The organism is Corallococcus sp. AS-1-6, from assembly GCF_020037015.1.
Classification (GTDB): Bacteria; Myxococcota; Myxococcia; order Myxococcales; family Myxococcaceae; genus Corallococcus.
Window position 1 is genome coordinate 172,271 of sequence record NZ_JAIQDE010000007.1, and the last position, 57,291, is coordinate 229,561.

The window sequence follows — 57,291 nt, forward strand, 5'->3', positions numbered from 1 at the left end:
TGGCGGGGAGACACTGAAGGCGGCGGTGGAGCTGGGCGGTGAAGGATTTGCCCTCATCGCACTCGGGGTCCGGTAGAACGCGCGCCCATGGCCACCGAGCGAGCCCTCAGGAAGCAGCGCAAGCGCGAGGAGCGGGCCCGCCGCCGCGCGTCCCGCCGTCCCAGCATCCTGGTGCAGGAGTTCTGGAACCTGCCCAACATGCTGACGCTGGGGCGCATCCTCCTCATCCCGGTGTTCGTCTGGCTCACCTACGACGCGGACCCCCTGCACTCGCTGCTGGCCGCGCTGGTGTTCGCCGTGGCCGCCATCACCGACGTCATCGACGGCTACCTGGCCCGCCGCTGGAACCTCATCACCGTGGTGGGCAAGTTCATGGATCCGCTGGCGGACAAGCTCATCGCCATGGCCGCCCTGGTGATGATGGTGCGCCTGGGCCGCATCGCGGCCTGGGTCGTCATCGTGCTGCTGGCCCGCGAGTTCATCGTCACCGGCCTGCGCACCATCGCCGCCAGCGAGGGCATGGTCATCGCCGCGGGGCAGGAGGGGAAGTGGAAGACGTCCCTCCAACTGGTGGGGATCATCTCCCTGTGCGTCCACTACGTGCACCCGCTGGACATGGGCTTCCGCGTCGTCACCGTGGACTACAACCAGGTGGGCAAGGTGCTGGTGTACCTGTCCGGCGCGTTCTCCGTGTGGAGCGCGGTCGTCTACTTCCGGGCGTTCCTCGGCATGCTCGCCCGGCGAGGCGGGGCGGATCCGGATGCGAAAAGTGTTTGACGTGCCTGGGAGGCCTCTGTATATCCCGCCCCACTTCCGGGGCGGCACTGACCGGGCAGCACGCGGTACCTGATGCGGGAATAGCTCAGCGGTAGAGCATCGCCTTGCCAAGGCGAGGGTCGAGGGTTCAAATCCCTTTTCCCGCTCCAAACGAAGCACGCAGCACCGCAGTACCTGATGCGGGAATAGCTCAGCGGTAGAGCATCGCCTTGCCAAGGCGAGGGTCGAGGGTTCAAATCCCTTTTCCCGCTCCAATCGAAGGCCCTCTGGGAAACCAGGGGGCCTTTTTCTTTTCCCAGCCGGCCTCCTGAAGGCGCGCGAGGCCTGCCGGCCAGACGGGCTTTCGCGTGGATGGCTGGAGTCCCATGCCTGACACCTTCCGGGGGCATGAGGTATGGATGGCGCCGCATGCTTCGCAACCTCCGTGAGCTCTACCAGTACCGGGGCCTCCTGCTCAGCCTGACCCAGCGGGAACTGAAGGCCCGGTACCGGAACTCGGTGCTCGGCTTCTTCTGGACGTTCCTCAACCCGATGCTGCAGATGGGCGTCTACTCGCTGCTCTTCACCGTCTACATGCGGCAGAAGATCCCCGGGTACACGTTCTTCGTCTTCGTGGGGCTGCTGCCGTGGATCTGGTTCTCCACGTCCCTGGGGACGGGGGCCAGCGCCATCAGCGACCGGCGCGACCTGCTCACCAAGGTGCGCTTCCCCGCGCAGGTGCTCCCGGCCACGGTGGTGGTGACCAACCTGTGCAACTACGTGCTGTCCCTGCCGCTGATGGTGGCGCTGGGGCTCTTGCTGGGCTACGTGCCCAGTTGGCACGTGGTGGCGTTCCCGGTGGTGCTGCTCACCCAGCTCTGCATGACGGTGGCGCTGGTCTACATCGTGTCCGCGCTCAACGTGACGTTCCGGGACCTGCAGCAGATCATCGCCAACCTGCTGACGATGTGGTTCTTCGTCACGCCGGTGTTCTACCGGGTGGACTCGCTGCCGGAGGCGGTGCGGGCGCCCGTGGTGCTGCTCAACCCCATGGCGGTGATGGTGACGTCCTACCAGGCCATCTTCTACGAACATCAACTGCCGCAGCCCGGCCCGCTCCTGATGTGGATGGGCATCTCCCTGGCGCTGCTGTGGATCGCGGCGGGCATCTTCGAGCGCCGCCGCGAGGACTTCGCGGAGTTCATATGACCAGCGCCATCGCGTCTCCGGACGCCATCGTGCTCCGCAACGTGGTGAAGCGCTTCCGGAAGAGCACCATCCGGCGCGAGTACACCACCATCAAGTCGGAGCTCATCCGCTTCCTGCGAGGCCAGCGCGACACGGACGGCAAGTCCATGATCGAAGCGCTCCGGGGCATCGACCTGGTGGTGCCCCGCGGCAAGACGGTGGGCATCATCGGGCGCAACGGCTCCGGCAAGAGCACGCTGCTCAAGCTCATCTCCGGCATCTACACGCCGACCACGGGCACCATCGACATCAACGGGCGCATCAGCGCGCTGTTGGACCTGGGCGCGGGCTTCCACCCGGACTTCTCCGGCCGGGAGAACATCCTCATCAACGGCATCATCCTGGGGATGTCGCGCGCGGAGGTGAAGGCGCGCATGGAGGAGATCATCGCCTTCAGCGAGCTGGGCGACTTCATCGACGAGCCGGTGCGCACCTACTCCAGCGGCATGTACATGCGCCTGGCGTTCTCCGTGGCCACGCACGTGGACCCGGACATCCTCATCATCGACGAGATCCTCGCCGTCGGTGACGAGCACTTCGGCAAGAAGAGCCTGGCGAAGATGACGGAGTTCAAGCGGGCCGGGAAGACCATCGTCATCGTCACCCACGACCTGGGGACGCTGGAGCGCTGGTGCGACCTGGGCGCGTGGATCGACGCCGGGCGCATCCGCGAGTTCGGCCCGCCCGCGGACGTCATCCGCAGCTACCGCCGCGCGGTGGAGCTGGCGGAGGAGCGCGGCATGTCCATGGAGGCGCCCGCGCTGGCGTCGGACGGCGGCGCGCTGCCCTCGCTGGCGGCGCCCCAGGCCGAACCGTCTCCGCTCACCCTGGAGGCGGTGACGCTGAAGGGCCGGGACGGCGGGGCGGTGGAGTGCGTGGACACCGAGGACGGCCTGGAGCTGAGCGTCGCGTACACCGCGAATGCGCCCGCGCCGGAGCTGGGCCTGGGGCTGGAGCTCCTCCGGGCGGACGGGGTGCTGGTGCACGCCACGGACACGTTCGCGGAGGAGGTGCCCTTCTGCGCGGCGGCGGCAGGCAGCGGGACGGTGCGCTTCGTGGTGGACCGGCTGGGCCTCACCGCGGGGCGCTACGCGTTCACGGTGGTGGTGCGCGACCGGGCGGGGCAGGTGCGGGAGAAGCGCGAGGCGGCGTGCGCCTTCGAGGTGCGCTCCGGCGTGCGGGATGGCGGGGTGACGCGGCCTCCACACCGGTGGATTGTCGAGGGCGCCGCGGCTCGCGTGGCGCCGGTGCGAGACGTCGGCTCGTGAGCGGCCCTGCTTCGGCGAACGGGGGGGGGCCGGGCATCTGGCTGGGCATCGTGCTTTACCGGAACCCGGAGCGGGAGCTGGAGCGACTGTGGGAGTCGCTCCGGTGGAACCGCGAGGTCCCGGGTGCGCCCGCGTTCCGGGTCGTCTGGCTGGACAACTCGCCGGACGACACGCTGCGCGCGCGGGTGGAGCGGCTGGACGCGGACGCGGACTACCGGCACGCGGGCGGCAACCTGGGCTTCGGGGCCGCGCACAACCGGCTGATGGCGGAGGCCTTCGGCTCGGGAGGGGCGCGGTACTACGTCTGCGTGAACCCGGACGGGCTGCTGCATCCGGACTGCGTGCGGGAGCTGGCCCGCGAGGCGGATCAGCGCGCGGACACGGGGCTGGTGGAGGCGCGGCTGTTCCCGGACGAGCACCCCAAGCCGTACCACCCGGCGACGGGCGAGACGCCCTGGTGCAGCGGCTGCGTGCTGCTGGTGACGAAGCGGCTGCACGCGCGGGTGGGGGGCTTCGACGAGCGCTTCTTCATGTACTGCGAGGACGTGGACCTGTCGTGGCGCGCGAGGGCCTCCGGGCTGTCCATCCGGGTGGCGCCCGCCGCGCTGGTGCACCACTACACCGTCACCCGCGAGGAGAGCCCGGTGCGCGAGCGGATGGTCCGCCGCAGCGCGGCCCTGCTCGGGGCGAAGTACGGGGACGCGGCGTTCATGAACGCCCGCCTGCGGGAGTACGCGCGGCTGGGCGGCGAGCCGTTCCCGACGCCGGACGTCCTCAAGCCCGGTCGGAAGCTCGCGGGCATCGCGGACTTCAGGCACCACCTGGAGTTCGCCCGGAGGCGCTGGTGAACGCTCTATCCGAGGAGGCCTCCCCGTCCGCCGCGACCGAGCGGTGGATGGAGTGGGTGCGGTCGCGTGCGCGCGCGGGCGCGGTGGTGAGCCTGGTGGGCGCGTCGCCAGCGCTGGCGGAGGCCCTGCGGGCCCGGGGCCTCTCCGTGCGGGCGCTGCCGGGGCCGGAGTGGAAGCGGGGCAAGGGGCCCGCGCCGTCGCTGGTGGTGCTGGAGGGCGACGCGGTCGAGCGGGTGCTGGAGGAGGGGCTGGAGGCGCTGCGGCGCGAGGCGCCGGGGGCGGAGCTGGTGTTCGGCCTGCGCAACGCGGGCTCGGCGCGGGCGTTGATGGGCGCGCTGACGGGCGAGGCGCCGGTGCGCGCGGGGCTCTCCGAGCAGCGGATGTTGCGGCGGCTGGCCGAGGCGGGCTACCGCGTGGCGCACCGCGAGGTGGTGCCGTGCGCGTCCGGAGGCACGGCGCTGGCGGAGGACACCGCGCAGGCGCTGCGGGCGGTGCTGGCCCAGGTGTCGCCGTCCACGCAGGTGGAGGAGGGGCTCTACGTCGCGGTGCCGGACGAGCCCGGGCGCGCGCTGGTGGCGGGGCTGCTCAGCGTCGTCGTCACGGTGGATCCGGGGGCGCGGGACGCGGCGCTCGACGAGGCGCTCTTCGCGCTGGCCTGTCAGGAGCAGCAGCCGTTGGAGTTGCTGCTCGCGGCGCCCGAGGGCGTGGACCTGTCCGCGGCGGAGGCGGCGCTGGAGCGCTACGGCAGGCTGGGGTCGTTCCAGGCGCGCGTCGTGCGTGCGTCCTCGGGGGCCCTGTACGCGGAGGCCGTGCGCGAGGCGCGGGGACGGTACCTGTCATTCGTGGACGCGCGGTGCCTGGTGTATCCGCGTCACTACGTGGAGCTGGTGCGCGCGCTCCAGACGGGCCGCGAGGCCTGGGCGGTGGCGCGGGCGTTCCGCACCGAGTGGGCGTCCAGTGAGGGAACTCCGCCCTACGTGCGCGCGAAGGTGCCATTCCCGCTGGGTGAGCGGCTGGAGGTGGAGCACCTGGTGCAGCATCCGGAGCTCGTCCACGCGATGGTGATCGACCGGGGTCGCATCGGTCCCTTCGCGGTGGCGACGGAGTCGGGGCTCGGGGAGCTGCCCGCGCGGCTGGGGGCGTTGTTTCCGCCGGTGTTCCTGGGCGGCATCGCCTCATGCGAGGTGCGAGGGCCGCGCGAACCGCCGGCGGCCGCGATGGCTCCGGGTACCTGGTTGCTGCGCCCCCTGGATGCATGGGTGGAGGCCGTGGCGCGGATCCGCGACGAGACGCTCCAGGCCCGGGAGTTCCGCCACAGGATGGTGGACGCGCTGAACGCGCGAGTCCACGGCATCCCCTGGGTTCACAGCACGCTCAAGACCCTGGCGAACCGGCTCAAGTCCGGCAACGAGCGCTGAGCCGATGGGCACCGCCGACAGCGAGGGCCCACGCAACCCGCGAGGGACGTCAGGCGTCGGGGGCGCGACGTTGGACCCGACCAATCCAAAGGCATCCTCTGCTTCGTCCGGAGCTGCCGGTGGCCGGGCGGGTCCGCCGCACGATGTCTTCGTCGAGGTGCTGGGCTTCGACGTGCCTCGGTCGCACCGCGCGCGCTGGGGCCCGATCATCACCGCCGCCAAGCGCTGGGGCACGCGGGGGCTTTCTCCCTTGCAGCGGTGGGTGCTGGACCGCCAACTGCGCTTTGACCTGCGGCTGAGAGCGTTGATCCGGGCGCCGGACCACACGCTTTCGGAGCGAGCCCGTGAGGAACTGTCGCGACTCGCGGATCCGCGTCCCGGGGGCGCGGTGGGCCGGTGGCTTCCCTCCGTGCCGGGGCTGGAGGCGCAGCGGGCCTGGAACCTCGCGGTCGTGGCCCTGCTCTCCAATGCCGGGTGGCCCCTTCGGACCGAGGGCGCCGCCGAGGCGCTGGACGCACTGGAAGCCCGCTGCGACGTGCTGTCTCAAGAGGCCCGAGCCGTGGGTCTTCCCCTGTGGCGCGAGCTGTGGCGCCGGCAGGTCGCCTTCAATCACGCGACCGTGCGCCTGTTGCGGCACCTCCTGGGCGCGGCCCGTCCTGTCGTGCTGTTGCCCGCGCCGGAGTCGTACACGCGCGAGGCCCTGGCGCAGGAAGCCCGTGAGGTCCGCGACGCGACCGCCGCGCTGGCCCGGCTGGCGCACCGGCCTCGGATCAGCCTCGTCACTCCTGCCTGGGAGACGCCGGTGGACGTCCTCCGCGCGTGCGTCGCGTCCGTGCGCGCTCAGGAGTATCCGCACTGGGAGCTGTGCATCGTGGACGACGGCTCGCGCTCGGCGGCGGTCGCGGACGTGCTGCGTGAGGCCGCGGCCGGCGACGCGCGGATCCGCTTCGAGCGGCTGGAGTCGAACCAGGGCATCGCCCGCGCGACCAACGCGGCGCTGGCACTGGCCACCGGCGAGTACGTGGGCTTCCTCGACCATGACGACCTGCTCGCGCCGCACGCGCTGGCCGAGGTCGCGCTGCGGCTTGGGGAGACTCCGGACGCGGATGTCGTCTACTCGGACGAGGACAAGGTGGACGCGCGGGGGCTGCGCTTCGCGCCCTACCTGAAGCCCGCGCTGTCCCCGGAGCTGCTGCGCGCGGTGAACTACGTGTGCCACTTCCTCGTGGTGCGCGCATCGCTGCTGCGCGAGGTGGGAGGCATCCGCCCGGGCTTCGAGGGCGCGCAGGACCATGACCTGCTCCTGCGCCTGATGGAGCGCACTCCGCGCTTCGAACACATCCCCCGCGTGCTCTACCACTGGCGGACGCTGCCCGGCTCCACGGCCACGGACGCCAGCGCGAAGCCCGCGGCCTCCGAAGCGGGCCGCAGGGCCGTGGCGGAGCACCTGGCGCGCATGGGGGAGGGCGGCTCGGCGGAGACGGTCGCGCCAGGGCTGTACCGCATCCGCCACCCGCTCGTGGGCCGCCCGCGGGTGTCCGTGCTGCTCTCGGAATCACCCACCGACTCCGAGCTCGCGGCGCTCCTCGCCTTCACGGATGACCTGGACGTGGAGGTCCGCGTCCCTGTTCCGTCTCCCGGCGCCGCCTCCACCAGCAACGTCATCCCCGTCGAAGTGGACGCGGCCTTGACCCCGGGCGCCGTGGCGAACCGGCTGCTGCGCGAGGCCCGGGGCGAGCTCATCCTCGTCCTGGAGGCCGGCACGCTCCCGACCGGACCGGGGTGGCTGAGGGAGCTCGCGTCACAGGCCTCGCGCCCCGGCGTCGGCGTGGTGGGCGCGCGCATCGTCTCTCCCGGAGGACAGGTGCTGGAGGCCGGCCTGCGCTTCGACGCCGAGGGCCGGGTGCTGCGCCCCTTCGCGGGGCAGTTCGATCCCACGCTCGGCGCGTTCGGCGGCTCGCATTGGCCCCGGGACGTGCGCGCCGTCTCCAGCGCCTGCGCGATGATCCGCCGCGAGGTCCTGGAGTCACTCGGTGGTTGGGACGCGGCCTTCACGTCCGACGAGGCCCGGGGCGTGGACCTGTGCCTGCGCGCGGGCGAAGCCGGGCTGCGTGTCCTCTACGCTCCCCATGCGCGCCTCGTGCGCACCCGTGCGCGGGAGGGCGCACCTGCGGCTTCCCACGATGCCGACCGGCTCCGTGAAGCGTGGGTTCGCGCGGGACGGACCGACCCCACAGGGCATCCGCGGCTCGGCTTCGTCCAGACACCGTAGAAAAGAACAGCAAGCGCGCTTCCCTCCATGAGGAGCGGGCGGCCTGCCAGCCTTGACGCTCTCAGGGGGGGATGACATGGAGGACATCCGCCAAGGAGAGGGGGGGCGTGCCTTGCCTGCCGCGAGGGTCTGCCTTCCGGACGCCACGAACATGCATCCACAGCTCAATCCCCTGGAACATCCCCTCTGCCTCACGCAGCCCCTGCGCCTGCTGGAGTCCTCCGCCTGGGTGGAGCACGTCCCGTTCGCGATGTTCCTGGTGGACCTGCTGCGTCCCGCGACGCTGGTGGAGCTGGGGACGCACACCGGCGTGTCCTACTCCGCGTTCTGCCAGGCGGTGGACGCGCTGAAGCTGGAGACGCGCTGCCACGCGGTGGACACCTGGCAGGGCGACCCGCACGCGGGCTTCTACGGGCCGGACGTCCTCGCGGACCTGCGCGCGCACCACGACCCGCTCTACAGCCGGTTCTCCCAACTGCACCCGATGACCTTCGACCAGGCCCTGGGCCAGTTCGAGGACGGCTCCATCGACCTGCTCCACATCGACGGCTGCCACGAGTACGCGCAGGTGAAGGCGGACTTCGAGCGCTGGCGCCCCAAGCTGAGCGCGCGCGGCGTCGTCCTCTTCCACGACACCCACGTGCACGAGCGCGACTTCGGCGTCTGGCGGCTGTGGGAGGAGCTGCGGGGCCAGCATCCCTCCTTCGAGTTCGAGCACGGCTTCGGTCTGGGCGTGCTCGCGGTGGGCCCGGAGCAGCCGGAGGGGCTGTTGGCCCTGACGAGCACCCGGGACGCGGAGCGCGAACACGTGCGGCAGGCCTTCGCCACGCTCGGCGGGCGCCTGACGCTCCTGCTGCACCGGCAGCACCTGCTCGACGCCTACGGCCAGAAGGAACAGCAGGCCGCGGACCACGCGCGTCAGGCGCAGCAGCTCCAGGCGGAGCTGGACGCCGCCCGCGAAGCGGCGCGCGACACCGCGAGCACCCTTCGCGAGTTCGAAGGCCGGCTCGCGCGGATGGGCCTGGCCCAGCGGATGCTCCAGGAGGAGCTGGGCCGCAAGAACGCCCGCATCTACGAACTGGACGCGCACGTGGCGACCCAGGGCTCGCAGTTGGCGCACATCAACGGCAGCCTCGCCTGGAAGGCCATCAACCGCTACTGGGCCATGCGCGAGCGCGTGCTGCCCCCCGGCACGAAGCGCGGCCACCTCTACCAGAAGAGCAAGGGCACGCTGCACAAGGTGGGCGCGAAGCTGATCAAGCTGCCCGCGAAGAAGGGCGCCCTCCAGGCCCTGCGCGCCGCGAAGGCCGCCCTCACGCCGGCCGCCCCCGTCCCCCCCACCGCCGCCTTGGTCGAGGCCCCGAGCGCGCCGCCCGCGCGCCCGGCGCCGTGGACCGCGCCGCTCACGCACGTCTCCCAGGCCAGCCTGGGCCGGCGCATCCTGATCATCGCGGAGCTGTCGCTGCCCCAGTGCAAGCGCTACCGCGTGGATCAGAAGGTCGCCATGTTCCACCGGCTCGGGTACGACGTCACCGTCCTGCGCTGGAACGACCACGAGGAGTGCAAGGCCGCGCTCCAGTTCCACGGCCTGGTCATCTACTACCGGGTGCCCGCCTTCCCCGGCGTGGAGGAGCTGCTGGCGGAGACCCGGCGCCTGGGCCTCCCGCACTTCTTCGACGTCGACGACCTCATCTTCGACGTGGAGGAGTACCAGCGGAACACCAACGTGCAGCGGCTGCCCGCGAACGAGCGCGAGCTGCTGCTCAACGGCGCGAAGCTCTACCGCAAGGCGCTCAGCCTGTGTGAGCACGCCATCGCCAGCACGCCCACCATCGCGGAGCAGATGTCCCGCGTCATCTCCGGCAAGGTCTACGTCGTCGAGAACTGCCTGGACGACGGCATCCTGGAGCTGGCCCGGGAGATGGAGGCGCGCCCGCCCGCGGTGGACCCGGACACGGTCACCATCGGCTACGGCAGCGGAACGCGCACGCACGACGCGGACTTCACCATCGCCGCCGACGCCATCCTCGCGGTGATGGAGCGCCATCCGAACGTGCGCCTGGCCATCCACGGCTTCCTGGAGCTGCCGGAGGGCTTCTCGCGCTTCTCCGACCGCGTCTTCCGCATTCCGTTCCTGGACGCGGACGACTACCTGCGCGCGCTCGCGTCCTGGCAGATCTCCATCGCGCCGCTGGAGCAGACGGTCTTCAACGACGCCAAGAGCAACATCAAGTTCATCGAGGCGTCCATCTTCCGCGTGCCCGCGGTGTGCTCCGGCTCCGGGCCGTTCCGGGAGATCATCGACCACGGCCGCAACGGCTTCATCGCCACCACCCGTGAGGAGTGGGAGTCCGCGCTCTCCGCGCTGGTGCAGGACGCGTCGCTGCGCAAGCGCATGGGCGAGGAGGCGCACCGCAGCGTGCTGTCGCGCTACCACCCGGCGGTCGTGGCCACGGAGCGGCTGCAGCCCATCCTCCAGCACCTGCCGCCCGCGCCGCCGCCGCGCCTGAAGGTCCTGGAGGCCAACATCCTCTTCGCGCCCCTGAGCTTCGGCGGGGCCACCGTCGTCACGGAGCAACTGGCGCACCAGTTGAAGGCGGAGGGCTGCGACGTCACCGTGTTCACCGGCATCATGAACTCGCCGCTGCCCGCCTATTCGGTGGTGCGCTACGAGGCGCTGGGCCTGCCGGTCATCGCCACCCAGGTGCCGTCCCTCACCGACCGCGCCCAGGAGTACCAGAACCCGCGCATGGGGGAGACCTTCACCCAGGTGCTCAAGGCCGTGCGCCCGGACGTGGTGCACTTCCACTCCATCCAGCTCCTGAGCTCCGCGCTCGCCACGGCGTGCGCCGCGGAGGGCATCCCGTACACCATCACCGTGCATGACGCGTGGTGGCTGTGCGAGCGCCAGTTCATGGTCCGCGAGGACTCCACGTACTGCGGCCAGAAGGGCATCGACCTGCGCGTGTGCACCAAGTGCGTGCCGGACTCGCGCTACACCTTCAAGCGCACGTTCGCCCTGCGCAAGGTGCTGGACGGCGCGGCCCTGCTGCTGGCGCCCAGCGAGTTCCAGCGCCAGCTCTACATCGCCAACGGCGTCGCGCCGGAGCGCATCGTCGTGAACAAGAACGGCGTGCTGCTGCCCGGCCGCGCGCGCGCCCCGCGCCCCGCGAACGCCCCCGTCCGCTTCGCCTACCTGGGCGGCCGCGCGGGGCACAAGGGGTACTTCTGGCTCAAGGACATCCTGGAGTCGGTGCCGGAGTCCGGCTGGATCCTGAAGATGACCGACATCCAGTTGCGCATGGGGTCGGCCTCCATCGACGCGAAGGAATGGAAGGTGAAGGGCCAGGTGGAGGTGGTGCCTCCGTATGATCAGGACGGGATGGACGCCTTCTTCGACGGAGTGGACGTGCTGCTGATGCCCTCGCAGTGCAAGGAGAGCTTCGGGCTGACCGTGCGCGAGGCCATGGCCCGGAACGTGTGGGTGGTCACCACGGCGTCGGGCGGCGTCAGCGAGGACATCGTGGAGGGCGTCAACGGCAACGTCGTGGACATGTCGGACGCCGACGGCTTCCGCCGCGTGCTGCGCGACCTGGTGGCCCACCCGGAGCGCATCGCGCGCGACCCGAACGCCCAGCGCACTCCGGTGCGCGACTACGAGACCCAGGCCCGGGAGCTTCACTCGCTCCTGTCCGGCCTGGTGAATCCTCCCGCCCGGAGCACGCCCCGCCAGGACGCCAGCGCCGCGGTGCCCCACCGTTGAACCCCCGGAGACGCTCCATGCCCTTGTCCCAGCTCAAGGCCCTGATTCCTCCCGCGATCAAGACCGCCGTGCGCGCACAGCTCCAGACGGGGCTGCTGCGCACGGAGAACCAGTTGGCATCGCTCCGGTCTCGCTGGTCGCCGCCGGCCCCCGTGGAGCCGTCACCGCCGGTCGTCGAGGCGCCGCCACCGCCGGCCCCCGCGCTTCCGCCCATCACCCGGGAGCTCATCGCGGCCCAGTACCTGCGCGGCGAGGGCCTGGAGATTGGAGCCCTGTCCAATCCCACGAAGGTGCCCGCCGGGGTCCGGGTCCGCTATGTGGACGTGGCGCCCATCGACGTGCTGCGCGCCCGCTTCCCGGAGGTGGCCGACCGCATCGTCACGCCGGACATCGTGGACAACGGCGAGGAGCTGGGCACGGTGGCGCCGGACTCCCAGGACTTCGTCATCGCCAACCACGTCCTGGAGCACTGCGAAGATCCCATCGGCACGCTGAAGAACTTCCTCCGGGTCCTGCGGCCCGGAGGCATCCTCTTCATGGCCATCCCGGACAAGCGCTTCACCTTCGACCTGCCCCGGGAGCTCACCTCCGCGGCGCACGTCGTGGAGGACCACCTGAAGGGGCCGGAGGTCTCCCGGCGCGCCCACTACGACGAGTGGCTGCGCCTCATCGACCGGAAGGAGGGCGAGGAGCTGGCCCGCCTGACGGAGGACTTCCTCCAGAACCGCACGAACATCCACTTCCACGTGTGGACCTTCAACGAGATGTCCGAGCTGTTCTCCGCGGCCCGCAACCAGTTGGGCCTGCCCTTCGACGTCAAGCTGGCCTTCCTGGATCCGCCGTGTCTGGAGGTGGTGTGGGTCCTGGAAGTGACGAAGCCCCGGTCCTGAGCGCCTACGCCGGACCGTAGTAGCGCTGGTACACGGTGGTGAGCGTCACCACCGTGGTGAGCAGGATGAAGCCGGCGATGAGCACCGGCTTGAGGCGCGTCAGCGCGCGCGGTGCCCAGGTGGGCGGGGCCAGCGCCACCACCAGTAGCGGCGTGTAGGGCAACAGGTAGCGGCCCTGCACCCCGTCCACGTGGTTCGCGCCCGGCGCCGTCCACGCCAGGTACAGCATGGCCTGGATGGCCAGTACGCCCGCCACCGCCACCCCCAGCGCCACCGCGCGCTCGCGCCAGCCCACCTTCGGGGCGGCCCCGTCGGCGTCCAGCACCATCACCCCCAGGAGCAACGCGGCCAGCCCGAGGAGCGCGGGGCGGGGCATCGGCGTGTCCAGCCAGCCCAGCACGCCGCCGCCCTGGTGCAGGAAGTCCGGCAGCCGCGTCCAGAAGTCGCTCACCAGCACGCCCAGCACCTGGAAGGGGTGCGCGCGCACGTGGGCCACCTGCGCCACCACCTCGCTGGGGCGGAAGATGTCCCGCACCGTGGCGGACCACGCGAACTGGAGCAGCGCGGGCACGGCGACGATGGCGGCCAGCGCCAGGGCATAGCGGCCGCGCGTCCCCAGCCGGGTGAGCGGCAGCAGCAGGAACACCAGCGTCAGCGGCAGGTAGGCCTGCTTGCACAGCGCCACGAACACCGCGCTCGCCAGCAGCAGGCCCAGTTGCTTCGCGCCCAGCGGCCCCGGGTGCGCGAAGGTGAAATGCAGCGACAGCGCCACCAGCAGCAGGCACGCCGACATCGTGATGGGGTCCGCGGACACGGACGCGCGCTGGAAGAGCACCATGGGCGTGAGCGCCAGCAGCGCGAAGGCCCACCGCTGGAAGGGCATCAGGCGCAGCGCCACCGCGGTGAGCACCAGCGCCACCAGCACGTTGCCCAGCCGGCCCGCCCACAGCACCACCACCGGGGGCGCCTCCAGGATCCGCGCGGGCGCCATGCCCAGCGACTGCGGGAAGTAGACCAGCGGGAAGTAGATGGCGGACGCGGCGAAGCGCCACTCCTGGGTGTCCTGGGGCGCCAGCGCCGCGTGCATCGCGTCGCGCAGGCGCTGCCGGTCCTGGCGCGCCGCGGGGTTGCCGCCCACGCCCTCGGACACCTCCTGCGCCACCCGCACGATGCTGCGCGGGAGCTGCCCGCCCGCGTCACCCACCGGGATGCGCGTGGCCGTGAGCTGCCCCTCGGAGACCTGGTACGCGCGGTAGAAGTGCGCCGGCTCGTCCGCCACCTGGAACGGCGGGGTGAGGAAGCTCAACACCGCGCCCAGCACCGCGGCCACGACGAGGAAGGCCACGACGGGCGCGATGAAGAACGGACGCAGCGGGGACGGGGACGGAGCAGACGGAAGCATGGAGGACGGAGGGGGCCCGGTGGGCCCTCAGGCGGCGTGCGGGTCGCGCCGGGCTGCGGCGGCGGGGGGGACGGCTTCGGGACGGGGCTGCGCGCGCGCGGCGCGCTCGGCCTCCGCGGAGGTGAGCAGGGCGACCTCCTGGGCCAGCCGCTTGAGCTGCTGGCGCTGATCCGCCACCTGGAGGCTCAGCCGGTACACCAGCCACATGAGGCACGACAGGGCGATGAAGAAGAGGGCGGACGGGGCGTAGTAGATGCCCATGGCCGCGGCCAGCGCGTCGATGCCGTGGCGCCACAGCGACAGGCCCGCGATGGCCGCCGCCACCAGCAGCCACGCGAAGGTGTGCCGCTCGCTGGTGCGCCGGCCCCGGGCCGACCACAGGACGCTGAAGGCGAAGACGGCCGCGAAGGCCACGCCGATGAGGCTGGAGCGAAGCATGGGCATCAGACGGGACGGACCCGCTCCATGAGCAGGGCGAAGGACACCTTCGCCATGTAGAAGGCCGACTTCCACGGCGTCAGCGAGCTGGTGCCGGTGAGGCGCGGCCGCATGCGCACCGGCACCTCCGCGATGGCGAAGCCCTGGCGCGCCGCCATCAGCACGCTCTCCGGCTCCGGGTAGTCATGCGGGTGGACGCGCGCGAAGAAGCGGATCGCCTGCGGACCGAAGCCCCGGAAGCCGGAGGTGGGGTCGGTGATGCGGTGGCGGCTCAGCGTGGACAGCAGGCCCGCCAGGAACCGGTTGCCGAAGCGGCGCAGCCGCGTGGAGCGGAAGCTGGTGACGCCCGCGAAGCGGCTGCCGATGACCAGCTCCACGCCCGACTGGAGCGCCTCGCGCAGCGCGGGCACGGACGCCGGGTCATGCTGGCCGTCGCCGTCCATGCGGATGACGTGGTCGTACCCGTTGCGGGACGCGAACAGCAGGCCGCTGGCCTCGCCCGCGGCGACGCCCAGGTTGAAGGGATGGCTGAGCACCCGCGCCCCGCAGTCCCGCGCGCGCTGCGCCGTGGCGTCGCGCGAGCCGTCGTCCACCACGAGCACGTCGAACTCCGGCAGCGCCTCGCGCAGCTCCGCCACCGTCGAGCCGATGCACTCCTCTTCGTTGAAGGCCAGCAACACGATGAGGCCCCGTCGGGTGTCCATTCAGCCCCCTCCTGCGTCGTCCGGGCCTTCTACCGTTACCCGGCACGCGCGAACAACCCGCTACGCCCGGTTCTCCAACACTCGCGCAATGAAGATACCCGCGTCCTCCAGCCTCAGGCCCCGGGCCAGCGCTCCCAGCCCCTGGCCCGCCAGGGAGACGAGCGGCCGGGGGAGCCTGCGCAGGGCGCGCGCCCGGTCCGCCAGGCTGTCGGCCTCGAAGTCCAGGCCCCCGAAGGTGTCCCTGACGCTTCCGCGCGTCCCCCGTCACGTGGCCGCCCGGCTCCCAGGCCGGTCAGCGGCCCCGGCGCCGCGAGGGCGCGCGGCGCGGCGGCTCCTTCGGGGGCTCCTGTGGAGTGGGAGGCAGGCGCGACAGCAACTGCTCCAACTGGCGCTCCACCTCCTGGCGCCACAGGGACTGCGTGCGCGCCTGGACGCGCTGGTGCTCGTGGATGAGCGCGAGCGCGTCCAGGATGGCCTCGTTGAACTCCACCTGCCGCCGGAGCGCCTCGTTGATGAAGGGCTGGAACGCCAGCCGGAAGGCGCGCTTGGCCATCACCAGCGCGGGCCCCACCAGGGGCCGGTGGGATGAAGGCGGATCCGCGTAGCGCGCGTCCCGCTTCAGCCGCGCGCCCTCCAGGAACGGGGGCCACGCGGCGTTGATGGCCGGGGCCTGGGTGGCGGCGAGGCGCCGGCGCAGCGCCTCCACCTTCTCGGGCTCCGGCGTGGGCAGCCGCGCCAGGGACTCCAGCACCGCCTCCACCGTGGGGTCGCGGGTGATGAGGTCCTCAGCGCGCATGCGGGTGTCCTCCCACGTCCAGCTCCCTCGCCAGCTCCGCCGCGAGCGACACCAGGTCGCGCCCCGGGGTGAGCTCCCACAGCTTCTTTCCCAGGACCTGCTTGACGCCCGCGTCCGGCGCGCGGCGGGCCTCCCAGACGCCCGCGACGCACGCCTCCGGCGGCAGCCGCGACACGGTCCTCCGGGCGACCTCCTCCCCGGCGCCCGCGAACAGCAGCGGCCCGGAGGCGCACCGCACGCCCGTCTCCAGCGACGACGACGGCGGGCTGACCCCCTCCAACCCGAAGGAGGGCTCGTCCGGCGTGAAGCGCCGCACCCGCGTCACGCCCTCGTGCTCGTCGCGCGGAGCCAACTGGAGGGGCAGCACCTGCCGGCGCACCGTCCACAGGCTCGCGTCCGGCAGCCGGTCCACCACCGCGCGCGCCAGCCGGGACATGGGCGCGTCCGGCGCGGCGTCGAAGCCCGGGCACACGACGGTGGCGGCGGGTCCGGCGGGAGGGCGGGCGTGGGGCGCGGCTCCCTGGAGGAAGGGCGTGAGCGCCTCGCGCACGCGCTGGGCCACGGCCTGCTGGTCCAGGGACGCCAGGCGCTGGCGCTGCGCCTCCACCACCCGCGAGCGCAGGGCGGGGTCGCGCTCCAGCACCGCCAGCAGCCCCGCCACCTGCGCGGGGTCGTCCGACAGGGTGGTGAGGCCCGCGCCGCCCATGGTCTCCGGCACCGCCGCGGCGCCGTAGGCCACCACCGGCACGCCCCGGTACATGGCCTCCAGCAGCGGCACGCCGAAGCCCTCGTGGCGGCTCATGGAGAGGTACGCGGTGGCGGAGGCGAAGCACGCGGACAACTGGGCGGCGTCCACCCGCCCCAGGAACACCACGCGATCCGGGCCCAGTTGCTCGCGCAGCGCCAGCACGGACGCGTCATAGGGCGCGCTGCTGTAGAGCGTCCCCGCCACCAGCAGCCGGCTCCGGGGCTGGTACAGGCGCTGGTAGGCGGTGAAGACGCGCAGCACGTCCTCCAGCCGCTTGCTGGGCACGGTGCGGCCCACGAAGAGCACGTTGGCGCACCCGTCCGCCATCTGCTCGCGCAGGGCCGCGTCCGGCGCCACGTTGAACGCGTTCCAGTCCACCGCGAAGGGCAGGACGCTCGCGTCCGGGTAGCCCGCGGCGGACAGCTCCTCCACGCTGAAGTGCGAGTAGGCCCAGGCGTGCGTCACGTGCTCGCGGAGCTGGAGCAGCTCCTCGCGCGCCAGCATGCAGCCGCGGGCGACGTGGCGGTCCGTGCCCTCGAAGAACCGCTCGGGCGTGACGTTGTGGTACAGCAGCGCCTTGCGCCCCTTGGCCTTGGCCACCAGCGGCACCAGCCTCGACTCGAAGCTGTGGTGGACGAGCAGCGCGGTGTCCCGGCCCGCGTCGCGGGCGTAGTCCAGGGCGGGGCGCACCTCGTCGCGGCACGCCTCGTCCCACTGCTCCGCGTAGATCTCCGACGCGTACCCCCACCCGCGCAGCAGGTCGCGCAGGTAGCGCACCTGGTTGCCCACGGCGTCGCCCCAGGCCAGCCGCGGCACGAGCTGGTGGACCGCTCCGGCGCTCGAGGACGCGGTCCCTCGCTTGCTGTTCCAGAGGCTCACGTTGGGCAAGGCATTTACCCCTGGCCCGGACCGGCCACAAGTGGTCGCGCGCTTGCCTTGACGGGGATCCGTCCCTCCGCTACGGAGGGCGCTTTCTCCCGACGTACGAGTGGTGGCGTGTCAATGAACGTCCTGGTGACAGGGGGCTGCGGCTTCATCGGCTCCAACCTGGTGAAGTACCTCCGCCGCGAGCGGCCCGACTGGAAGATCATCAACCTCGACAAGCTCACGTACGCGGGCAACCTCGAGACCCTCGCCGACCTGGAAGGCGACCCGAAGCACGTCTTCGTGCGCGGCGACATCGGCAACCGGGAGCTGGTGGAGCACCTGCTCGTCCAGCACGGCGTCGACGCCGTGATGCACCTGGCGGCCGAGAGCCACGTGGACCGCTCCATCCTGGGCCCGGAGGTGTTCATCAACACCAACGTGCTGGGCACCCAGCAGCTCCTGGAGGCCTGCCGCGCCCGGGGCGTGAAGCGCTTCCTGATGGTCTCCACCGACGAGGTCTACGGCTCGCTGGGCCCCACGGGCGCCTTCACGGAGACCTCTCCGCTGCAGCCCTCCAGCCCGTACTCCGCCTCCAAGACGTCCTCGGACCTCATCGCGCTGGCCTACCACCACACGTTCAAGATGGACGTGGTGGTGACGCGCTGCTCGAACAACTACGGCCGCTACCAGTTCCCGGAGAAGCTCATCCCGCTGATGGTGGTGAACGCGCTGCACGACAAGCCGCTGCCCGTCTACGGCGACGGCGCCAACGTGCGCGACTGGCTCCACGTGGAGGACCACTGCCAGGGCCTGCTGGTGGCGCTGGAGAAGGGCCGTGCGGGCGAGGTCTACAACATCGGCGGCGGCTCCGAGCGGCGCAACATCGAGATCGTCAAGGGCATCCTGGGCCTCTTGAAGAAGCCCGAGTCGCTCATCCAGTACGTGGCGGACCGGCCCGGCCATGACCGGCGCTACGCCATCGACCCCACGAAGATCCGCACGGAGCTGGGCTATCAGCCGAAGCACACCTTCGAGCAGGGGCTGGCGGAGACGGTGACCTGGTACATGGAGAACCGCGCCTGGTGGGAGCGCGTCACCAGCGGCGCCTACCGCCAGTACTTCGACACCCAGTACAAGGCCCGTCTGCAGGGGCGGGGTTAGCGCCATGCGCTTCGTCGTCACGGGGGCCAACGGCCTGGTGGGCAGCCGCGTCTGCGCGCAGTTGACCGAGCGCGGACACGAAGTCGTGGGCCTGGGGCGCGGGCCCCGGCGCACGGGGGGCACGCACGGCTACGTGGAGGTGGACCTCACGCGCGAGCAGGACGTGGCCTCGGCCATCGCCCAGGCCCGTCCGGAGGCCATCATCCACCCCGCCTCCATGACGGAGGTGGACGCGTGTGAGAAGGACCCGGACGCGGCCTACGCGGCGAACGTCCACGCCACCGCGGCGGTGGCCCGCGCGGCGAAGGCGGCGGGCGCGCACCTGGTGCACGTCTCCACGGACTACGTCTTCGACGGGGACGCGGGGCCTTATTCGGAGGACGCGCTGCCCAACCCGCGCGGCGTCTACGCGCTGACCAAGCACATGGCGGAGCAGGCGGCGCGCGTCTTCGTGCCGGGCTGCGCCATCGCGCGCACCGCGGTGGTGTACGGCTGGCCCGCGGCGGGGCGCCCCAACTTCGGGGCCTGGCTGGTGGGGGCGCTGGAGAAGGGCCAGCCGGTGAAGCTCTTCGAGGACCAGGTGGTGTCCCCCAGCTTCGCGGACAGCGTGGCCGCCATGCTGGTGGAGCTGGGCGAGCGGCGGCTCGGCGGCGTGTGGAACACCTGCGGCGGCACGGTCATCGACCGGGTGGGCTTCGGCCGGGCGCTCTGCGAGGTGTTCGGCTTCGACGCGTCGCTCATCACCCCCACGCGGATGGCGGACCTGAAGCTGGCCAGCCCCCGCCCGCTGCGAAGCGGCCTCAAGACGGACAAGGTTCGTACGGAGCTGAAGGCCCAACCGCTGGAGCTGGCGGAGTCCCTGGCGCGCTTCCACGCGGCCTGGAAGGCGCACCGCGCCGGTTGAGCATCCGCGCGTGGCGGCCGGGCCGCGCGCATCCGTTTCGCGGCCGCGCCGTGGAACACAGGGGAGCACGCATGAAGGGAATCATTCTGGCCGGGGGTTCGGGCACGCGCCTGTACCCGCTGACGCGCGTGGTGAGCAAGCAACTGCTGCCCGTCTACGACAAGCCGATGATCTACTACCCGCTGACGACGCTGATGCTGGCGGGCATCCGGGAGATCCTCGTCATCTCCACGCCGCAGGACCTGCCGCGCTTCCGCGAGCTGCTGGGCGACGGGGAGCAGTGGGGCATCCGCCTCCAGTACGCCGAGCAGCCGCGCCCGGAGGGCCTGGCGCAGGCGTTCGTCATCGGCCGGGACTTCGTGGGCAAGGATCCGGTGTCGCTCATCCTGGGTGACAACATCTTCTACGGCCACGGCATGGGGGAGCTCACGCAGCGCGCGTCGAAGCGCACGCAGGGCGCCACGGTGTTCGGCTACTACGTGAAGGATCCGGAGCGCTACGGCGTGGTGGAGCTCAACGCCCAGCACAAGGCCGTCAGCATCGAGGAGAAGCCGGCGAAGCCCAAGTCGCACTACGCCGTCACGGGCCTGTACTTCTACGACAACCAGGTCATCGACATCGCGGCGAACCTCAAGCCGGGCAAGCGCGGCGAGTACGAAATCACCGACGTCAACGCGGAGTACCTGCGCCGCGGCCAGCTCAACGTGGAGCTGATGGGACGCGGCTATGCGTGGCTGGACACCGGCACGCACGAGTCGCTGATGCAGGCCTCCAACTACATCGAGATCATCGAGCGCCGTCAGGGCCTCAAGGTGGCCTGTCCGGAGGAGATCGCCTTCCGCATGGGCTACATCGACGAGCAGCGGCTGACGGCGCTGGCGGAGCCCATGCGCAAGAACGAATACGGCCAGTACCTGTTGGACCTGGTGGAGAAGCGGGGGGCGGTGTCGTGAAGGTCACCCCGCTGGCGATTCCGGACGTCCTGCTCATCGAGCCGAAGGTGTTCGGCGACGACCGGGGCTTCTTCCTCGAGTCCTTCCACGCGAAGCGCTACGCGGACGTGGGCGTCGTGGGACCGTTCGTGCAGGACAACCTGTCGCGCTCGGTGAAGGGCACGCTGCGAGGGCTGCACTTCCAGGAGCCGAACGCGCAGGGCAAGCTGGTGCAGTGCCTGGCGGGCGCGGTGTGGGACGTGGCGGTGGACATCCGCAAGGGGTCGCCCACGTTCGGCCGCTGGGTGGCCGCGGAGCTGACGGGCGAGAACAAGCACCAGCTCTGGGTGCCGGCGGGCTTCGCGCACGGGTTCTGCGTGGTGAGCGACTCGGCGGACTTCTTCTACAAGTGCACGGCGCTGTACTCCCCGGAGTCCGAGCGCAGCGTGGTCTGGAATGATCCGGACCTGGCCATCCCCTGGCCCGTGAAGGAGCCCCTGCTCTCGCCCAAGGATCAGCGCGCGCCCCGGCTGAAGGACGCGCCCGTGCTGCCCGTCTTCTGACGTGAAAGGCGGCCGGGCAGGCGTGGCGTGGGGGGCTTGCCATTCCTCTCCTCCTGCGCGGTGAGCAGGCAGGGGGGCGGGCCTCGTCCCGGGGGTGGAAGCCAGCCGGGGGATGGAATGCCCAATCTCCTCCAAGGAGGAGACGCATGGTCCTGCCCGGCAGGGGAATGAGTTGGAAGGAGTTCTTCAAATCCCTCAAGGACGAGTGGGGGCGCGACAACGTGGGCAACGTCGCGGGGGCGCTGACGTTCCAGAGCATCCTCGCGCTCTTCCCGTTCTTGCTGTTCCTCGTGTCGCTCGCGGGCGTGCTGATTGATCCGCACCAGGCGCAGCAGCTCATCCAGGAGCTGTCGAAGGTGGCGCCGCAGGAGGTGACGAAGATCCTCGGCGAGCGCCTGGAGGCGCTGGCGAGCAGCAATCCGGTGGGGCTCCTGACCATCGGTGGCGTGGGCGCCATCTGGGCGGCGTCGGGCGGTGTGGTGGCGCTGATGGAGGCGCTCAACACGGTCTACGGCGTGACGGAGAAGCGCCCGTTCTGGAAGAAGCGCGGCATCGCGCTCCTGACGACGCTGGGGACGGCGGTGACGGTGGTGCTGGCGGCGCTGGTCGCCATCGTGACGCCGGCCATCGCGAACAAGCTGGGCGAGCCGTTCACCAGCATCGTGCTGTGGCTGCGCATGCCGGTGGCGGGCCTGCTGATGATGCTGCTCCTGGCGGTGCTGTACTACGTGCTGCCGGACGTGAAGCAGAAGTTCAAGTTCATCACCCCGGGGTCGGTGGTGAGCGTGATCATCTGGGTCATCGCCTCGTGGGGCTTCTCGAAGTACGTGTCGAACTTCGGCTCGTATGACGTGAACTACGGCGCCATCGGCGGTGTCATCGTGATGCTGCTGTGGATGCAGATCTCCTGCATGGTCGTGCTGCTGGGCGCGGAGATCAACGGCATCCTCGAGCACAAGTCGCCGGAAGGGAAGTCGCCGGGCGCGCGAGACCCGAACGCGCCGGGACCGAACGTGACGAAGTCGGAGGCGGAGGAGCGGGGCGCGAGCCTGCCCGGCGCCACGGACTTCCGTCCCATCCCGCCCGAGCCGCGTTACGAGAGCCGCCCGGTGGCGCTGAGCAAGACGCCGCTGGCCGCCGCGGCGAAGTGGGCGGCGGGCGTGGGCCTGGGCGTGTTCCTGATGCGCCGCAGGTCCGCCGCGCGGTAGGCCGTGTCGTCCATCTGCGGGCGGTCCTCGAAAGGGGGCCGCCCGTCGTCATTTTCACGGCAGGGGGGAGGTGACGTAGTCCACCCCGTCGGAGTGGCAGCCGTGACAGGTCGAGTGGGCGCGGCCGTAGTAGTTCCGGGTGTAGTCGGGCCCGAAGCCCTCGTAGAAGATCCAGGTGTCCTTGCCGGGGCCTTCCGAGACCTTCACGTCCAGCGCGTGACCCCGGAGCGTCTTCCCGTCGTCCTCGAAGAGCTCCTTCACCAGGATGCTGCCCACGGGATGCGTGGCGTTGCCGTCGCGCAGCGAACGCGCGACGACGTCGTTGAAGAACACGCGGACCTTGCTGCCATGGGGCGCGCGTGTGTCGTGGACCGAGGGCTCCGCGAGCCAGGAGGTGTACTGGCCCGAGCGGACGAAGGCGGTGATGCCGGTCTCGGACGTGTCGATGCCCTGGACGACGCCGAGGCCCTCGTCCACGGAGGAGGAGGGGCCGCAGGCGGCGGCGAACAGGACCATGAGCGGCAGCAGGTGGGCGCGCATGGCCAGGACTACGCAGGGGGCGAGGGGGCGGTTACAGCAGGGCCCGGCTCAGCGCGGCGCGTAGTTGTGGCTCAGTTCGAAGACGAGCGTCTTCACGATGGGCGGGATGGAGAGCTCGATGCGGCCCCGGTTCAGGTCGCCGTGGGTGACCTGGTAGGAGAGGCCGCCGAACTCGTCATCGAAGGTGTAGTTGTCGTTGTCGAAGATGGAGATTTCGAGCGGGTAGCGCAGCAGGTTGGAGGTGATGATCTGGCAGCCGCCGGAGCGCCATTCGGGATCCCAGCTCTCGCTTTCCTCGGTGCGGGTGCGTTCGGGAGCGGAGGGGCAGTTCATCTCCACGACGACGTCCGGCGGGGAGCCGTCGGAGTCCCAGTCCTCGCCCGTGTCCGGGTCGACGTCCGCGATGGTGGCGTACCGGGGCTGGATGAAGGTGCGCATCACGCCCACGTAGCAGGTGTGCTGGTCGAGCCGGCAGACACTGCCCTCCGCGCAGGGTTCACAGACGCTGCCATCGGGGCCGCATTCCGAGTCGCTCCGGAACGAGATGCACTCGTTGAACGAGGAGCAGCACCCATCCGCGCAGTTCTCCGGGGTGCAGTCGTAGGGACCGCAGGCGGGGAGCCACAGCGCGCACATCAGGATGAACAGCCAACCGCCGAGGACTTTCATGAGCGCGGTGAACGCTACCCGCTTCAGGGCCTTCCGTCCCGGGCCTTGCGTGCGATGGCTTTCTCGTAGGTGGCCTGAAGCTCCCGGAACACCGAGCGGGGAGGGCGCGGCGCGTCCAGGTGCAGGTGACGCAACTCCTTCATGAACGCGTCCCAGAGGGGCGGGCCGCCCTTTTCAAGCAGCTCCGCGCGCACCGAAAGCTCCTCGGTCACCTGCGTGTGCCGGCGGCCCCAGGCGCCCATGTGCGCGAGCAGGGGCACCAATTGGATGGACGCCTCCGTGAGGCTGTAGATGCCCTTCTGCTGGTGGTTCGGATCCGGGCGGCGCGACAGCAGCCCGGACGCGGTCAGGCGCTTCAGCCGGTCCGCGAGGATGTTGGAGGCGATGCCCTCCTCGCTCCGTGAAAGCAGGTCGCCGTAGCTGCGCCGGTTCCCGAACATGACGTCGCGGATGACGATCAGGCTCCAGCGGTCGCCGAGCTGTTCGAGCGTCAGGTTGATGGGGCAGCCGGAGCGCCCTGTCTGCGGCATGGCCGTGCTCCTGGGGTTGCTGCTTGCAGTATGCAAGGGGTCGAAATACGGTTCAACTCGTTGTGAAACACAAGGGGTCGGACGATGTCGCTCGCGGTCTACGGTCACTACTTCTCTTCGTACACGCAGAAGGTGCTCATCGCGCTGTATGAGAACGGAACGCCCTTCGAGTTTCGAAGCATCAGCCCGGAGACGCCGGAGCACTCAGCCGAGTGGCTGCGCCGCTGGCCGCTGCGCAAGTTCCCGCTGCTGGTGGACGGTGACCGTCAGGTCGTCGAGACGAGCATCATCATCGAGTACCTCCAGCTCAAGCATCCCGGGCCGGTGCGCCTGCTGCCCGAGGATCCGATGGCCGCGCTGGACGTGCGGTTCCTCGACCGGTTCTTCGACCTGCACGTCATGAACGCGGCCCAGCACGCCGTGGACGGGGCGTTGACGGGGGACCCGGTGAAGCGCCAGGACGGGATGAAGCTGGCGGTGGAGAAGCTGGAGCGCGCCTACGGCTGGATTGAAGGGCAGTTGGGGGGCAGTATCTGGGCGGCGGGCAACGACTTCACGTTGGCGGACTGTGCGGCGGCGCCGTCGCTGTTCTACGCGGACTGGACGCACCGGATTCCCGAGTCGTGCCCCCAACTGCGCGCCTATCGCGCGAGGTTGCTCGCGCGTCCGTCGGTGGCCCGCGCGGTGGACGGGGGCCGGCCGTATCGGCATCTCTTCCCGCTGGGAGCGCCAGACCGCGATTGAGCGCGGGTCAGGGCCGACGGGAACTGCTGCGGAAGCATGCGGCCTGATTACGACCCATCCGGTGTCTCAACACGCCGGTGCGGTACATGCCCCAGGAAGCGATACCGTGGCATGGTCTGCTATGCATACGCCCCGTGACATCCCAAGTCGGCAAATACCAGCGCATCCGCCTGCTCGCTGAAGGCATCATCGAGGACTATCTGGCCAGGGCCGACGGTCCGCAGGGCATCGAGAAGACGCTGGTGCTCCAATGCCTCCGCACGGACATGGCCGAGCAGGTGGATTTCCCGGAGATCTTCCTAGACACGGCGAGAAGCGCCGCCCGGCTCACGCACCCGCACCTCGTGAAGGCCTTCGACGTGGGTGAGGCGGACGGCACGTACTTCCTCGCCAGGGAGCACATCGACGGGCCCAGCCTGCGCAGGGTGATCCAACACCTGGTGGCTCAGCGGATGACCCTGGCGGCGACTCTATGCGCGCGCATCATCTCGCAAGCCTGCGAGGGGCTCGCCTATGCCCATGACCTCACCGACCCGAAAACGCACGAGCCGCTGAGGCTCATCCACCGACACATCAGGGCGTACAATATCCTCCTGTCGCGCCAGGGGACGACCCAGGTGGTGGACTTCGGCATCGACGATTTCCGCGATCGATGGGCTCCCCGACACCTCATCCCTAACCTGAGCAAGTACAGGTACATGGCGACCGAGGAGGCCAGGGGCGTGCCGGTGGATCGGCGGGTGGACGTATACGCGCTCGGTGTGGCGCTCTACGAGTTGCTCACCACGCGCAGGCCCTTTGATTCCACGCCCGACGGGGGCTTGTTTCAGGCCGCCTTGTTCGAACCCATCGTGCCCGCCGAGCAGTACCGGCCAGACCTGCCCGATTCCCTTCGAGCCATTCTCGCCCGGGCGCTCGCGAAGGAGCGGGAGCAGCGCTACCCGGACTGCCACGCGTTCCGGAAGGGCCTGGAGGACTTCATCCTCTCGGAAGGGGAGCCGGTGACTTCGCGGCAGTTGGCCCGGTTCGTCCAGCAGGTCACCGCGAGCGACGATTCCATCCCTCGCCCGTCATGAGCTGATCGAAGACGGGGGGCGCGGTTCGCGCTACTCCACCGTGAGCAGGAACTGGGCGGATGCTGGATGGCCCGTCACCGCGAGGACGCGAGACTCCTCTTTGTCCCATTGCCACGCTTTGCCTTGCGACTGCCAGGAGCAGGGCTCGACGGTGATGGTCAGCGGTCCTGAGCCCTCGCTCCGGGGCTTGAAGGTCACCTCCAGCTCCGCAGTGGCACCGCTCTCCAGTCCGGCGGTAACCCCCACGAGGTTCACGCGGTGCTCCTCCACCATCGGGAGCGGCTGGCAGCGATACCGCACGCTCACGTCCACCACGCGAGCGCCAAGGAGCACTCCAGACACGCGGATCCGCACCGCCTCGCAAGCGGTCCCATCATTGCGCACCGTCGCCCGCCACGTCTCGGTCACGGGCGAGGACACGGTCAGCGGCGCCGAGGAGTGCTCGGTCCAGTGGATTGCGGGCATCTTGTAGCCCACGTGCATGAGCGGCGCGCCCGGGCTCACCTGACGGTTCGAGGCGTGGATGCGCAAGGGCTGTCCGGGCTCAGCGGTGAGCAGGAAAAGCGCGTCACTGTCCTCGGCGCCCACCCACCACTGGTCAGGCCCTGCGGGCGTCACGGACACGAAGGTGGGCCATTCCCCCGCGAGCGTTTCCAGCACCTGGAGCCCGGGCAGGGACACCAGGAGGACCTTGTCCTGCACAAAGTGGAGCGCCCGCTCCGAGTCGAGAACGCACACCCCTTTACCGCCCCAGGTCAGTTCAACGTCATCTTCGTCCTCATCCTCATCGTTGGACGGGAGGGAGCCGAGCAGGGGGCCGTCGAGCGCGAAGTGGAGGAGCGCCGTCTGCCGGTAGTTGATGACGAGCAGGAGAAGCACGCCGTGGGGAGTGGCCTGGGCCCGCCAGATGTCCTGCTCACTGCCCGGCTCCACCTGGAGCGCTCCCTCCGGTTGAGCCGCCCCCGGGCGGAGCACGTAGACGCGGCCTCGTCCCTTCTCCACGACGGTGATGCCAAAGGGGCTCGTGTCGAGGAACGCCCCATCGGGAGACTGACGAGGGGGACTTCCCTCGGAATACCCGTACCCATGCGTAGCTCTTACGGGCTTGGGCAAGGCCACCGGCTCCCACTGCGGCCCGGACGCATCGGTCATGAAGAGGGTGGCCAACTTGAGGGCACCGTCCACCACCGTTCCAATGAGCCGGCCCCCATCGGTGATGAGATCGAAGCACTCCCTGGGAAGAGCCTGGACGGAAGCGCTCGCATCGGTGCCCACGGAGAAGACACGCCGATCCCCACTGCCCACCCAGACGTCCGCTGACTCATTGAGCGCGGCGAGCACCACGGGCGCGGACAGAGGATTCGGAACGTCTCCACTGACTTCCCGGAGCACACCTTCGGCTCCGTGGAACACGATGAGCCGATGCGGCCTGAGATCGAACAGCCACTGCCCACGGGCCATAAGACGGCGTCTCGGGTACATGGTTCTGCATCATACCCGCTGACGCATCGCTTGATGCTGCCTTGGGTTAGACGGGGGCGGTAGTAGGCCTCATCTCCTCATTGCAGAGGCAAGCGTGTGAAGCTGACGCCGATCGTCTAGAGTGCCTACGCTATGACTGTAAAGTACCCTGATCCATTCTTAGAGGTGAGAGTTGAGCATCTTGAGCTTCCTCTTCCGTTAACCGGCCTATGTGCCGGATACGAAGGAGGGCAATGGCGAAGTGCTCGTCTAGCAGACCACTTGTTCCAGTGGCTTCCATATGCCGCGCTCAACCAGGAACATCAGCTTTCATTTGGGCCGCACAATTTTGTCGAAATGCTAAGACTTGCGGCTGCTCACATCTACAACTCACAGAAGACTGAGAGCAGAGGAGAGTTAGGCGAACTGCTTCTCCACCTTGCCTGTGTTTTGCATTTCGGAGCTGTGCCGGTGCTGTGTAAGTTGATTCTGAAGAGTTCGTCGAACGACACCGTGAAGGGGTTTGATGGCGTTCACGTTGTTGCCAAAACGGACGGTTTTGAATTGTGGCTCGGAGAGTCAAAATTCTACACCGACGCAAAGATGGCTATTCGTGATGCAGTGGAGTCAGTCAAGAGCCATATCTTGCCGAGTTTCCTCACGGCTGAAAAAGCAATGGTCTTTGGTCATGTGGGGCAAGGCATTCCTCACCGAGAAGCTGTTTTGCAACTATTTAAGTCACAAACATCGGGGGATAAGCTTCTGAAATTGGCCGTTTTCCCAGTGTTGGTCGCTTACGAGAGCGTGTCTGTTGCGAGCTTTGCTGAAGTTTCGGCGGAATATGTCAATAGGCTTGCTGAGGAGGTTGCTGGCTTGAGGGCATATTTTGCTGAGAAGACGCAGGGGTTGACGCTGCGGTTTCAGCTTGTTTTTGTTCCCCTGGGAAAGAAGAAGGATGTTGTTGATAGTTTTGATAGAAAGCTGGTGCCCTTCCTATGAGCATTGTTGAGCGCCTTCGCAAGCTTGAGTCGGCCGATTCGCTTACGTCAAACGACGTGTTTGATGCAATTTTTGCGGCTGGCTCCATTTTGAGTGGCGCTGATCGAGAGGCAGACAGCGCGCTCGAAATTGCAATAAGGCTACTTGAAGCCCGTCGAAAGGGGCAGTTGCCAGAAGGCTGTGAGGAAGCGGTTGAGTACTTGGCGGAAGAGTGTGGGCTTTATCCCTATGTTGACCCAAAGCATTTCGGGCACTTGACCAGATCGGTAATTGAAGCACATGCAATAGATCTCCGCGGGAAGGTCTATTTGCATTCAAAGCAGATGCAGGTTCTGTTGTGGCTGCTGTCTGGCGACAATGTTATACTCAGCGCCCCGACGAGTTTTGGGAAGAGTTTGTTGGTTGATGCTTTGCTGGCACGCTCGCGCCCGCATACCGTTGTGATGATTCTTCCGACAATTGCGTTGATTGATGAGGCTAGGCGGAGGTTGGCCGCAACGTTTGGTGAGTCGTATTTTGTCATCACCTCTGTGTCTGATGTGTATGATGGCGAGCGCCCAACAATCTTTGTGCTCACTCAGGAGCGGTTTCTTCAGCGCGATGATGTTGGCGATATTGATTTGCTTTTCATTGATGAGTTTTATAAGCTTGATCCTGATCGGCAGGATGGTCGCTATGAGACGCTAAATCTCGCTCTCTATAAGGCGCTGCCGCGAGCTCGCCAGTGCTTTATGGCTGGGCCTCACATTCAGACTATCGAGCTTGGGGAAAAGTGGGCGGGCAATTTCAGGTTTGTGAAAACTGACTACAGGACTGTGACTGTAAATATCATTGACAGAAGGGCTGGGGGCGAGAGGTTGGCGGTCTTTCTGTCGGATATTTCTGCTGTGGAAGGCCAGAGTTCACTGGTGTTTACTGCGTCGCCTGCTTCGGCCGAAACGCTCATGGGCGATATGTTGCAGCATGGAGTTAGTTATTTGTCGAGCTTTTCCAGTCTGCTCGGCGATTGGGTTGAACGCAATTATCATATGGGTTGGATAGTGGCCGAGGGGTGTCGACATGGTGTTGTTGTTCATCATGGTCGAGTGCCGAGAGCGCTGGGACAGTTATTTGTTCAATTGTTTGACCGTGGTGATATAAAAATTCTGATTTGCACTTCCACTTTGATTGAGGGGGTGAATACTTCGGCGGCAAATGTGTTCGTTTATGACAAAAAGATAAGTCGTACTGATTTTGATTTCTTTTCATTTGCGAATATTCGTGGCCGTGTTGGTCGGATGATGCGTCACTTTGTGGGTAATGCTTATCTGTATCATGAGCCGCCTAGCGAGGTTGAAACCCGTGTTGATGTTCCTGTGCTCTCAGATCCAGGGTTGTCGACTGATTTTCTTGTAATGAATGTTGAGTCCGAGGAGTTGTCGCCCATAGGGAGGGAACGGCAGAGAAGTTTGCCGATCTCGACAGGCTTATCGGAATCCGTCTTGCGCGAACATGGGGGGATGGGGGTTGAATTGCTTGTTGATGTGTTTGAGCGAGTAAAGGAAGTTTTGCGCACAGATCCCGGGAAGCTCATTTGGGTGAGGCTTCCTAGTTTTGATCAGCGTAGAGTGATTGCTGAGCTTGCTTTGCGTGTCACTCATGGGCGAAAGCAGCCTTCGGGTCTTCATTCTGGGCCGAGGGTGTCGTGGGCGTGGTCTCAGCTGCAGAAGCTGAATTCATTCTCGGCGTTCTTGAGTTGGTTTGTGACGACGTTTCATTCGGCGGAGACGGAAAAAGGGCTGGATGCGGCATTCCAGTTCTTGCAGGCATGCGAGTTTGCCTTCCCTCGGGCGATTGCCGCTATTGAGGCCCTGGTTATGCAAGTTGTCCCGCATGCGCAGGTGTCTTATGGTTTGTTTATTGCTGGTATGGAAAACTGGTTTCGGCCATCTTGGATGAAAGAGCTTGATGAGGCCGGCATACCGATTCCGCTAGCAGAACGGCTGCGAATGTTTATCGGACAGGTTGATGGTAAGAGCGAGGCTCTGAGTAGGTTGAAGGGGTTGGACTTGTCTGGTATTTCCGGACTGGATGCTGTGGACTTGTATGTGCTCAGGAGTGCGCTGGGTTCGTAGATTGGTGGATGTTGACTGTTTGATTCGTACGCCAGCGACTTGCCACAGCACGAAAACGCCGCCTCGCTTCCGGAGGACCGGAAACGGGCGGCGTTTGCACTGCCTCGAATGACTGTGCCGACTACCGGCGCTTCAGCGCCGCGTCCGCGTGCTTCTCCATGAACTCGGAGTAGGGGCCGTTGAAGTCGAGCACGTCCTTGCCCGCCTCCAGGCTCCAGATGCGGGTCGCGACCTCGGAGATGAGCTCCTGGTCGTGGGTCACGCAGATGACCGTGCCTTCGAACTTCGCCAGGCCTTCCGCCAGCGCCGCGATGGACTCCAGGTCCAGGTGGTTCGTCGGCTCGTCCAGGATGAGCACGTTGTCCTGCATGATCATCAGCTTGGACAACAGCACGCGCACCGTCTCACCACCGGAGAGCGTGTCCGTCGCCTTCATCCGCTCTTCACCCGAGAAGAGCATCCGGCCCAACACGCCGGAGATCTCCTCGTTCGTCAGCTTCTCGCTGATCTCCCGGAGGTAGCCGAAGCACGTCGTCCCCTTGTGGATGACGCCGTGGTGGTCCTGCGGCAGGTAGCCCACCGTCGCCTGGTGGCCCCAGGTGATGGTCCCCGCGTCCGGCTCCAACTGGTTGGCCAGCATCTTCACCAGCGTGGACTTGCCCACGGCGTTGCGGCCAATCACGCAGATGCGCTCGCCCTTGCAGACCAGGCCCGTGAACGGCTTGATGACCTGCTGCCCGTCGAAGGACTTCTTCAGTCCCTCGAACATCAGCGTCTGCCGCCCGCTCACCACCTTCTGGTCGAACCGGATGAACGGCCGCGCGATGTTCGAGCGCTTCAGGTCCTCCGTCTTCAGCTTGTCGATCTGCTTGATGCGGCTCTGCACCTGCGACGCGCGCGTACCGGCGTGGAAGCGCGCCACGAAATCCTGCAACTGGGCGATCTTCTTCTTCTTCTCCGCCGTCTCGGACTCGACCCGGGTGCGCAACTGCGACTTCTGCCGGACCATGTCGTCGTAACCACCCGTGTACTGGATGATGGTCTCGTAATCGATGTCCGCGATGTGCGTGCAGATGCTGTTCAGGAAGTGCCGGTCGTGGCTGATGGTGATCAGCACGCCCTCGTACACATGGAGGAAGTTCTCCAGCCAGCGGATGGAGTCGATGTCCAGGTTGTTCGTGGGCTCGTCGAGCAGCAGCCCGTCCGGCTTGCCGAACAGCGCCTGCGCGAGCAGCACGCGCAGCTTCAGGCCGCCCGTCAACTGGCGCATGGGCTCTTCGTGGAAGGACTCCTCGATGCCCAGGCCGGCCAGCAGCGTGGCCGCGTCGCTCTCCGCCGAATAGCCGTCCTCTTCCGCGATGACGCCTTCCAGCTCACCCAGCCGGTTGCCGTCCTCCTCGGTGATGTCCGACTTGGCGAGCAGCTTGTTCTTCTCGTCCATCGCCGCCCACAGGTGGCGGTTGCCCATCAACACCACGTCGATGACGCGGTCATTCTCGTAGCGGAAGTGGTCCTGGCGCAGGATGCCCAGCTTGCGCGGGCGGATGATCTCGCCCGTGTCCTGCTCCTCGTCTCCCGCGAGGATCTTCATGAACGTGGACTTGCCGGCCCCGTTCGGACCGGTCAGGCCGTAGCGGCGGCCCGGCGAGAAGGCGACGTTGACCTCCTCGAAAAGCTTCTTGGGCCCATAGGCCTTGGAGACGTTGATGACGTTGAACATGGCGGCGGCTTGTAACGGAAATGGCGCGGCGACCCAAGACGCGCGGTGAATCGGTAACGGAAGGACCCAATGTAACCGCCCGCCCGCCCCGGAAATGCCGCCTTCCCACCCCCCGCCCCCGGGTGCAGGTAGGGAAACCGGCGTCCCCGAGGGAGGTGCGGTCCCCAGGTGACCAGGCGGGCGTCCCCAGGAAGCGGGTGCCCCCGGACGGGCGGGCTGGGTATAAGGCCCGTCCAATGGCCGTCCGCTTCGAACTCCTGAACACCGACCCCACCGGCGCCCGCACGGGCATCCTCCACACCCGCAAGGGGTCCTTCCCCACGCCGATGTTCATGCCGGTGGCCACCCACGCCGGCTTCCGCCACCTCGCCATGGAGGAGGTGAAGGAGACGGGGGCCAAGGTCCTCCTCGCCAACACCTACCACCTCATGCTCCGGCCCGGCCCGGAGGTGTTCGAGCGCTTCGGCGGCATCCACCCCTTCATGGGCTGGGACGGCGCCGTGCTCACGGACTCGGGCGGGTTTCAAATCTTCTCCCTGCCGGAGGACCGGCTCATCACGGAGAAGGGCGCGCACTTCCGCAGCTTCTACGACAACAGCCGCCGCCTCCTCAGCCCCGAGTCCAGCATCGCCATGCAGCAGGCGATCAACTCGGAGATCATGATGGTGCTGGACGTGTGCATCGACTCGCGCACGGACGAGGCCGGCACCCGCGAGGCCATGGAGCGCACCCACCGCTGGGCCGTGCGCAGCCTCGCCGCGAAGGAGGCGAAGCCCACGGGCCAGGCGCTGTTCGGCATCGTCCAGGGCGGCGTCCACCCGGCCTTGCGCGACGAGAGCGCCGCGTTCCTCACGAAGCTGCCCTTCGACGGGTTCGCCATCGGCGGGCTGGCCGTGGGCGAGACGAAGGTGGAGCGCGACACGATGACCGAGCGCGCCACCGCGTCCCTGCCGCAGGACAAGCCGCGCTACCTGATGGGCGTGGGCACCCCCACGGACCTGCTGGAGGCGGTGCTGCGCGGCGTGGACATGTTCGACTGCATCATCCCTACCAAGATGGCGCAGCAGGGGTACGCGTACACGTTCCAGGGACTGGTGCGCATCACCCGCACCGCGTACCGCCTGGAGGACGGGCCGCTCGACCCCGAGTGCGACTGCTACGTGTGCAAGAAGTACACGCGCGGCTACCTGCAGCACCTGATGCGCGGCAAGCACCACCTGGGCTCGCGCTTCCTGTCCGTGCACAACGTGCGGCACTACCAGCGGCTCATGGAGCGCGTGCGCGAGGGCATCCTGCGCAACGGCTATGCGCAGACGTACCGCGAGTTGAAGGCCGCCATCGCCACGCCCAAGGACCTGAAAGACGAGGCCGCGGCCAGCGCCGCGACGCTGAAGGACGTGGGCTGAAGTCCGGGCGCGTGGCCCGCCGGCCGCCCTCCGGCCGGGTTGTGACGGGCGCCACGCGAACAGCGGTGCGCGGGGACGTGGCGGGTTAGCCTGCGGTGCCCGGGCCGTGTTGCCCGGCGCCCTCTCCGCCGCATGGACCCGCGCGTCGCCACCCTCCTGAGTCACGTCCGCGCGAACGCGGAGAACCGGCCCGGCGTGTACCGGTTCTTCGGTCCCGCCGGGGAGCTGCTCTACGTGGGCAAGTCCGTGCGGGTGCGCACGCGGCTGTTGTCGTACTTCCGCGCGGACGAGGGCGAGAAGGCCTGGGAGATCGTCGCCCAGGCGCACCAGGTGGAGTGGGAGTACACGGCCAGCGAGTTCGCGGCGCTCCTGCATGAGTTCCGCCTCATCAAGAGCCACCGGCCCCTCTACAACGTGGAGCACAAGCGCGACCGCGCGCACTGCTTCCTCCAGCTCACGCGAGAGGCCGTGCCCCGGCTGCGCGTGGTGGGCCAGCCCGGCGGCGGCGGGAGCGCGGAGTACTTCGGGCCCTTCCACGGCCGGCACACCATGGCGGACGTGGTGCGCGCGGTGAACGACCTGCTGGAGCTGCGCGACTGCCCGTCGGAGACGCCCATGCGGCTGGCGGATCAGATCCAGCTCTTCCCGCTGAAGGATGATCCGCGGTGCATGCGCGGACAGACGGCGCGGTGCCTCTCGCCGTGCGCGGGCGGGTGCACGACGGCGGAGTACCTGGCGCAGGTCGCGCTGGCTCGGGCGTTTCTCAACGGCGAGTCGGACCGGCCGCTCGTCATCCTGCGTGAGCGCATGGCGATGGCGGCGCGGCGGCTCCAGTTCGAATACGCGGCGGAGCTGCGCGACCGCGCGGAGCGGCTGGAGAACGTGCAGGCGTGGATCGTCGAGCTGGGGCGCACGCTGCGGCGGCTGTCGCTGATCTACACGGCGCGCGGATATGACGGTGAGGACCGCACGTATGTCCTCAGGCGGGGGCGGATCCGCGCGGAGGTCCCCACGCCCCGGACGCTGGAGGAGCAGGCGGCGCTGGACGCGCGCGTGCGGGCCATCTTCGACGTGCCGGAGCCGGAGGCGATTGGCCTCCGCGCGCAGGAGGCCCAGGAGGTGATGCTGGTCGCGAAGTGGTTTCGCCTGCATCCGGACGAACTGGATGCGACGGTGCCTCCTCCGGCGCGGGCCGGGAGCGATGAGCCCTTCGAAGAGGCGGCGGAGGCACGGGCTGCGCTCGCTCGCACGTTGGAGCGCACCGTGGAGGGGCCGGAGGAACCAGAGCCCGAGGGTGCCGCTGAGCCGGCGGGGTGATGACGCCGGACATCACCCCGCGCACGGCTGTCATCAGGGGCGCGGACCTGCGCTGAGGAGGTCAGGCTGGAAAGACAGGGGTTTGGCGTTCGCCCCGGGCGCTGGCACGCGCCGTGCTGAAGTGACAGGCATCCCCGCTGTTCCTTCGAGGCCCTGTCCCATGGCGATCTCCTCCCTGCGTCCGTCCTCCAGCCCGTGCGCGAAGCCCTCTCCCGAAGCCGCGCAGGCCCCGCGGAACGTCGTGGTGAAGGTCGTCAACCCGGATGGCTCGCACGTGAAGACGGTGGACTCCGCGAAGCAGCCCCAGGAGTTCGCGAAGCTGCTGAAGGACATGGGCCTGACGAAGGAGGCCCTGCTGAAGGGCGAGGGCGCGAAGAGCCACTGTCCGAAGCCCACCGGCTCGCAGAGCTTCCAGAACAACTGGAACCGCGACAGCTTCGAGCCGTCCAAGGCGCAGGGCGCGAAGGGCCCGTCCTCTGGCAAGAGCGCGGATGCGGTGGCCCAGGACATCGCGAAGGAGGCCACGTCCTGGAAGTATGACTATTCGGGCGGCAAGTCGTGGGATGCCGCCATGAAGAACGCCGGCAACTTCGACGCGTCCAAGTCCGGCGTCTGCGTGGACATGGCCATCGAGGCCGAGCAGCGCTTCGAGCAGGCCGGCGTGGACGCGCAGGTCGTCTTCGGCAATACGGACCAGGGCCTTCATGCGTGGGTGGAGTTCAAGGACGACAAGGGCCAGTTCCAGGCCTTCGACCCCACCGCCGCGGCCTGCACCAAGAAGGCCGACGACGCCATCACCCCGTATGACGGCGGCGCCTACAAGTACCAGGGCGTCACGGAGACCCACCAGGCCGTGGGCTGAGGTTCCGGATGACGCGACAGGGATTGCCGGCGGCGAAGACATACGGGGGGATGTCCCGCGTCACCACGCTCCCCGCGCCGATGGTGGTCCCCTCGCCGATGGTGACGCCCGGGCAGATGATGGACCCGCCGCCAATCCACACCTTGGCGCCGATGGTGATGGCGCGGCCCAGCTCCGGACCCTTGATGCGCTCATCCGGATCCAGGGGATGCGTGGCCGCGTACACCTGCACGCCCGGGCCGAAGGACACGTCGTCGCCAATCGTCACCGTGTTGCAGTCCAGGATGACGCAGTTGAAGTTCATGAAGACGCGCTCACCCAGCCGGATGTGCTCGCCGTAGTCGCAGAGGAACGGCGGTTCGATCCACGTCCCGGCGCCCACCTTGCCCAGAAGCTCGGCGAGCAGGCTCTCCCGCAGCGGCAGTGCGTCCTCGGTGGACTGGTTGTAGGCGCGCAGGAGCTTCCGGGCGCGGATCCGCTCGGCCACCAGTTGCGGGTCGGTGGCGCTGTACAGCTCGCCCGCGAGCATCTTCTCTTTCTCGGTTCGTGCCATGCCCTGAAGGTTAGTCATCCGTTCTCCTGGATGGTGAACAGCCCGCCTCCCGGCTGCGCGGACACGGGTGACACCGGACGGCGCGGCCAGCGAGGATGCCGGCCATGAGGACTGAGCGGGTCGAGGAGACGCTGGAGCGCATCCGTCGCGAGGTGGAGCGGACGCCGGACGGCGTGCTGGCCTTCGATGGCGACGGCACGCTGTGGAGCGGGGACGTGGGGGACGACCTGTTCATGGCCCTGCTGGAGCACGGCGGCGTGCTCCCCGAAGCGCGCGAGGCCCTGGAGTCGCTGGGGGCCCGCCATGGCGTGGAGGGGCATCCGGACGCGGTGACGCTGGCGCACGCGCTGTTCAAGGCGTTCGAGGCCGGGCGGCTGCCGGAGAAGGACACCTACGAGATGATGGCGTGGATCTTCGCCGGCTGGCACGCGGAGGAGCTGCGCGGCTTCGCCCACGACGTGGTGGCCCGGCGGGGCGTGGCCGGCCGCGTCCACCCGGAGGCCCGCCGCGTGGTGGAGTGGGCCCGGGGGCAGGGCGTGGACTGCTACGTGGTCAGCGCGTCACCGCGCGCGGTGGTGGAGGCCGCCGTGCGCGAGGTGGGCATCCCGCCGGACTTCGTGGTGGCGTGCACGCCGAAGGAGCAGGGCGGACGGCTGCTGACGTCCGTCTTCGAGCCCGTGCCCTACGGCCCCGGCAAGGTGAACAGCCTGAGGCTGCGGACGGACCGGCCGCTCTACGCGGCGTTCGGAGACAACGTGTTCGACCTGGAGCTGCTCGCGGCCTCCCGCGTCCCGGTGGCCATCCGGCCCAAGGCGCGGCTGCGCGACCGTGCGGCGGAGCTGCCCGCGCTGGTGCAACTGCACCCCGAAGAGGCCTGACGCGAAACGGGCGTGGAGGAAGCCTCCACGCCCGTCTCACTGAAACCTCACGCGCCGCTTCGTGGGGGACCACGAAGCGGCGTCATGTCGGGCCCCGCGAGGGTCAGCCCCCCGTCACGGGGATGAACTCCACGCGGCGGTTCGCGCTGCGGCCCTCTGGCGTCTCGTTGGACACGCGCGGACGGTCGGGGCCGTAGCCCTTCGCCTCCAGCCGCGAGCCCGCGATGCCCTTCTGGATGAGGTACGCGCGCACGCGGTTCGCGCGCTGGTGGCTCAGCGTGCGGTTGGCCTCCTCCGGGCCGCTGTTGTCCGTGTGGCCTTCGATCCGGACCTTCAGCTTCGGGTTCGCCTTCAGGTAGGCCACGATGTCATCCAGTTGCTGCTGCTCGTTCTCCTGGAACTCCGACTGGTTCACCTGGAACTGGACGATGTGCTCCAGCGGCGACTTCGTCTCCTCCGCGGGCTGCTCCTCGGGAGGCGGCTGGGGCTTGGGCTCCTCGGGCTTGGGCTGCGGCTTCGCGGGGCAGCCACGCTCGGACGCGGGGCCCGCCTCGTTCGGGCAGGCGTCGTCCTTGTCCGGCACGCCGTCGCCATCCGTGTCCTTCACCGGGCAGCCGCGCTCGGAAGACGGACCGGCCTCGTTCGGGCAGGCGTCGTCCTTGTCCGGCACGCCGTCACCATCCGTGTCCTTCACGGGGCAGCCGCGCTCGGAAGACGGACCGGCTTCGTTCGGGCACTGGTCCTCGCGGTCCACCACGCCGTCGCCGTCCGTGTCCTTGTCCGGGCAGCCGTTGTTCTCCACGGAGCCGCCCTCCAGCGGGCAGCGGTCGTCCTTGTTGGCCACGCCGTCGCCGTCGTCGTCCTCGTTGGGGCACTGCTCCGGCGTGTGGCTGCGGCCCGTGCGGCAGCGGTCCACGGGCTCGGGCTCGTTCGCGTACGCGATGCCCGCGGCCAGCCGGAACGACGGCGTGCCCGGGATGTCCGTGAAGCCGTGCCCGCCGAGCGCGAAGGCCTCGAAGCCCGCGCCCACCGGCAGCCGCACGCCGCCCAGCAGCTCCAGCGCCACGTCCGACTCCACGAGCGACTCGGCGGCCTGCAGCGCGACTTCGGCGCGCAGCCCCTTGCCGCGCGTGGCCACCACCACGCCCTGCTCCAGCTCCGTGCCGACGTCGCGGCCCGGCTCGACCTCCTTGGAGCGGATCCGGATGCCCGCGTTGGCGCCCAGCACCACGGGGCCCACCTCGCGGCTGATGGACACGCGGGGCGCGAACTGGAACCCGGCCCAGCCCGCCTGACGGCCGAACGCGTCCGCCGTGCCTCCCGGAATCCCGATGTCCAGGCCCAGGCCCAGGAACACCGGCGCGCCTTCCTCGCGCCGCAGCAGCTCGTAGCGCACGCCCAGCTCCGGCGTGCCCAGGCCGAACGAGTCCGGCTCGCTCACGCCCACCAACTGCTCCGCGCCGTGACCGCCCTGCGCGATGATGACGGGCAGCTTCGCGGAGAACTCCAACCGGTCCACCGGCGACCACGCGCCGGCCAGCCAGCCCGCGGTGCGGTAGTGGAGGATGGAGCGCTCCAGCCCGTCACTGCCCTGGAGCAGCAGGATGCCGCGCTCGTAGTTGACCATGAGGAGCAGGCGGTAGCCGCCCTCGGGGAGCACGCGGCCGGTGTCCACCAGCATCGAGTCCGTCGCCGCCGGCGTGAAGCGCAGGCGCTCCAGGTCCAGCGGGACGAGCGGGCTCGTAGGGGTCTGCGCGAACGCGGCGGGGGTGACGGCGGTGGCCAGCAGCGCGGCCAGCGCCCAGCTCTTTGCCTTCATACGCAAGGGGAGGTCCATTCGAGAAAAGAGGGAGCGCATGTCTCAGTTCCCCCGGGCCGGGTTCTGACGGCGACGCGACGTGCCCCAGGCCGCCAGCGCGGCGAGGAGCGCCAGCGCGGACGAGCCGCCGCCGGTGCTGTCGCAGCCACCGCCAGCGATCTCCACGACCTGCGCCTGGACCCGGACCTGGAACGTGCACTGCGCGGTGTTGCCCGCCTCATCCGTGGCGGTGACGGTGACCTGCGTGGCCCCCGGCGCGAACGCGCTGCCTGAGTCGGGCGAGGACGTCACGGTGGGATTCGCCGTCACCGCGTCCGTGGCCGTGGGCGTGAACGTCACCTGCGTGTCCGGCGCCACCGTGATGTCCGCGGGGCAGGTGACGGTGGGCGCGGTGGTGTCCTGCACCGTCACCGTGAACGTACAGGTGAGGCCGGTGGAGGTCGCGGTGACCGTCGTGGTGCCAATGGGGAAGAGCGCGCCCGACGGCTGCGAGTAGCTCACCGGGAGGCCCGCCGGCTCCAGCACCGCGGGGTCGTAGGTCACGATCGCGCCGTCCGGATCCGTCGCCTCCACGACGAGGTTCGCGGGGCAGGTGAGGGTGGGGGCCACGACGTCCTCCGTCACGTTGAGGGTGACGGTGGCGACGTTGCTGTCCGTGGCGCAGTCGCGGACGCGGTACGTGAAGCTGTCCGGGCCCACGTAGCCCGCGGCGGGCGTGTACTCGAGGTTCCCCTGCGCGCTGGTGCCCAGCGTGCCGTGCTGCGGCGGGGTGACGATCGTCCAGGTCAACACCTGTCCGACGTCCGGATCCGTGCCGGCCAGGGCGAGCGCCGTCGGCGTGTCCTTCTGGATGGTGACCGTCTGGTCCGCCGCCGTCGGGGGCTGGTTGGCGACGACCGTCACCATGCGGCCGCCGGGGATGGCGTTAGCGAAGACGGAGAGCGCGTAGGTGCCCAGCGGCACGTCGGCGGGCACGGTCACCGTCGCGCGGGTGTCGGAGGTGTTGCTGCTGGGGAGCGTCCAGAGACGCCCGCCCTCCGCGGCCTGCAGGCGCACCAGCGGGAAGTCGGTGGGCGAGTCCGCGCTGTTGCCGCCGCTTCCGCCGGAGATGCCCCGGAACCGCTGGCCCTCCACGACGGTGGGGCAGGCGGCGACGAGGGTCGCCGGGTTCGTCACCGTGGGCTTCCAGGCGGTCTGGGCCCGGGTGTCGTCATACACCTGCGCGTTGGTGGCCTCCTGACCGCCCGCCAGCAGGACCTCGCCCGAGGACAGGGCGACGCTGAACAGGCCTCCCGCGGCAGTGGGGTCCGCGACGTTGATCCACGCGCGGAGGAGGGGGTCATAGACCTCCGCCGTGTTGGCGTAGTCGCCATTCGTGGTGATGCCGCCCGCGGCCAGCACCTTGCCGGAGGCCATCAGCGTGGCGGTGTGCAGCCAGCGCGGCTGCGAGAGCGCGCCCACGGACGTCCAGGTGTTGGTGCCGGGCGCGTAGAGCTCCGAGGACGTGAGCTCCGTGCCGCCCGAGATGCCGCCCGCCGCGAGCACCTGGCCCGACGGCAGCAGCGTCAGCGTCAGCTCGTCCCGGGCGCCCGCGAGGCCCGCCGCCGGGGTCCAGGTGTCGTTGGCGGGGTTGTAGATCTCCGCCGAGGCCAGCGCCGTGCCACCGGCGTTGTGGCCGCCAGCGACGAGCACCCGGCCGTCATGCAGCAGCACGGCGCGGTGTCCGGCGCGCGCCGCGACGAGCGAGCCCGCCGCGGTCCACGTATTCGTGTCGGGCGCGTAGAGCTCCGCGCTGCCCAGCACCGTGGTGTTCTGCTGACCGCCGACCACGAGCACGCGGCCATCCGGCAGGAGCGTGGCGGTGTGCAGGTGGCGCGGGCTCAGCATGTTCTCGGTGGCCAGCCACGTGTTGGTGGTGGGGTCGAAGCGCTGCGCGTTGGGCGTCGAGGTGTTCACGTTGCGGCCACCCGCGACCAGGACCTGTCCCGAGCGCAGGAGGGTGGCGGTGCCCCGCTCGCGCGGCACGTCGAGGTCGGGCAGGGCGGTCCACGCGTTGCTCGCGCGGTCATACAGCTCCGCCGCGGGTGACGACGTGAAGAGGCCGCGGCCTCCCACGACGAGCACCTGGCCGGAGGGCAGCAGCGCCGCCGCGGAGTCGGTCCGGGGCGTGCCCATGGTGCCAGCGGGAGACCAGCGGCTCAGGGCGGGGTCGTAGACCTCCGTCTGCGCGAAGAACGTCGTCCCGGGGGTCGTGGAGAATCCGCCCGCGATGAACACCTTGCCCGAGGGCAGCAGCGTCGCGGTGTGGTTCTCGCGGCCGACGCCCATGGTGCCGCCGGAGGTCCACGTGCCGGTGGCAGGGTCGTAGATCTCGGCCGAGGTCAGCGCCGGCGACCCGAAGACAGAGCCGCCGGTGACGAGCACCCGGCCGTCAGGCAGCAGCGTGGCCATGTGGCCGGCGCGCGCGGACGCGAGGCTGCCGGTCGCGGTCCAGGTGTTGGCCGCCGGATCGTAGAGCTCCGACTGGCTCGTGGCGCCGCCCGCGGCGAAGCCACCCGCGACGAGCACGCGGCCGTCGGGGAGCAGGGTGCTGGTGAAGTAGTGCCGGGCCACCAGCGGGGGCGCCGCGGCGGACCAGGTGCCGGTGGCCGGATTGTAGAGGTCGGCGCCGGACACCTCTCCGCTGCCGCTGAAGCCGCTCACCACGAGCACGCGCCCATCGCGCAGCCGCGTGGCGCTGTGCGCGTTCCGGCCCACGGACATGGAGCCCGTGGCGGTGAAGGCGTTGGTCGCGGGGTCGTAGAGCTCCGCGGTCGCGAGCCGGACGCCGCCACCACCGGTGCCGCCCGCGATCAGGACCTGGCCCGTGGCCAGCAGCGTGGCCGTGGGGAGGCTGCGGGTGGAGGCCATGTTGCCCGTGCCGGACCAGGTGTTGGCCACGGGATCATAGATGCGTCCCCCCTGCGAGCCGTCGGTCAGCACCAGCACCTTGCCCGAGGGAAGGAGCACGGCCAGGGTGATGTTGCCCGTGAGGCTGGAGGTCCCCGCGGAGGCCCAGGTGTTGGTGGCGGGATCGTAGGTGTCCGCCGCGCTCACGAAGCCGGTCGTGTTGACGCCGTTGACGACGAGCAGCTTCCCGTTGGGTAGCAGGACGGCCGCGTGTTGCCCGCGTGGCGTCCCCATGGGAGCGGTGGCGTACCAGGCCGGCGGCGCCGCGAGACGGGCGTGAGCGGCGCGGATGCCCTCGGATGCCGCCGGGCGCTCGTTCCCGCCGCAGGACAGAAGGCCCAGGCTCGCGGCGAACAACAGGAGCCTGCTCCAGACAGCGCGTTGTGACCGCATCGATGAAACCCCGATCCGCGAGGGCTGGCGCGACCACGACCGTCGGCCCGCCGCTCGACGTGAACACTCCGGGTTGCGGATTATCAGTGCGCCGGGTGCTGGGGCAATGCGTTAAAGAATCCGGTGTGGTTACCCATCACGTGGGTCGTAGACCTTCTCGGGAGGGGCCTCCAGGAAGCGGCGCCACCAGAGACGGGCCTCGTCCTGGGTGTACCCCTCGAAATTGTTGAAGGGAGTGGAAGGCAGGAGCCACGGTTCCAGGAACCGCGCCAGCTCCCGATAGGCCGGCAGCGTCTCACCCCACTTCGTGTTCCCCGCGAGCGGCGCGGGGCCCAGGCCGATCAGGGCACGACCTCCACTGAGTTCCTGGACGGAGGTCTCCGGGTGGCTCAGGTGCGAGCGGAGCGCATGGGCGCCGCCAATGGTTTCGAGGAGGGGAGGGCCCAGGAAGTTCATCCAGTGGATGCCATCCACTCCTTCTCCCATGCCCCACGTGCTCTCTCGTGGGACATCCCAGCCGGGATGCTGGACCAGTTGATCCTTCAGGAGGGGAAGGAGCCTCGATCTCCCACGGGTGAACGAAAGCGACAGTCCCGCATGGCCCGTGCTGAAGGGAAGGAGCTCCGCCAGCGAAAGCGCCAGCTCACGTGCCTTCACGGGCCCCTGGTCCTCCAGATATCGCATGGGGACCTTCACACTCAGAACGCTGTACTCAGAAGAAGGTTCTCGCCAGGGAAGACGAGAGCGGAAGCTGAATTCATAGCCACTGGGGTCCGACTCTCCACCGACGAGATGGACCCACGTGTCAAAGCCCCGCTTGGTCAGCGTGCGGAACCAGATGGAGTCCTGGTCCATGTCATCCAAGGGCTCGAAGCGAGACCTCTCGACATGGCGCCGCAGCTCCTCCCAGAACTCAGGTGTGAGCGGGAACGCCGCCTCACTGATGTCGGGGTCATAGCCCGTGGTCAATTTTTCAGGCGCATGTCCAATGGCGTTGAGAAACAGGTCCAGTGACTGTCTCGCATATGGAGCAAGTGAGCCGTGGTCATGCGGCAGATAGAACACGATGCGCAGGACAAGCTGGACCCTGGGAAGTGTCGTGGCGAAGTGCTCGGAGGGAGTGTAGCTAGTCACGAATGATCCCGAACTGAGGTGTGATGATGGCGGGGTTGCACTGCCCATCAAGGTTTGCGTACCGGGTCATCTGCGCCTGTGTTTCTGGAACCGAGCGCGGATTGCTCTTTCGTGCCTTGAGGCACGGAAACTTGAAGTCGTAGATGCACTGGGCCTGATCCGGTCGGCCTGAGGCGTGAAGGACGATGTCAGGCTTCAGGATGTCCTGGTTCCCCGCCTTGCCCGTGCGAATCACATAGCTCGGCTCGATCGAAACGTTGTTGGGGAAGAGCCGGAGGATTTCGCGCCGCACGCATGCGAAGGCAACGTCATGCTTCATCGTCCCAAGCTCGGCCTGTCGTCGGATGGGATCGCCGTTCTTGTCGTAACCCACCACACGCATGCACTCCGTGTCATCCGGGGACTTCCCCTCACCGTACTCACGCTCATTGACGAGGTGGTTCGCCTCCTTCGCGCACTCCACCAGCAGGTGCTCGATGCGGGCCACGTCCGCGGCCTCCAGGAGCTTCATCGTGGCTCCCGCCGAGGCCGCGGCCCTCGCGGCCTTGTCCACCCACGGCAGGAACGCCTCGTCCCCCGGCTGCGTGTAGCAGGCGGGATTGCGCAGGCAGCCACTGGTCGCGGAGTCTGTGGACTGCGCGTACTGCCTTGGCCCCGAAGCGCACGACAGGCACAGCAGGGCCACCAGCCCACACAGCAGGCGCCCCTCAATCATCATCTTCACCCGCGTCGTGCGCCGCCGCGTTGAAGAGGCCGAAGCCCCCGGCCTCCTCGCTGGAGATGTCCGCCCGGCGCAGAGCAGGGGAGTCCCGCGTCTGTCCCACCGCCATCCACCGGGGCGCCGCCAGCAGCACGCCGTCCCTCGGCAGCTCCGGGAGCAGGTGCTCCAGGTCGCCAAGGATGAACTCCGCGTGCCCCACGCTCTCCGGCTCCGGCAGCCCCACCGGCGGATGCCACGCGCCTCCGTCCAGGTGCCCGAAGGGGAAGCTCCCCGTGCCGCTCGCCCCTCCGTACCCGCCCTCCAGCAGCCGCCTTGTCCGCTCCACCCCTCCCGTCACCGCCGGCAGGCACACGCGCGTCAGCCAGTCCCAGGTCGCCGCGCCCTCCTCCACGGGCCAGTCCAGCTCCACCGTGTCGTCCGCCTTCGCCAGCAGCGCGTCGATGTACGCACACGCCGCCCGCGGCCCCAGCACGCCGCCCCGGCGCGCCTCCTCCACCGCCGCGGGCCACAGCTCCTCGCGGTAGTAGTGCGCGAAGTAGAAGCCCGGCTCGTCCCACTCCGGACGCGCGCCCCGCGGCAGCTTCGCCAGCACCAGCCCGCTCGACAGGTACGCGGGCCCCGTGGCCCGGGGATGGAACTGGCTGAAGGCCAGCCGGAACACCCGCACCGCCAGCCCCGCCTCCTCCGTCGCCTCCAACCCCTCCGGACACCCCGCGCGCAGGTGGAAGTCGTCGAAGCGCAGGAACACGTCCACCCCCATGCCCACCGCGCTCCGACACAGCGACTCCAGGCACTCCGCCAGCGGATGCCCCGCATGCACGGGGGCCTCCCACGCCGCCGCCCGCACCGTGCGCGTCTCTGCCTCCACCCGCAGCGACAGCCGCACCCGGCCGCCCCCGAACGCAGCCTCCCCGTGCCGGACGTCCTCCCCGTGAAGCACGCCCCGATGTTCCTGCCCTGGAGTCGTCATGCTAGGCACCCATCCTTTCCCACACGTCCCCTCCAGGCCAGGAGCCCCATGTCCGAGCCCTCCCATCCGCGCGACGGCGACTTCGAGCTCGTCACCCTGCGCAACGGCCACCGCGCCGTGCGCCACCTGGGCCATGGCGAGGTCATGCACCCCGCGGTGGGCCCGTGGCAGGAGGCCCTGCGCCTCTACGTCGACCAGCCCGGCCTCGCGGACCGCCTGCGCCAGCCCGGCCCGCCGCTCGTCATCCACGACGTGGGCCTGGGCGCCGCCACCAACGCCGTCGCCGCGCTCACCCGCGCCCGGGAGCTGGGCCCCGAGCGCGCCCGCGACCTGCACATCGTCAGCTTCGAGGTGGACCTGGCCCCCCTGCGGCTCGCGCTCGCGGACGCGGAGGGCTTCCCCTTCCTCCAGCCGTTCCGCGAGGCCGCCGAGCGCCTCATGAAGCACGGCGCCTGGTCCGAGCCCGGCCTCCAGTGGACCCTCAAGCTGGGGGACGCCGTGCCCTTCCTGGAGCCGGACGCGCAGCTCCCCCCCGCGGACCTCGTCTTCTTCGACCCGTTCTCACCCGCGTCCAACCCGGACATGTGGACCGAGGCCGTGCTCGCCCGGGTGCGCCGGCATTGCCGGGAAGACGGGGAGGGCGCCCTGCTGATGACCTACAGCGCGGCCACGCCCACCCGCGTCACGCTGCTGCTCGCGGGGTTCTACGTGGGCGCCGGCGCTTCCACCGGCACCAAGGGGGAGACCACCGTGGCCTCGACCCGCTACGAGACACTGACCGCCCCGCTGGGGACCCGGTGGCTGGAGCGCTGGGAGCGCTCGTCCTCCCGGGCCCCGCACGGCGGCACCCTCACGCCTGAGGTCGAGCGTCGCCTCCGGACCCATCCTCAGTGGCGCTGAGCGCCCCTTCCACGGGGGCCTCGCTCCAGCGCAGGTGGAACGTGGCCGCCGTGCCGTCGAACTCCTCCGGCAGCGCCACCACCCGCCACCCCCCGCACAGCGCCACCGCGCGCGCCAGCAGGCCCGCCGCGAACGTCGGCTGGTCCGCCAGCACGTCGTTCATCCAGAGCTCCAGCGACGTCGCGCTGCGCTCCACGATTTTGACTTCACTGAAGTTGTTGCCGGCGCGAAAGCCCAGGTCCGCCCGCAGCAGCATCCTCCGGGGACCGGCCAGCCGGCCCACGCCCAGCAGCGCGCGGCCAAAGAACGTCCCGAAGTAGGCGTCCATGAAGCGCTCGCCCAGGGAGTAGTACGCGGCCTCCGCCGGCACGCCGCCGTAGACGTGGCCCGCCGCGATGCGCAGGAACTCCCGCCACTGCTCCAGCGAGTAGGTGCGCTCCAGCTTCTTGTCGAGGTCCAGCCCAGCCCGCTTGAGGTGCTCTCGGCACGCGGGCGTCAGGCGATTCTCCAACGCGCGGACGAAGAGCGCCTCGACGGTCTGGGCGAAGACAAGCTTCTCAGGATTCATGCGGAGCACCCTACACGAAGCCCCCCATGCGATGCTCCCCCACCTGTGTACTGACGTTCAGTGCCGTGCCCCCCGAGTGTCAGGAAGCTGGCGCGCGCCGCACCCTTCGTGAACTCCGGGTGTTTTCAGACCCCGTGCTGACGGACCGCGCCACGAGTCCGCGCAGCCACTGGTGCGCGGGGTCGCCGTCGAAGCGCTCGTGCCAGACCTGGAGGATGTCGAAGGAGCGCAGGGGGATGGGCGGGGGGAACACCTGGAGCGCGTACGCGTCCTTGAACGCGGCGATGAGGCGGCGGGGCGCGGTGAGGACGTGGTCCGAGCGCGACACCGCCAGCGGCGCGATGAGGAAGTAGGGCACGCGCACGGCGATGCGGCGCGGGGGCAGGCCGAGCTGGGCCAGGGCCAGGTCCACCGCGCCCACGCCGTCGCCCTTCGGGCTGATGAGGATGTGGGACAGCTCCAGGTAGGTGTCCACGTCCAGCGTGCGGCGCACGGTGGGGTGGTCCTTGCGCACCACGCAGACGAAGTCCTCGGTGAGCAGCCGCTGCTGGCGCAGGCCCGGCCCGGACGGCGCCGGCGCGACGATGATGGCCAGGTCCACCTCGCCCGTCTCCAGGTGGCTGGGGAAGGTGTGGCTGTCCACGTGCAGCACGGACAGGTCCACGCCGGGGGCCTCGCGGCCCAGGAGCTCCAGCGCGCCCGGCAGGAGCACCGACCCGAAGAAGTCGCGCGTCGCCACCGTGAAGCGGCGCTTCGCGGTGGCGGGCGCGAACGCGGGCTCGTCGCACAGGGCCCGCCGCAGCTCCGCCAGCCCCCGCTTGAGCGGCGCGGCCAGGGCCTGCGCGCGCGGCGTCAGCACCATGCCGCCCCGGCCGCGGATGAGGAGCGCGTCGCCCAACAGCTCCCGCAACTGGGCGAGCGCGTGGCTCATCGCGGACTGGGTGAGGCCCACGCGCGCGGCGGCGCGGGTGACGTGCACCTCGTGCAGCAGCGCGTCCAGCGCCACCATCAGGTTGAGGTTGATGCCGGAGAGGTCCACCTCGGCGGGGGAGGGCGCTGGGGTTTCATGAGCGCGGCGCATGGAGGCATGCATAGCATGCAGTGGCCTCATGCAGGGCGCGGGGGCACTGTTCGGCCATCTCGCGGTCGCTGGAGGCACCCCATGTCCATCGTCATCAACACCCCGAACGGCAACATCGGTCGTCCCCTCGTGGAGAAGCTGCTCAAGGCGGGCAGGAAGGTCACCCTCATCTCGCGCACGCCGGAGAAGGTGGCGGACCTGGTGAAGCAGGGCGCGAGGCTGGTGCAGGGCTCCATCGACGAGCAGGCCACGCTGGACGCGGCGCTCGCTGGCGCGGAGGCGCTGTTCTGGCTGTCTCCGCCCGCCATCCGCCCGGACTTCCACGACTGGGCGAAGGCCAACGGCCAGCGGGCCGCGGAGCGCGTGAAGGCGCACGGCGTGAAGCGCGTGGTGATGCTCTCCAGCGTCGGCGCGCAGAGCGGGGCGGGCACCGGGCCGGTGTCCGCGATGAAGTCCATCGAAGAGGCCTTCCAGGCGGCGGCGCCGGACGTCGTCAGCCTGCGCGCGGGCTTCTTCATGGAGAACCTGCTGCGCGACGTGCCGGGCCTGGCGAAGGCGGGCGCGCTCTACAGCTCGAACCCGGAGACCCAGCCCTTCCCCATGGTCGCCACCGCGGACATCGCGGCCAAGGCCGCCGAGTTCCTGTTGGACCCTTCATGGACGGGCCACCGCTACGTGGGCGTGCACGGGCCCAAGGACCTCACCTATCCGGAGGTCGCCAGCATCCTCACCCAGGTGCTGGGCCAGCCCGTGAAGTACGTGCGGGTGGGGCTGGACGACCTGCGCAAGGGGATGCTGGGCGCGGGCATGCCCGCCTTCGCGGCGGACACCTTCGTGGAGATGTACGGCGCCATCCAGGACGGGCGCATGGCTTCGGCGGAGCCGCGCTCGAAGGAGACCACCACGCCCACCACGCTGGCGGAGTTCGCCAGCACCGTGCTCAAGCCGGCGGTGGAGCGGGCGCGCGCGTCCTGACAGCGCCCGCCTGTTCGCTCGTATCAGCAACAGGAGGGGGAGACGTGCGCTGCCCCGCCCCCTCCCTGACAACTGGTGCACGATGGGGGCCTGCCGGAGATTGCTCCGGTACGGTCACCCCACCGAAGACGAGCGCACCATGGACGAGCAACGCCCCGCCAAGCCCCCGGCCCGGACGGACCCCTCCATCGACCTGCTCCACCAGCGGACCCGTCAGCCGCTGGAGGTCATCTTCTCCCCCCGCAGCGTCGCGGTGGTGGGGGCGAGCGAGCGGCCCGGCAGCGTGGGCCGCACCGTCCTCTGGAACCTCATCAGCAGCCCGTTCGGCGGCACCGTCTACCCGGTGAACCCGCAGCGGCCCAACGTGCTCGGCATCAAGGCGTGGCCCTCCCTGCGCGCGCTGCCGGAGCCGGTGGACCTGGCCGTCATCGTCACCCCCGCGAAGTCCGTGCCGGCCATCATCCGCGAGTGCGCGGAGGTCGGCGTCAAGGGCGTCATCATCATCTCCGCGGGCTTCAAGGAGACGGGGCCGGAGGGCGCGAAGCTGGAGCAGGAGGTGCTGCACATCGCGCAGGCCGCGAACCTGCGCATCATCGGGCCCAACTGCCTGGGCGTGATGCGCCCCACCAGCGGCTTCAACGCCACCTTCGCCAAGGGCATGGCCCGCCCCGGCAACGTGGCCTTCATCAGCCAGTCCGGCGCGCTGCTCACCTCCATCCTCGACTGGAGCCTGCGCGAGGCCGTGGGCTTCAGCGCCTTCGTCTCCGTGGGCTCCATGCTGGACGTGGGCTGGGGGGACCTCATCGACTTCCTCGCGGATGATCCGATGACGCGCTCCATCCTGCTGTACATGGAGTCCATCGGCGACGCGCGCGCCTTCCTGTCCGCCGCGCGCGAGGTGGCCCTCACCAAGCCCATCATCGTCATCAAGGCCGGCCGCACCGCGCAGGCCGCGCAGGCCGCCGCGTCCCACACCGGCACGCTCGCCGGCAGCGACGAGGTGCTCTCCGCCGCCTTCCGCCGCGCGGGCGTGCTGCGCGTGGACTCCATCGAGGACCTGTTCCACATGGCGGAGGTGCTGGCCCGCCAGCCCCGGCCCTCCGGCCGCAGGCTCACGCTGCTCACCAACGCGGGCGGCCCCGCGGTGCTCGCCACGGACGCGCTCGTGTCCGGCGGCGGCGAGCTGGCCGTGCTGTCCGACGACACCCGGAAGCAACTGGACGGCTTCCTGCCGCCGCCGTGGAGCCACGCCAACCCGGTGGACATCCTGGGAGACGCGGACGCGGAGCGCTACGCGAAGGCGCTGGAGACTACCGGCGCGGACCCCAACAGCGACGGCCTGCTCGTCATCCTCACCCCGCAGGACATGACGGAGCCCACCCAGACGGCGGACCGCCTCAAGGGCTACGCGAAGCTGCCCGGCAAGCCCGTGCTCGCCAGTTGGATGGGGGGCTCCGAGGTCGCCGCGGGCGAGCGCATCCTCAACGACGCGGGCATCCCGACCTTCGGCTACCCGGACACCGCGGCCCGCGTCTTCAACTACATGTGGCGCTACTCGGACAACATCGCCGGGCTCTATGAGACGCCCACGCTGGCGGAGGAGCCCACCGGCGGAGGCCGCGACGTCGCCCGCGCCCTGGTGGACGAGGCCCGCGCCTCCGGCCGCACCCTGCTGTCCGAGTACGAGTCCAAGCGCCTGCTGGCCGCCTACGGCATCCCCACCGTGGAGACGTGGCTCGCCACGACGGAGGACGAGGCGGTGGAGAAGGCCCGCGCGCTGGGCTTCCCCGTGGTGCTCAAGCTGCACTCGCTCACGGTGACGCACAAGACGGACGTGGGCGGCGTGCGGCTGGACCTGCGCGACGAGGCCCAGGTGCGGGACGCGTACCGCGCCATCCGCGACGCGCTCGCGGAGCGGGGCCTCCAGGACGCGCTCCAGGGCGTCACCGTGCAGCCCATGGCGAAGCTGGACGGCTACGAGCTCATCCTGGGCAGCAGCCTGGACGCGCAGTTCGGGCCGGTGCTGCTCTTCGGCGCGGGCGGCACGCTGGTGGAGGTGATGCAGGACCGGGCCCTGGGCCTGCCGCCGCTCACCACCACGCTGGCGCGGCGGATGATGGAGCGCACGCGCATCCACCACGCGCTCAAGGGCGTGCGCGGCCGGGCCCCCGTGGACCTGGGCGCGCTGGAGCGGCTGATGGTGCGCTTCAGCCAACTGGTGGTGGAGCAGCCCCTCATCCGCGAGCTGGACATCAACCCGCTGCTCGTCTCCGGTGAGCGCATCATCGCGCTGGACGCGCGCGTGGTGCTGCACCCGCCGGACGTGCAGGCCGCGTCGCTGCCGAAGCTCGCCATCGAACCGTACCCGCACCAGTACGCGAAGGTGCTCACGCTGAAGAACGGCGAGCAGCTCCTGGTGCGCCCCATCCGCCCGGAGGACGAGCCCGCCATGGGCCGCTTCCACCAGGCCCTCTCCGAGCAGACGGTGTTCATGCGCTACGCGGGCCTGATGAAGCTCAGCCAGCGCGTGGCCCATGAGCGCCTGGCGCGCATCTGCTTCAACGACTACGCGCGGGAGATGGCGCTCGTCGCGGAGAGGCCGTCCCCGGACGGGAAGGGCGGGGGAGAGATTCTGGCGGTGGGCCGGCTCACGCGCCTGCGCGGCACGAAGGACGCGGAGTTCGCCATCACCGTCAGCGACACGGCCCAGCGGCTGGGCCTGGGCACGGAGCTCTTGCGGCGGCTGGTGGACATCGGGAAGGACTGGGGCCTGCGCCGCATCGTCGCGGACATCCTCACGCGCAACCGCGGCATGCAGGCCGTCAGCAAGAAGCTGGGGTTCACGCTCCTGGAGCACGAGGAGCTGGCCCCGGACATGGTCAAGGCCGTGAAGGTGCTCAACGGCTGACCGTGCCCGGGGCTCCCCGTCACCTGGGCACTACACGTCGTCGCAGGGCGTGCCCAGCCGCGCGCCCGTGTAGACGCCCAGCTCGTTGTAGATGAAGGGCAGGTTCTCACCCACCGGCACCGCGCGCAGCTTCTGGCGCTTGCTCTTCACCACCCAGAACGATGGCTCCTCGCGGTCCACCACGAGGCGCAGGTCGCCGCCCTGCGTGGAGAAGATCTCCCCCTGCGAGTCGGTGACGACGTTGAGCATCTTCTGCTGCTTCACCTGGCCGCGCTGGCCCGTGAAGATGCGGAAGCTCTTGTTGTCCGCGCCGATGCCGCGCTCCACCAGGTAGTAGACGCCCTTGTCGTCGCGCAGCAGGGCGTACGGCTGGAACTTCACCGGGTTGGGCTGGTAGGCCGCCTTGCGCAGCAGCTCCCGGGCCTGGTCCGCGGGCACCGGCTGCTGCGGCAGGGTCTTCTCCCCGCAGCTCAGCGTGCACGTCTTCTGGTCCTCGCTGAGCTTCAGGTACGACACGACCCGGTAGTCCATGCCGCGGAAGTTGTCGTTGGCCTTGGGGTTGAAGAAGCGGGGCTCGAAGAAGCCGCCCTCCGTGGCGTTGGGGTAGCCCACGGGCGCCACCTGCGTGAACGTCTTGCCGTCCCCGTAGTACAGCTCGCCGTCGTGCTCGGGCGTCTGGGGCAGGAGGACCGTGTAGTGGCCCTTGCCGTCCGCGCAGACCTTCGCGGACTCCAGCACCATGCGCTCGCGCAGCTTCTGCTCCTTGCCCCAGGGGGGATCCATCGCGAGCGCGGCTTGCGGGGCCAGGACGAGCCCCAGGGCGATGACCATGCGTCGAAAAGTCATGTCAGTGGGCTTTCGTTCTAGAGGGTGTCGGTGAAGAAGGAGGTGGTCGCGTCCGGCTGGACCGTCTCACCGGAGGTCACGGTCCAGATGACCTTCTGGGCCTCCAGCTTCAGCGCGGCCTTCGCGTCCATGCGGCACTCCACCGTCTGGAGCTTCTGCTGGATGGTGCGCTTCGCCTCGTCGGAGCGCTCGCACAGCTTCTGGAGCGACTCCAGCGGGCCCGCGCAGTAGCTGCCGAAGGACATCTCGTTGATCTGCTCGTCCGTGATGGAGTCCCAGGCCACGGTGGACGTCAGCTTGGAGCCGCACGCCTTGTTCGTCGCCTCCAGGGCCTCCGCCAACTGCGTCTCCGCCTGGCTCGCCCAGAACTTGCGGTCGAACGCGAGCAGGGCCTGGTACTTCTTGTCGCCCTCCAGGTCCTGGTAGCGCTCGAAGACCTTCTCCACCTTCAGCGCGCCCGTCTTGCCCGTGTCCGGCTTCAGGTGCGTGTAGCCCGTGTGGTTCACGCCGCTGAACACGAGGTCCTCGTAGCCGCCCCGGTCATGCACGGAGACGAAGCGCTGCTTGCGGCCGCGCCACAGCGTCCAGTACTCCATGGCGCGGCTGTCCCGGCCCACGGAGGCGACCAGCACCTGGCCGTCCAGCTCGCTCTTCGTGCCGTCGAAGGCGACCAGCGCCTTCTTCGCGTCACCGGGCTCCAGCGCGATGAGGGTGATCTTCTCGCCGGCCTCGTTGGAATACACCTTGCCGGTGGCGGGCTTCGTCCCCGCCACCTCGCTGTCGGGCCGCACACCCCGGGTACACCCCAGGGACAGCGCCACGACCCCCACTGCCAGTAGCACTCTCACGACGACTCCTTGGATTGCGGGCGCGCCCCCGCTCTGGAGCTTCCGCGCGCCCGGACGACCCTACAGGTCGATATCGTACTGCGAACAGTATTGTCGGACCCTTGGACGTTCCGTTGCCGGGACGCGGGTCCATTGCGCCCGCGCGTTCGCCAGGTCGTGCTGCTGGCAGTACACGCGCGTGAGCAGCGAGAACGACAGGCCGGTGATCTTCGTGCGCTGGCTGCGCCGGATGTGACGCAGCGCTTCCGACGTGTTGGACGCGTCCAGCGCCTTCTGCGCCGCCGCCAGGTCCTCGCGCACGCTGTCCGGCATGGACTCCGGGGTGCCGCGCGGCTTCGGCCTGGCCGTCACCGTGGACGGCTCCGCGGTGGGCTGCCGGGGCTCCTCCGGCTCCGTCGGCTGTGGCTGCTGGGGCTCCGGGTCCACGGGCGGCTTCGGATCCACCGGCTGCGCCACGACCACTGCGGGCGGCGGGGTGACGGGCGCCGCGGGCTGGGCTTGCGGCTGGACCGGCGGATCCGCCACGACGGCGGCGGGCGGCGCCACACCCGGGCGCTTCCAGAAGAAGGCGACGGCGAACGCGATGATGACCGCCAGCCCCACGGCCACGGCCACCGGCCACTTCGGACGGGCGTGGGCCAGCGGCTGCGCGGGCAGGGACGCTGTCTCGGGCCCGGAAGGGGCGTGCGGGCGCATGCCCACCGTGGGGATGTGCTCCTCGCGGTCCGGCAGACGCGGGGAGGACGGCGGGGCCGTGGGAGGGGTGGGGCGCGAGCGCTGCTCCGGCTTTGCCTCCGCGAGCGTCTGGAGCGGGCTGCCCGTCAGCTCCAGGATGAACGCGCCGACGTCCGGGTAGCGGTCCTCCGGCTTCTTCGCCATGGCGCGGGAGATGGCCGCCACCACGTGCGGCGGCGTCTGGGGCGCCAGCGTCAGGAGCGGCGGGGGCTCCAGGTGGACGATCTGGTAGATGAGCTCCGCGACGTTCTCGCCGGAGTAGGGCGGCCGGCCCGCGAGCATCTCGTAGACGATGCAGCCGAACGCGAAGAGGTCCGTGCGCGCGTCCACGTTGCTGTTGTGGCCCATGGCCTGCTCCGGGGCCATGTACTGCGGCGTGCCCATCAGCACGGAGTCCAGCGTCTGCACCGTGCGCGAGTCCACGAGCTTGGAGATGCCGAAGTCGAGCAGCTTCACGCGCTCGCCCACGACGCCGCCCGCCTCCGTGGGCACGAGGAACACGTTGCCCGGCTTCAGGTCGCGGTGCACCACGCCCGCGCGGTGCGCCGCCTGCAACGCCGCGCCCATCTGCCGCGTGATGGAGAAGACCTCCTCCAGCGGCAACTGCTTCTGCTTGCGCAGCCGGCGCGACAGGCCCTCGCCGCGCAGGTACTCCATCACCATGAAGGGCGTGCCGTCCTCCAGGGTGTCGAAGTCCAGCACCTCCACGATGTTCGGGTGCCCCAGCCGCGAGGCGATCTCCGCCTCACGCCGGAAGCGCACCGCCACCTCTTCCGACAGCGCCTCCGCGCCGTGCAGCACCTTGATGGCGACCTGCTTGCCCGGCAGGCGCAGGTGGCGCGCGAGGAACACCGCGCCCATCCCACCCTTGCCCAGCACGGTGCCAATCTCATACGTGGAGCGCAGGATCCGTCCCGTCGTCAACGGCTCGCTCTGCGCGGAGGTCGGTTCGGTTGGCTTTTGCATCGGCGGTCCAAATTCCTACTAAACCGGGCCGACACGATTGGAAAGCACCTGGGTCGAATCCTCCCCCACGGGTCGTCTGCGCAGGCTCGGGCTCTCAGGTTCTGAGAGCCCGAGCTGTATTTTTATCCAGAGACCGAAAAAGCGCTCCGGACGGTGCGCGGGCTACGGCGTGGTGGGCGGCAGCACGATGTTCGACTGGATGTCGCTCGCGGAGTTGATGTGCATCTGCACGGCCTGCCGCTCGGCGGTCGCCTCCTGCGCCAGGGCGGTGTTCTTGATCTGCGGCGACAGCAGGCTGTCCGCGAGGAAGGCGACGCGCGCGTGCGCGTTGAGCTGCGCGCTGATCAGCGCCAGGTCGAGCCCGGTGCCGACGGGCGGAGCCTCCGGACTGGAGAGGATCCGCATCATCTCCTGGACCTCCGCCTGCAACTGGAGGCTCAGCGCGCTGTCCTCGGGCGTGATGCCCTGGGCCGCGATGAGCGCGTCCAGGCGCTGCTTCACCGCGGTGTGCTCCGTCACCATCTGGTTGTTGAAGTCGCGCACGGCCTGCTCGGTGGCGAGCGGCGCGGCGTACTGGCCCAGCATCACCTCGCCCTCGTTGGCCACCTGCAGGATGCGGGCGATCTGCGCGTCGTTGAGCGTCAGCACCACGCCCGCGTCGGTGCCCGAGTCCGGGGCCTGCTGCTGTGGCGCGTCCTGCGGCGTCGGCTCCTTCACTTCGCTCCCACACCCGTAGCCCAGCGCCAGCGCCCCCGCCAGCAGCGTCCCCATCCAGATCTTCGCTGTCCGCATGTCCAAACCCCCGTGAATGTCGCGGGGGCAGGATGGGGAGGCCCTCCAGCCATGGCCATGCGCGCTTCAGCCGTTGCCACTGTGCCCGTGAGCACGGACCGGGCAGGCAGGCCGTCAGGCGCGACCCGCCGGCCAGACCCACCAGGATGTTTCACGGGCATGTTTCAGCCCGCGTCATGACGGAGGAGGTTGGATCCAGAGCGGCGAGCAGGCAGTTCTCAGACATTGGAAAATGCGTCGCACGTCGCGCAACGTTGACAGTGAAACACCGGATGGTGTCTCGTGTTTCCAGATGGACGGTTCACGGCGCGTCACTGTTCTCTCCTTGCACCGGGGTTCCGCGAGCATCGTCCGCGCCCTGGTGCCCCACTTCGATCTGCCGCCGGCGGAGCTCGCCGCGAGGCTGTTCCGCGCCCCCGCGGTGCTGGCGTCGGGCCTTCCGGAGGACCTCGCCCGGGGCCTGTCGGAGGTGCTGGGCAACGCGGGCCTGCGCGTGGTCGTGGAGCCGGATGACGCGCCCCTTCCTCCTCCCGCCGGGCAGACCTACGACGTGGCGCTGTACGTGCGTGACGGCGGGCGCTTCCGCGAGGTCTGCGCGGAGCTGGCGGCCGTCCTGGGCTGTCCCCTGGCGGACGCCGCCTCGGCGCTCTGCGCCACGCCGCCCACGGTGGTCGGCTCCGTGTCCCAGGCCACGGTGGACGCGCTCCGGGAGCGCTTCGCCGCGCTGGGCGCGGAGGTGGACGCCAGCCATCCGCCCACCGCCCACTATGACGTCTTCGCCACGGAAACGGTCAGCCTCGCGATGGTCCGCTCGGTGCTGGAGGCGCAGGGCGTGACTCCGGGCGAGCCGCCGCTGGTGGCCCGGGACCTCTCGCACGAGCAGGCGGAGCGCGTGTGGCGGGAGCTGGGAGCGCGGGGTGGGGTGCGGTTGTTGGATCACGCCTTCCAGCGCTTCGACGTCAGCCTCCTGGAGGCCCCCGCCGACGCCGGCTTCCCGGAGCTGCTGGTGCGGGAGACGGGCATGCCCCCGGCGCTGGTGCCGAAGGTGCTCAAGCGGCTGCCGGTGGTGCTGCACACGGGGCTGTCGCGCGCGGACGTGGTGGCGCGCACCGCGCCCCTGGAGGCCGCGGGCGCGAAGCTGGCCGTGCAGCTCATCAACTTCCGCAGCTTCCGCCTGACGGTGGAGGACTCGAAGGACCCCGCCGTGGCCGCGGAGCTGCTGTCTTCGGGGCTGGGGCTGCAAGCCAACGAGGCGCGCACCGCGCTCTCCCGGCTGCCGCATACCTTCCAGGCCACGGTGGGGGACACGCGCGCGCGCTGGCTCGTCGCGGAGCTGCGCGCGCGGGGCACGCGGACGTCGCTGGTGTCCCAGTGAGCGAGCTCGCGCTGCACTTCCGCGTGGCGGAGCAGGGCAAGGTGTTCGCGCTGGCTGGCCGGCATGACGAGGCGCTGCGCCACTACCGGGAGGCGCTGCGGCTGGCCGCGCTCCAGGGCGGCTCCGACGTCTGCCAGCGCCACTATGCGTGGTGCGTGCTCGAGTCGCTGGAGCGCTCGGGGGCCCACGAGGCCGTCATCTCCTTCTGCCTGCGCGTGGAGGCCCACTACCAGCAGCAGCCTCCCACGAGCGACCT

General features: G+C 69.5%; 49 protein-coding genes and 2 tRNA genes (2 of these 51 only partly in view). 29 read left to right on the forward strand and 22 right to left on the reverse strand.

Annotation, left to right across the window (positions count from 1 at the left end; genetic code table 11):
- From K8612_RS12290 to K8612_RS12340, 11 genes are all read left to right on the forward strand, one after another.
- Positions 1-76, forward strand: the 3' end of a protein-coding gene (locus K8612_RS12290; protein ID WP_223762387.1) for a tetratricopeptide repeat protein. Its footprint begins 1,670 nt before the window's first position; only the last 76 of its 1,746 coding nucleotides appear in the window; its start codon lies off the left edge, out of view; it ends in the stop codon at positions 74-76.
- Between the two features lie 11 nt (positions 77-87).
- Complete coding sequence (gene pgsA / locus K8612_RS12295; protein ID WP_223741427.1) at positions 88-777, forward strand: CDP-diacylglycerol--glycerol-3-phosphate 3-phosphatidyltransferase; 690 nt, start codon at positions 88-90, stop codon at positions 775-777.
- A gap of 74 nt (positions 778-851) precedes the next feature.
- Positions 852-926 (forward strand) — tRNA-Gly (locus K8612_RS12300).
- A 30-nt stretch (positions 927-956) separates the two neighbouring features.
- Positions 957-1,031 (forward strand) — tRNA-Gly (locus tag K8612_RS12305).
- A gap of 154 nt (positions 1,032-1,185) precedes the next feature.
- Positions 1,186-1,965 carry an ABC transporter permease gene (locus K8612_RS12310; RefSeq protein WP_223741428.1) on the forward strand — a complete coding sequence of 260 codons (780 nt, stop codon included), beginning with the start codon at positions 1,186-1,188 and terminating at the stop codon, positions 1,963-1,965.
- The gene (locus K8612_RS12315) at positions 1,962-3,272 is read left to right on the forward strand and encodes an ABC transporter ATP-binding protein (RefSeq protein WP_223741429.1); all 1,311 of its coding nucleotides are present in this window, start codon (positions 1,962-1,964) and stop codon (positions 3,270-3,272) included. The genes K8612_RS12310 and K8612_RS12315 overlap by 4 nt, the downstream gene beginning before the upstream one ends.
- A 50-nt stretch (positions 3,273-3,322) precedes the next feature.
- Positions 3,323-4,120 carry a glycosyltransferase family 2 protein gene (locus K8612_RS12320; RefSeq protein WP_223762388.1) on the forward strand — a complete coding sequence of 266 codons (798 nt, stop codon included), beginning with the start codon at positions 3,323-3,325 and terminating at the stop codon, positions 4,118-4,120.
- Positions 4,117-5,538, forward strand: a complete 1,422-nt coding sequence (locus tag K8612_RS12325; RefSeq protein ID WP_223762389.1) for a glycosyltransferase family A protein — start codon at positions 4,117-4,119, stop codon at positions 5,536-5,538. Before K8612_RS12320 ends, K8612_RS12325 begins: the two co-directional genes overlap by 4 nt.
- Positions 5,539-5,710: 172 nt before the next feature.
- Positions 5,711-7,810 carry a glycosyltransferase gene (locus K8612_RS12330; RefSeq protein ID WP_223762390.1) on the forward strand — a complete coding sequence of 700 codons (2,100 nt, stop codon included), beginning with the start codon at positions 5,711-5,713 and terminating at the stop codon, positions 7,808-7,810.
- Between the two features lie 151 nt (positions 7,811-7,961).
- Entirely contained in the window at positions 7,962-11,573 is a 3,612-nt protein-coding gene (locus K8612_RS12335) for a class I SAM-dependent methyltransferase (RefSeq protein WP_223762391.1), read from the forward strand.
- A gap of 17 nt (positions 11,574-11,590) precedes the next feature.
- Entirely contained in the window at positions 11,591-12,463 is an 873-nt protein-coding gene (locus K8612_RS12340) for a class I SAM-dependent methyltransferase (RefSeq protein WP_223762392.1), read from the forward strand.
- 4 nt (positions 12,464-12,467) lie between these two features.
- On the opposite strand, the gene K8612_RS12345 is transcribed toward K8612_RS12340, so the two are convergent.
- The 5 genes from K8612_RS12345 to K8612_RS12365 form a co-directional block, all read right to left on the reverse strand.
- Positions 12,468-13,865 carry a DUF2142 domain-containing protein gene (locus K8612_RS12345; RefSeq protein ID WP_223762393.1) on the reverse strand — a complete coding sequence of 466 codons (1,398 nt, stop codon included), beginning with the start codon at positions 13,863-13,865 and terminating at the stop codon, positions 12,468-12,470.
- Positions 13,866-13,892: 27 nt separating this feature from the next.
- Positions 13,893-14,303, reverse strand: a complete 411-nt coding sequence (locus K8612_RS12350) for a DUF2304 domain-containing protein (RefSeq protein WP_223762394.1) — start codon at positions 14,301-14,303, stop codon at positions 13,893-13,895.
- A 5-nt stretch (positions 14,304-14,308) separates the two neighbouring features.
- A complete protein-coding gene (locus tag K8612_RS12355) occupies positions 14,309-15,007 on the reverse strand; it encodes a glycosyltransferase family 2 protein (protein WP_223741437.1) in 699 nt (232 codons plus the stop codon).
- A 292-nt stretch (positions 15,008-15,299) separates the two neighbouring features.
- The gene (locus K8612_RS12360) at positions 15,300-15,803 is read right to left on the reverse strand and encodes a hypothetical protein (protein WP_223762395.1); all 504 of its coding nucleotides are present in this window, start codon (positions 15,801-15,803) and stop codon (positions 15,300-15,302) included.
- Entirely contained in the window at positions 15,793-17,430 is a 1,638-nt protein-coding gene (locus K8612_RS12365) for a glycosyltransferase (protein WP_223741534.1), read from the reverse strand. The genes K8612_RS12360 and K8612_RS12365 overlap by 11 nt, the downstream gene beginning before the upstream one ends.
- Positions 17,431-17,553: 123 nt before the next feature.
- On the opposite strand from K8612_RS12365, the gene rfbB reads away from it, so the two are divergent.
- The 5 genes from rfbB (at position 17,554) to K8612_RS12390 (ending at position 22,186) form a co-directional block, all read left to right on the forward strand.
- On the forward strand, positions 17,554-18,579 hold the full coding sequence (rfbB, locus tag K8612_RS12370) for a dTDP-glucose 4,6-dehydratase (protein WP_223762507.1): 1,026 nt from the start codon (positions 17,554-17,556) through the stop codon (positions 18,577-18,579).
- A gap of 4 nt (positions 18,580-18,583) precedes the next feature.
- Positions 18,584-19,483: an SDR family oxidoreductase gene (locus K8612_RS12375; RefSeq protein WP_223762396.1), complete on the forward strand. Its 900-nt coding sequence runs from the start codon at positions 18,584-18,586 to the stop codon at positions 19,481-19,483.
- 71 nt (positions 19,484-19,554) lie between these two features.
- Positions 19,555-20,436 carry a glucose-1-phosphate thymidylyltransferase RfbA gene (rfbA, locus tag K8612_RS12380; protein WP_206793278.1) on the forward strand — a complete coding sequence of 294 codons (882 nt, stop codon included), beginning with the start codon at positions 19,555-19,557 and terminating at the stop codon, positions 20,434-20,436.
- The gene (gene rfbC / locus K8612_RS12385; RefSeq protein ID WP_223741441.1) at positions 20,433-20,978 is read left to right on the forward strand and encodes a dTDP-4-dehydrorhamnose 3,5-epimerase; all 546 of its coding nucleotides are present in this window, start codon (positions 20,433-20,435) and stop codon (positions 20,976-20,978) included. Before rfbA ends, rfbC begins: the two co-directional genes overlap by 4 nt.
- 146 nt (positions 20,979-21,124) lie before the next feature.
- On the forward strand, positions 21,125-22,186 hold the full coding sequence (locus K8612_RS12390) for a YihY/virulence factor BrkB family protein (RefSeq protein WP_223762397.1): 1,062 nt from the start codon (positions 21,125-21,127) through the stop codon (positions 22,184-22,186).
- Positions 22,187-22,240: 54 nt separating this feature from the next.
- Here the strand turns inward: K8612_RS12390 and K8612_RS12395 are convergent, their stop codons facing one another.
- Genes K8612_RS12395 through K8612_RS12405 form a run of 3 tightly spaced genes read right to left on the reverse strand, consistent with a single transcriptional unit; the run spans position 22,241 to position 23,925 of the window.
- Complete coding sequence (locus K8612_RS12395; RefSeq protein ID WP_223762398.1) at positions 22,241-22,726, reverse strand: hypothetical protein; 486 nt, start codon at positions 22,724-22,726, stop codon at positions 22,241-22,243.
- Positions 22,727-22,774: 48 nt separating this feature from the next.
- The gene (locus K8612_RS12400; protein WP_223762399.1) at positions 22,775-23,395 is read right to left on the reverse strand and encodes a hypothetical protein; all 621 of its coding nucleotides are present in this window, start codon (positions 23,393-23,395) and stop codon (positions 22,775-22,777) included.
- 23 nt (positions 23,396-23,418) lie between these two features.
- The gene (locus K8612_RS12405; protein ID WP_223762400.1) at positions 23,419-23,925 is read right to left on the reverse strand and encodes a helix-turn-helix domain-containing protein; all 507 of its coding nucleotides are present in this window, start codon (positions 23,923-23,925) and stop codon (positions 23,419-23,421) included.
- A gap of 84 nt (positions 23,926-24,009) precedes the next feature.
- Here K8612_RS12405 and K8612_RS12410 point away from each other — a divergent pair, with 84 nt between their 5' ends.
- Positions 24,010-24,669: a glutathione S-transferase family protein gene (locus tag K8612_RS12410; RefSeq protein WP_223762401.1), complete on the forward strand. Its 660-nt coding sequence runs from the start codon at positions 24,010-24,012 to the stop codon at positions 24,667-24,669.
- 134 nt (positions 24,670-24,803) lie between these two features.
- Positions 24,804-25,745 (forward strand): serine/threonine-protein kinase, encoded by a 942-nt coding sequence (locus tag K8612_RS12415; RefSeq protein WP_223762402.1) that lies wholly within the window; start codon positions 24,804-24,806, stop codon positions 25,743-25,745.
- A 30-nt stretch (positions 25,746-25,775) separates the two neighbouring features.
- Here K8612_RS12415 and K8612_RS12420 read toward each other — a convergent pair whose 3' ends face one another.
- Positions 25,776-27,227, reverse strand: coding sequence for a hypothetical protein (locus K8612_RS12420; RefSeq protein ID WP_223762403.1), 1,452 nt, complete (start codon positions 27,225-27,227; stop codon positions 25,776-25,778).
- Between the two features lie 132 nt (positions 27,228-27,359).
- Here K8612_RS12420 and K8612_RS12425 point away from each other — a divergent pair, with 132 nt between their 5' ends.
- Positions 27,360-28,205, forward strand: coding sequence for a DUF1837 domain-containing protein (locus K8612_RS12425; protein ID WP_223762404.1), 846 nt, complete (start codon positions 27,360-27,362; stop codon positions 28,203-28,205).
- The gene (locus tag K8612_RS12430) at positions 28,202-30,319 is read left to right on the forward strand and encodes a DEAD/DEAH box helicase (protein ID WP_223762405.1); all 2,118 of its coding nucleotides are present in this window, start codon (positions 28,202-28,204) and stop codon (positions 30,317-30,319) included. The genes K8612_RS12425 and K8612_RS12430 overlap by 4 nt, the downstream gene beginning before the upstream one ends.
- 121 nt (positions 30,320-30,440) lie before the next feature.
- Here K8612_RS12430 and K8612_RS12435 read toward each other — a convergent pair whose 3' ends face one another.
- Positions 30,441-32,039 carry an ABC-F family ATP-binding cassette domain-containing protein gene (locus K8612_RS12435; RefSeq protein WP_223762406.1) on the reverse strand — a complete coding sequence of 533 codons (1,599 nt, stop codon included), beginning with the start codon at positions 32,037-32,039 and terminating at the stop codon, positions 30,441-30,443.
- A gap of 236 nt (positions 32,040-32,275) precedes the next feature.
- Between K8612_RS12435 and tgt the strand changes: the two genes are divergently transcribed.
- The 3 genes from tgt (at position 32,276) to K8612_RS12450 (ending at position 35,624) form a co-directional block, all read left to right on the forward strand.
- Complete coding sequence (gene tgt / locus K8612_RS12440; RefSeq protein ID WP_223741453.1) at positions 32,276-33,445, forward strand: tRNA guanosine(34) transglycosylase Tgt; 1,170 nt, start codon at positions 32,276-32,278, stop codon at positions 33,443-33,445.
- 132 nt (positions 33,446-33,577) lie between these two features.
- Positions 33,578-34,762 carry a nuclease gene (locus tag K8612_RS12445; protein WP_223762407.1) on the forward strand — a complete coding sequence of 395 codons (1,185 nt, stop codon included), beginning with the start codon at positions 33,578-33,580 and terminating at the stop codon, positions 34,760-34,762.
- A gap of 160 nt (positions 34,763-34,922) precedes the next feature.
- Positions 34,923-35,624, forward strand: a complete 702-nt coding sequence (locus K8612_RS12450) for a transglutaminase-like domain-containing protein (RefSeq protein WP_223762408.1) — start codon at positions 34,923-34,925, stop codon at positions 35,622-35,624.
- Here K8612_RS12450 and K8612_RS12455 read toward each other — a convergent pair.
- Positions 35,596-36,177: a sugar O-acetyltransferase gene (locus K8612_RS12455; RefSeq protein WP_223762409.1), complete on the reverse strand. Its 582-nt coding sequence runs from the start codon at positions 36,175-36,177 to the stop codon at positions 35,596-35,598. The genes K8612_RS12450 and K8612_RS12455 overlap by 29 nt on opposite strands.
- Positions 36,178-36,281: 104 nt before the next feature.
- Here K8612_RS12455 and K8612_RS12460 point away from each other — a divergent pair, with 104 nt between their 5' ends.
- Entirely contained in the window at positions 36,282-37,055 is a 774-nt protein-coding gene (locus K8612_RS12460) for an HAD family phosphatase (RefSeq protein WP_223762410.1), read from the forward strand.
- A gap of 103 nt (positions 37,056-37,158) precedes the next feature.
- On the opposite strand, the gene K8612_RS12465 is transcribed toward K8612_RS12460, so the two are convergent.
- The 5 genes from K8612_RS12465 to K8612_RS12485 all read right to left on the reverse strand — a co-directional run bounded on the left by K8612_RS12465 (position 37,159) and on the right by K8612_RS12485 (position 45,011).
- Positions 37,159-38,874, reverse strand: coding sequence for an OmpA family protein (locus tag K8612_RS12465; protein ID WP_223762411.1), 1,716 nt, complete (start codon positions 38,872-38,874; stop codon positions 37,159-37,161).
- Positions 38,875-38,916: 42 nt separating this feature from the next.
- Entirely contained in the window at positions 38,917-42,180 is a 3,264-nt protein-coding gene (locus K8612_RS12470; RefSeq protein ID WP_223762412.1) for a kelch repeat-containing protein, read from the reverse strand.
- A 165-nt stretch (positions 42,181-42,345) separates the two neighbouring features.
- On the reverse strand, positions 42,346-43,350 hold the full coding sequence (locus tag K8612_RS12475; RefSeq protein ID WP_223762413.1) for a type VI immunity family protein: 1,005 nt from the start codon (positions 43,348-43,350) through the stop codon (positions 42,346-42,348).
- Positions 43,343-44,074: a hypothetical protein gene (locus K8612_RS12480; RefSeq protein ID WP_223762414.1), complete on the reverse strand. Its 732-nt coding sequence runs from the start codon at positions 44,072-44,074 to the stop codon at positions 43,343-43,345. Before K8612_RS12480 ends, K8612_RS12475 begins: the two co-directional genes overlap by 8 nt.
- Complete coding sequence (locus tag K8612_RS12485; RefSeq protein ID WP_223762415.1) at positions 44,058-45,011, reverse strand: hypothetical protein; 954 nt, start codon at positions 45,009-45,011, stop codon at positions 44,058-44,060. Before K8612_RS12485 ends, K8612_RS12480 begins: the two co-directional genes overlap by 17 nt.
- A gap of 78 nt (positions 45,012-45,089) precedes the next feature.
- Between K8612_RS12485 and K8612_RS12490 the strand changes: the two genes are divergently transcribed.
- Positions 45,090-45,941 (forward strand): tRNA (5-methylaminomethyl-2-thiouridine)(34)-methyltransferase MnmD, encoded by an 852-nt coding sequence (locus tag K8612_RS12490; RefSeq protein WP_223762416.1) that lies wholly within the window; start codon positions 45,090-45,092, stop codon positions 45,939-45,941.
- Here the strand turns inward: K8612_RS12490 and K8612_RS12495 are convergent.
- Positions 45,892-46,509 (reverse strand): DUF2378 family protein, encoded by a 618-nt coding sequence (locus K8612_RS12495; protein WP_223741464.1) that lies wholly within the window; start codon positions 46,507-46,509, stop codon positions 45,892-45,894. The genes K8612_RS12490 and K8612_RS12495 overlap by 50 nt on opposite strands.
- A 79-nt stretch (positions 46,510-46,588) precedes the next feature.
- Positions 46,589-47,590, reverse strand: coding sequence for a LysR family transcriptional regulator (locus tag K8612_RS12500; protein ID WP_223762417.1), 1,002 nt, complete (start codon positions 47,588-47,590; stop codon positions 46,589-46,591).
- Positions 47,591-47,671: 81 nt separating this feature from the next.
- Between K8612_RS12500 and K8612_RS12505 the strand changes: the two genes are divergently transcribed.
- Together K8612_RS12505 and K8612_RS12510 are read left to right on the forward strand one after the other, a co-directional pair.
- Entirely contained in the window at positions 47,672-48,565 is an 894-nt protein-coding gene (locus K8612_RS12505) for an NmrA family NAD(P)-binding protein (RefSeq protein ID WP_223762418.1), read from the forward strand.
- Between the two features lie 139 nt (positions 48,566-48,704).
- Positions 48,705-51,473 (forward strand): bifunctional acetate--CoA ligase family protein/GNAT family N-acetyltransferase, encoded by a 2,769-nt coding sequence (locus K8612_RS12510; RefSeq protein ID WP_223762419.1) that lies wholly within the window; start codon positions 48,705-48,707, stop codon positions 51,471-51,473.
- Between the two features lie 30 nt (positions 51,474-51,503).
- Here the strand turns inward: K8612_RS12510 and K8612_RS12515 are convergent, their stop codons facing one another.
- The 4 genes from K8612_RS12515 to K8612_RS12530 all read right to left on the reverse strand — a co-directional run bounded on the left by K8612_RS12515 (position 51,504) and on the right by K8612_RS12530 (position 55,660).
- The gene (locus K8612_RS12515) at positions 51,504-52,319 is read right to left on the reverse strand and encodes a hypothetical protein (protein WP_223762420.1); all 816 of its coding nucleotides are present in this window, start codon (positions 52,317-52,319) and stop codon (positions 51,504-51,506) included.
- 17 nt (positions 52,320-52,336) lie between these two features.
- A complete protein-coding gene (locus K8612_RS12520) occupies positions 52,337-53,167 on the reverse strand; it encodes a hypothetical protein (protein ID WP_223762421.1) in 831 nt (276 codons plus the stop codon).
- 60 nt (positions 53,168-53,227) lie between these two features.
- Complete coding sequence (locus K8612_RS12525) at positions 53,228-54,868, reverse strand: serine/threonine-protein kinase (RefSeq protein WP_223762422.1); 1,641 nt, start codon at positions 54,866-54,868, stop codon at positions 53,228-53,230.
- A gap of 162 nt (positions 54,869-55,030) precedes the next feature.
- Complete coding sequence (locus K8612_RS12530) at positions 55,031-55,660, reverse strand: DUF4142 domain-containing protein (protein WP_223762423.1); 630 nt, start codon at positions 55,658-55,660, stop codon at positions 55,031-55,033.
- 325 nt (positions 55,661-55,985) lie between these two features.
- Here K8612_RS12530 and K8612_RS12535 point away from each other — a divergent pair, with 325 nt between their 5' ends.
- Together K8612_RS12535 and K8612_RS12540 are read left to right on the forward strand one after the other, a co-directional pair.
- The gene (locus K8612_RS12535) at positions 55,986-57,035 is read left to right on the forward strand and encodes a hypothetical protein (RefSeq protein ID WP_223762424.1); all 1,050 of its coding nucleotides are present in this window, start codon (positions 55,986-55,988) and stop codon (positions 57,033-57,035) included.
- Positions 57,032-57,291, forward strand: partial view of a hypothetical protein gene (locus K8612_RS12540; RefSeq protein WP_223762425.1) — the 5' portion only. The gene runs 289 nt beyond the window's last position; the window shows 260 of its 549 coding nt (coding positions 1-260); it begins with the start codon at positions 57,032-57,034; its stop codon lies off the right edge, out of view. Before K8612_RS12535 ends, K8612_RS12540 begins: the two co-directional genes overlap by 4 nt.

Coding starts and splice junctions, on each gene's coding strand:
- K8612_RS12355 (WP_223741437.1), bottom strand. CDS start 15,007: ATGGACACCCGACGGGGCCTCATCGTGTTGCTGGCCTTCAACGAAGAG.
- rfbB (WP_223762507.1), top strand. CDS start 17,554: ATGAACGTCCTGGTGACAGGGGGCTGCGGCTTCATCGGCTCCAACCTG.
- K8612_RS12340 (WP_223762392.1), top strand. CDS start 11,591: ATGCCCTTGTCCCAGCTCAAGGCCCTGATTCCTCCCGCGATCAAGACC.
- K8612_RS12455 (WP_223762409.1), bottom strand. CDS start 36,177: ATGGCACGAACCGAGAAAGAGAAGATGCTCGCGGGCGAGCTGTACAGC.
- K8612_RS12405 (WP_223762400.1), bottom strand. CDS start 23,925: ATGCCGCAGACAGGGCGCTCCGGCTGCCCCATCAACCTGACGCTCGAA.
- K8612_RS12500 (WP_223762417.1), bottom strand. CDS start 47,590: ATGCGCCGCGCTCATGAAACCCCAGCGCCCTCCCCCGCCGAGGTGGAC.
- K8612_RS12395 (WP_223762398.1), bottom strand. CDS start 22,726: ATGCGCGCCCACCTGCTGCCGCTCATGGTCCTGTTCGCCGCCGCCTGC.
- K8612_RS12390 (WP_223762397.1), top strand. CDS start 21,125: ATGGTCCTGCCCGGCAGGGGAATGAGTTGGAAGGAGTTCTTCAAATCC.
- K8612_RS12425 (WP_223762404.1), top strand. CDS start 27,360: ATGACTGTAAAGTACCCTGATCCATTCTTAGAGGTGAGAGTTGAGCAT.
- K8612_RS12310 (WP_223741428.1), top strand. CDS start 1,186: ATGCTTCGCAACCTCCGTGAGCTCTACCAGTACCGGGGCCTCCTGCTC.
- K8612_RS12445 (WP_223762407.1), top strand. CDS start 33,578: ATGGACCCGCGCGTCGCCACCCTCCTGAGTCACGTCCGCGCGAACGCG.
- K8612_RS12315 (WP_223741429.1), top strand. CDS start 1,962: ATGACCAGCGCCATCGCGTCTCCGGACGCCATCGTGCTCCGCAACGTG.
- rfbA (WP_206793278.1), top strand. CDS start 19,555: ATGAAGGGAATCATTCTGGCCGGGGGTTCGGGCACGCGCCTGTACCCG.
- K8612_RS12515 (WP_223762420.1), bottom strand. CDS start 52,319: ATGACTTTTCGACGCATGGTCATCGCCCTGGGGCTCGTCCTGGCCCCG.
- K8612_RS12460 (WP_223762410.1), top strand. CDS start 36,282: ATGAGGACTGAGCGGGTCGAGGAGACGCTGGAGCGCATCCGTCGCGAG.
- K8612_RS12345 (WP_223762393.1), bottom strand. CDS start 13,865: ATGCTTCCGTCTGCTCCGTCCCCGTCCCCGCTGCGTCCGTTCTTCATC.
- K8612_RS12350 (WP_223762394.1), bottom strand. CDS start 14,303: ATGCTTCGCTCCAGCCTCATCGGCGTGGCCTTCGCGGCCGTCTTCGCC.
- K8612_RS12435 (WP_223762406.1), bottom strand. CDS start 32,039: ATGTTCAACGTCATCAACGTCTCCAAGGCCTATGGGCCCAAGAAGCTT.
- K8612_RS12430 (WP_223762405.1), top strand. CDS start 28,202: ATGAGCATTGTTGAGCGCCTTCGCAAGCTTGAGTCGGCCGATTCGCTT.
- K8612_RS12450 (WP_223762408.1), top strand. CDS start 34,923: ATGGCGATCTCCTCCCTGCGTCCGTCCTCCAGCCCGTGCGCGAAGCCC.
- K8612_RS12360 (WP_223762395.1), bottom strand. CDS start 15,803: ATGCGCGCTGAGGACCTCATCACCCGCGACCCCACGGTGGAGGCGGTG.
- pgsA (WP_223741427.1), top strand. CDS start 88: ATGGCCACCGAGCGAGCCCTCAGGAAGCAGCGCAAGCGCGAGGAGCGG.
- K8612_RS12465 (WP_223762411.1), bottom strand. CDS start 38,874: ATGAAGGCAAAGAGCTGGGCGCTGGCCGCGCTGCTGGCCACCGCCGTC.
- K8612_RS12510 (WP_223762419.1), top strand. CDS start 48,705: ATGGACGAGCAACGCCCCGCCAAGCCCCCGGCCCGGACGGACCCCTCC.
- K8612_RS12495 (WP_223741464.1), bottom strand. CDS start 46,509: ATGAATCCTGAGAAGCTTGTCTTCGCCCAGACCGTCGAGGCGCTCTTC.
- K8612_RS12530 (WP_223762423.1), bottom strand. CDS start 55,660: ATGCGGACAGCGAAGATCTGGATGGGGACGCTGCTGGCGGGGGCGCTG.
- K8612_RS12490 (WP_223762416.1), top strand. CDS start 45,090: ATGTCCGAGCCCTCCCATCCGCGCGACGGCGACTTCGAGCTCGTCACC.
- K8612_RS12505 (WP_223762418.1), top strand. CDS start 47,672: ATGTCCATCGTCATCAACACCCCGAACGGCAACATCGGTCGTCCCCTC.
- tgt (WP_223741453.1), top strand. CDS start 32,276: ATGGCCGTCCGCTTCGAACTCCTGAACACCGACCCCACCGGCGCCCGC.
- K8612_RS12420 (WP_223762403.1), bottom strand. CDS start 27,227: ATGTACCCGAGACGCCGTCTTATGGCCCGTGGGCAGTGGCTGTTCGAT.
- K8612_RS12400 (WP_223762399.1), bottom strand. CDS start 23,395: ATGAAAGTCCTCGGCGGTTGGCTGTTCATCCTGATGTGCGCGCTGTGG.
- K8612_RS12335 (WP_223762391.1), top strand. CDS start 7,962: ATGCATCCACAGCTCAATCCCCTGGAACATCCCCTCTGCCTCACGCAG.
- K8612_RS12410 (WP_223762401.1), top strand. CDS start 24,010: ATGTCGCTCGCGGTCTACGGTCACTACTTCTCTTCGTACACGCAGAAG.
- K8612_RS12375 (WP_223762396.1), top strand. CDS start 18,584: ATGCGCTTCGTCGTCACGGGGGCCAACGGCCTGGTGGGCAGCCGCGTC.
- K8612_RS12525 (WP_223762422.1), bottom strand. CDS start 54,868: ATGCAAAAGCCAACCGAACCGACCTCCGCGCAGAGCGAGCCGTTGACG.